General features: G+C 64.9%; 49 protein-coding genes (2 of these 49 cut by a window edge). 14 read left to right on the top strand and 35 right to left on the bottom strand.

Annotated elements, in window-relative coordinates; translation table 11 throughout:
* Both J2X56_RS11105 and J2X56_RS11100 read left to right on the top strand, forming a co-directional pair.
* On the top strand, positions 1–625 hold the final stretch of the coding sequence (locus J2X56_RS11105; protein ID WP_310160248.1) for a DUF3142 domain-containing protein. It extends 650 nt beyond the left edge of the window; 625 of the gene's 1,275 nt are visible here — the last part of the coding sequence; its start codon lies beyond the left edge, outside the window; it ends in the stop codon at positions 623–625.
* 8 nt (positions 626–633) lie between these two features.
* The gene (locus J2X56_RS11100) at positions 634–3,150 is read left to right on the top strand and encodes a hypothetical protein (protein ID WP_310160246.1); all 2,517 of its coding nucleotides are present in this window, start codon (positions 634–636) and stop codon (positions 3,148–3,150) included.
* Positions 3,151–3,153: 3 nt separating this feature from the next.
* On the opposite strand, the gene J2X56_RS11095 is transcribed toward J2X56_RS11100, so the two are convergent.
* The 6 genes from J2X56_RS11095 to J2X56_RS11070 form a co-directional block, all read right to left on the bottom strand.
* Positions 3,154–3,513: a PleD family two-component system response regulator gene (locus J2X56_RS11095; RefSeq protein WP_121043658.1), complete on the bottom strand. Its 360-nt coding sequence runs from the start codon at positions 3,511–3,513 to the stop codon at positions 3,154–3,156.
* A 133-nt stretch (positions 3,514–3,646) separates the two neighbouring features.
* Positions 3,647–4,507, bottom strand: a complete 861-nt coding sequence (locus tag J2X56_RS11090) for an SDR family oxidoreductase (RefSeq protein WP_310160242.1) — start codon at positions 4,505–4,507, stop codon at positions 3,647–3,649.
* A gap of 134 nt (positions 4,508–4,641) precedes the next feature.
* On the bottom strand, positions 4,642–5,808 hold the full coding sequence (locus tag J2X56_RS11085; RefSeq protein WP_310160239.1) for a cytochrome c: 1,167 nt from the start codon (positions 5,806–5,808) through the stop codon (positions 4,642–4,644).
* Between the two features lie 3 nt (positions 5,809–5,811).
* Positions 5,812–6,630, bottom strand: a complete 819-nt coding sequence (locus J2X56_RS11080) for an ABC transporter ATP-binding protein (RefSeq protein ID WP_310160237.1) — start codon at positions 6,628–6,630, stop codon at positions 5,812–5,814.
* On the bottom strand, positions 6,624–7,658 hold the full coding sequence (locus tag J2X56_RS11075; RefSeq protein ID WP_121043646.1) for an ABC transporter permease: 1,035 nt from the start codon (positions 7,656–7,658) through the stop codon (positions 6,624–6,626). Before J2X56_RS11075 ends, J2X56_RS11080 begins: the two co-directional genes overlap by 7 nt.
* A 32-nt stretch (positions 7,659–7,690) precedes the next feature.
* The gene (locus J2X56_RS11070) at positions 7,691–8,749 is read right to left on the bottom strand and encodes an ABC transporter substrate-binding protein (RefSeq protein ID WP_310160231.1); all 1,059 of its coding nucleotides are present in this window, start codon (positions 8,747–8,749) and stop codon (positions 7,691–7,693) included.
* 243 nt (positions 8,750–8,992) lie between these two features.
* On the opposite strand from J2X56_RS11070, the gene J2X56_RS11065 reads away from it, so the two are divergent.
* The 8 genes from J2X56_RS11065 (at position 8,993) to J2X56_RS11030 (ending at position 15,908) form a co-directional block, all read left to right on the top strand.
* Entirely contained in the window at positions 8,993–9,571 is a 579-nt protein-coding gene (locus J2X56_RS11065) for an OsmC family protein (protein WP_121043643.1), read from the top strand.
* 139 nt (positions 9,572–9,710) lie between these two features.
* A complete protein-coding gene (locus J2X56_RS11060) occupies positions 9,711–10,337 on the top strand; it encodes a cysteine dioxygenase (RefSeq protein ID WP_134136631.1) in 627 nt (208 codons plus the stop codon).
* On the top strand, positions 10,334–11,944 hold the full coding sequence (locus J2X56_RS11055; RefSeq protein WP_310160229.1) for a rhodanese homology domain-containing protein: 1,611 nt from the start codon (positions 10,334–10,336) through the stop codon (positions 11,942–11,944). Before J2X56_RS11060 ends, J2X56_RS11055 begins: the two co-directional genes overlap by 4 nt.
* 172 nt (positions 11,945–12,116) lie before the next feature.
* Positions 12,117–12,791 carry a hypothetical protein gene (locus J2X56_RS11050; protein ID WP_209567538.1) on the top strand — a complete coding sequence of 225 codons (675 nt, stop codon included), beginning with the start codon at positions 12,117–12,119 and terminating at the stop codon, positions 12,789–12,791.
* A gap of 133 nt (positions 12,792–12,924) precedes the next feature.
* Positions 12,925–14,208: a PP2C family protein-serine/threonine phosphatase gene (locus J2X56_RS11045; protein WP_121043631.1), complete on the top strand. Its 1,284-nt coding sequence runs from the start codon at positions 12,925–12,927 to the stop codon at positions 14,206–14,208.
* Positions 14,205–14,768 (top strand): SiaB family protein kinase, encoded by a 564-nt coding sequence (locus J2X56_RS11040; RefSeq protein ID WP_034336877.1) that lies wholly within the window; start codon positions 14,205–14,207, stop codon positions 14,766–14,768. Before J2X56_RS11045 ends, J2X56_RS11040 begins: the two co-directional genes overlap by 4 nt.
* A gap of 28 nt (positions 14,769–14,796) precedes the next feature.
* The gene (locus tag J2X56_RS11035; protein ID WP_034336874.1) at positions 14,797–15,186 is read left to right on the top strand and encodes a DUF1987 domain-containing protein; all 390 of its coding nucleotides are present in this window, start codon (positions 14,797–14,799) and stop codon (positions 15,184–15,186) included.
* Positions 15,186–15,908, top strand: coding sequence for a GGDEF domain-containing protein (locus J2X56_RS11030; protein WP_209567536.1), 723 nt, complete (start codon positions 15,186–15,188; stop codon positions 15,906–15,908). The genes J2X56_RS11035 and J2X56_RS11030 overlap by 1 nt, the downstream gene beginning before the upstream one ends.
* A gap of 71 nt (positions 15,909–15,979) precedes the next feature.
* Here the strand turns inward: J2X56_RS11030 and J2X56_RS11025 are convergent, their stop codons facing one another.
* From J2X56_RS11025 to J2X56_RS10990, 8 genes are all read right to left on the bottom strand, one after another.
* Entirely contained in the window at positions 15,980–16,615 is a 636-nt protein-coding gene (locus tag J2X56_RS11025) for a response regulator transcription factor (RefSeq protein ID WP_209567534.1), read from the bottom strand.
* A 376-nt stretch (positions 16,616–16,991) separates the two neighbouring features.
* On the bottom strand, positions 16,992–17,966 hold the full coding sequence (locus J2X56_RS11020; RefSeq protein WP_310160223.1) for a diguanylate cyclase: 975 nt from the start codon (positions 17,964–17,966) through the stop codon (positions 16,992–16,994).
* Complete coding sequence (locus J2X56_RS11015; RefSeq protein ID WP_310160221.1) at positions 17,963–22,480, bottom strand: CHASE domain-containing protein; 4,518 nt, start codon at positions 22,478–22,480, stop codon at positions 17,963–17,965. The genes J2X56_RS11020 and J2X56_RS11015 overlap by 4 nt, the downstream gene beginning before the upstream one ends.
* A gap of 76 nt (positions 22,481–22,556) precedes the next feature.
* Positions 22,557–24,059: a chemotaxis protein CheW gene (locus J2X56_RS11010; protein ID WP_310160220.1), complete on the bottom strand. Its 1,503-nt coding sequence runs from the start codon at positions 24,057–24,059 to the stop codon at positions 22,557–22,559.
* 2 nt (positions 24,060–24,061) lie between these two features.
* Positions 24,062–25,426 carry a methyl-accepting chemotaxis protein gene (locus J2X56_RS11005; protein ID WP_158601273.1) on the bottom strand — a complete coding sequence of 455 codons (1,365 nt, stop codon included), beginning with the start codon at positions 25,424–25,426 and terminating at the stop codon, positions 24,062–24,064.
* Positions 25,427–25,540: 114 nt separating this feature from the next.
* Positions 25,541–26,887: an HD domain-containing phosphohydrolase gene (locus J2X56_RS11000; protein WP_121043620.1), complete on the bottom strand. Its 1,347-nt coding sequence runs from the start codon at positions 26,885–26,887 to the stop codon at positions 25,541–25,543.
* On the bottom strand, positions 26,884–28,248 hold the full coding sequence (locus tag J2X56_RS10995) for an ATP-binding protein (protein WP_199725104.1): 1,365 nt from the start codon (positions 28,246–28,248) through the stop codon (positions 26,884–26,886). The genes J2X56_RS11000 and J2X56_RS10995 overlap by 4 nt, the downstream gene beginning before the upstream one ends.
* Positions 28,249–28,302: 54 nt before the next feature.
* Complete coding sequence (locus J2X56_RS10990) at positions 28,303–29,934, bottom strand: PAS domain-containing methyl-accepting chemotaxis protein (protein ID WP_121043618.1); 1,632 nt, start codon at positions 29,932–29,934, stop codon at positions 28,303–28,305.
* A gap of 360 nt (positions 29,935–30,294) precedes the next feature.
* On the opposite strand from J2X56_RS10990, the gene J2X56_RS10985 reads away from it, so the two are divergent.
* Entirely contained in the window at positions 30,295–31,923 is a 1,629-nt protein-coding gene (locus J2X56_RS10985; protein WP_121043981.1) for an EAL domain-containing protein, read from the top strand.
* A 50-nt stretch (positions 31,924–31,973) separates the two neighbouring features.
* Here the strand turns inward: J2X56_RS10985 and J2X56_RS10980 are convergent, their stop codons facing one another.
* From J2X56_RS10980 to J2X56_RS10930, 11 genes are all read right to left on the bottom strand, one after another.
* Positions 31,974–32,420 carry a bacteriohemerythrin gene (locus J2X56_RS10980; RefSeq protein ID WP_121043615.1) on the bottom strand — a complete coding sequence of 149 codons (447 nt, stop codon included), beginning with the start codon at positions 32,418–32,420 and terminating at the stop codon, positions 31,974–31,976.
* Positions 32,421–32,714: 294 nt separating this feature from the next.
* On the bottom strand, positions 32,715–33,677 hold the full coding sequence (locus tag J2X56_RS10975) for a chemotaxis protein (RefSeq protein ID WP_121043612.1): 963 nt from the start codon (positions 33,675–33,677) through the stop codon (positions 32,715–32,717).
* A 15-nt stretch (positions 33,678–33,692) separates the two neighbouring features.
* The gene (locus tag J2X56_RS10970; protein ID WP_121043610.1) at positions 33,693–35,447 is read right to left on the bottom strand and encodes a methyl-accepting chemotaxis protein; all 1,755 of its coding nucleotides are present in this window, start codon (positions 35,445–35,447) and stop codon (positions 33,693–33,695) included.
* A 154-nt stretch (positions 35,448–35,601) separates the two neighbouring features.
* Positions 35,602–37,902, bottom strand: a complete 2,301-nt coding sequence (locus J2X56_RS10965) for an ATP-binding protein (protein ID WP_310160206.1) — start codon at positions 37,900–37,902, stop codon at positions 35,602–35,604.
* 35 nt (positions 37,903–37,937) lie between these two features.
* On the bottom strand, positions 37,938–38,333 hold the full coding sequence (locus tag J2X56_RS10960; protein WP_134223207.1) for an Hpt domain-containing protein: 396 nt from the start codon (positions 38,331–38,333) through the stop codon (positions 37,938–37,940).
* A gap of 15 nt (positions 38,334–38,348) precedes the next feature.
* On the bottom strand, positions 38,349–40,016 hold the full coding sequence (locus tag J2X56_RS10955; RefSeq protein WP_199725103.1) for an ATP-binding protein: 1,668 nt from the start codon (positions 40,014–40,016) through the stop codon (positions 38,349–38,351).
* A 29-nt stretch (positions 40,017–40,045) separates the two neighbouring features.
* Positions 40,046–40,687, bottom strand: coding sequence for a response regulator (locus tag J2X56_RS10950; protein ID WP_134136643.1), 642 nt, complete (start codon positions 40,685–40,687; stop codon positions 40,046–40,048).
* Between the two features lie 225 nt (positions 40,688–40,912).
* On the bottom strand, positions 40,913–42,487 hold the full coding sequence (locus tag J2X56_RS10945) for a cryptochrome/photolyase family protein (protein ID WP_310160201.1): 1,575 nt from the start codon (positions 42,485–42,487) through the stop codon (positions 40,913–40,915).
* Between the two features lie 21 nt (positions 42,488–42,508).
* Complete coding sequence (locus J2X56_RS10940) at positions 42,509–43,762, bottom strand: MFS transporter (RefSeq protein ID WP_227022741.1); 1,254 nt, start codon at positions 43,760–43,762, stop codon at positions 42,509–42,511.
* A complete protein-coding gene (locus J2X56_RS10935) occupies positions 43,759–44,355 on the bottom strand; it encodes a chalcone isomerase family protein (RefSeq protein WP_134136646.1) in 597 nt (198 codons plus the stop codon). The genes J2X56_RS10940 and J2X56_RS10935 overlap by 4 nt, the downstream gene beginning before the upstream one ends.
* Before the next feature lie 280 nt (positions 44,356–44,635).
* Entirely contained in the window at positions 44,636–45,553 is a 918-nt protein-coding gene (locus J2X56_RS10930; protein WP_310160194.1) for a LysR substrate-binding domain-containing protein, read from the bottom strand.
* Between the two features lie 159 nt (positions 45,554–45,712).
* Here J2X56_RS10930 and J2X56_RS10925 point away from each other — a divergent pair, with 159 nt between their 5' ends.
* From J2X56_RS10925 to J2X56_RS10915, 3 genes are read left to right on the top strand one after another with little or no spacing between them, the layout of a single operon-like run.
* Positions 45,713–46,579, top strand: coding sequence for an intradiol ring-cleavage dioxygenase (locus J2X56_RS10925; RefSeq protein WP_121043593.1), 867 nt, complete (start codon positions 45,713–45,715; stop codon positions 46,577–46,579).
* A 7-nt stretch (positions 46,580–46,586) separates the two neighbouring features.
* Positions 46,587–47,660, top strand: a complete 1,074-nt coding sequence (locus tag J2X56_RS10920) for a maleylacetate reductase (RefSeq protein ID WP_310160192.1) — start codon at positions 46,587–46,589, stop codon at positions 47,658–47,660.
* A gap of 59 nt (positions 47,661–47,719) precedes the next feature.
* Positions 47,720–49,456 (top strand): tannase/feruloyl esterase family alpha/beta hydrolase, encoded by a 1,737-nt coding sequence (locus J2X56_RS10915; RefSeq protein WP_209567511.1) that lies wholly within the window; start codon positions 47,720–47,722, stop codon positions 49,454–49,456.
* Positions 49,457–49,476: 20 nt separating this feature from the next.
* On the opposite strand, the gene J2X56_RS10910 is transcribed toward J2X56_RS10915, so the two are convergent.
* From J2X56_RS10910 to J2X56_RS10865, 10 genes are all read right to left on the bottom strand, one after another.
* Positions 49,477–49,647, bottom strand: a complete 171-nt coding sequence (locus tag J2X56_RS10910; RefSeq protein WP_158601272.1) for a hypothetical protein — start codon at positions 49,645–49,647, stop codon at positions 49,477–49,479.
* A gap of 112 nt (positions 49,648–49,759) precedes the next feature.
* Positions 49,760–50,530 carry a hypothetical protein gene (locus J2X56_RS10905; protein ID WP_121043584.1) on the bottom strand — a complete coding sequence of 257 codons (771 nt, stop codon included), beginning with the start codon at positions 50,528–50,530 and terminating at the stop codon, positions 49,760–49,762.
* A 154-nt stretch (positions 50,531–50,684) separates the two neighbouring features.
* Complete coding sequence (locus tag J2X56_RS10900) at positions 50,685–51,392, bottom strand: 4'-phosphopantetheinyl transferase superfamily protein (RefSeq protein ID WP_121043581.1); 708 nt, start codon at positions 51,390–51,392, stop codon at positions 50,685–50,687.
* 6 nt (positions 51,393–51,398) lie between these two features.
* Complete coding sequence (locus J2X56_RS10895; protein WP_121043578.1) at positions 51,399–51,842, bottom strand: excinuclease ATPase subunit; 444 nt, start codon at positions 51,840–51,842, stop codon at positions 51,399–51,401.
* A gap of 52 nt (positions 51,843–51,894) precedes the next feature.
* Complete coding sequence (locus J2X56_RS10890; RefSeq protein ID WP_121043576.1) at positions 51,895–53,139, bottom strand: beta-ketoacyl-ACP synthase; 1,245 nt, start codon at positions 53,137–53,139, stop codon at positions 51,895–51,897.
* Positions 53,136–53,873 carry a 3-oxoacyl-ACP reductase FabG gene (gene fabG / locus J2X56_RS10885; RefSeq protein ID WP_039787283.1) on the bottom strand — a complete coding sequence of 246 codons (738 nt, stop codon included), beginning with the start codon at positions 53,871–53,873 and terminating at the stop codon, positions 53,136–53,138. Before fabG ends, J2X56_RS10890 begins: the two co-directional genes overlap by 4 nt.
* Entirely contained in the window at positions 53,870–54,343 is a 474-nt protein-coding gene (locus J2X56_RS10880) for a hotdog family protein (RefSeq protein WP_121043573.1), read from the bottom strand. Before J2X56_RS10880 ends, fabG begins: the two co-directional genes overlap by 4 nt.
* Entirely contained in the window at positions 54,340–55,539 is a 1,200-nt protein-coding gene (locus tag J2X56_RS10875) for a beta-ketoacyl-[acyl-carrier-protein] synthase family protein (RefSeq protein ID WP_134136652.1), read from the bottom strand. Before J2X56_RS10875 ends, J2X56_RS10880 begins: the two co-directional genes overlap by 4 nt.
* Positions 55,540–55,552: 13 nt before the next feature.
* Positions 55,553–56,122: a DUF3261 domain-containing protein gene (locus tag J2X56_RS10870; protein WP_121043567.1), complete on the bottom strand. Its 570-nt coding sequence runs from the start codon at positions 56,120–56,122 to the stop codon at positions 55,553–55,555.
* Positions 56,119–57,671, bottom strand: the 3' portion of a protein-coding gene (locus J2X56_RS10865; protein ID WP_310160185.1) for an MMPL family transporter. It continues 871 nt past the right edge of the window; only the last 1,553 of its 2,424 coding nucleotides appear in the window; its start codon lies off the right edge, out of view; it ends in the stop codon at positions 56,119–56,121. The genes J2X56_RS10870 and J2X56_RS10865 overlap by 4 nt, the downstream gene beginning before the upstream one ends.

Raw genomic sequence — 57,671 nt, 5'->3', positions numbered from 1 at the left:
CCAGTACGCCGCGCAGACGCGCCGCCCCTGGCACGTGGCGCTGCCGGCCTATGGCTCGCGCGTGAGCTGGGACAGCCAGGGCCGCATCGCCGCAGTCGAAAGCGAACGTCCGCTCCTGACCGGCGGCTTGGGGCGTGAACTGATGGCTGAACCGCAAGTGATGGCGCGCTTCGTGGCCGAAGTGGAAGCGGCCCCGCCGCCGGGACTGGCCGGGCTGATCTGGTTCCGCCTGCCGACCGGCGATGACCGCCGCGCCTGGAGCCTCTCGACCTGGCTGGCCGTGCTGGAACGCAAGCCGCTCAAGGGAGGCCTGGCGGTGCAACTGGTCGCCGGGCAGGGCAACGACGCGCCCGCCGATATCCGCATCGACAATGCCGGCAATGCCGACGCGCCCTTGCCGCTGCGCGTGCGGGTGAACCTCGCGCCACGGGATGCAGCGTCTTCAGGGAACGTCTGCAGTGGTGACGGCATCAATGGCTACACGCTGGAAAGCGATGCCCGGGGACGCTACCTGCGCCTGGGCCAGGCTGGCCTGCTGCGCGCCGGCAGCAGCCGTACCATCGGCTGGCTGCGCTGTGCCGACGGCACGCCGGCCCCCGAACTCACACTGGAAATGGGATCCTGATGACAAAAATGAAGTGTTCTGCCGCTGCCCCCCGCGCCACGGGCCAGCGCAGCCTGCCCCGCCTGGGCCGCATGACCAAAATCGCCTGCGCCGCCAGCAGCCTGCTGGTGCTGGGTGCGGCCACGGTGGTGGCCTGCGGGCCGGATTTCCCGCTGCAATTGCTGGATGACCGCGCCGGTACCCTCAGCAATACGCCAGCCAATTCCTTCGCCTGGGAAGCTGCGCATCTGGTGACCCCGGCCGACAAGCTGCAAGCCGATGAACGCAGCGGCTACGAACAGGCTGCAGGCCAGCCCGACGATCCGCGCTCGCTGCGCATGATCGAGAAGGGCCAGCTGGAGGGCGCCCAGTGGGCTGCCCTGCAGGCCATGCGCGCCGCTTCCGATGGCGAGTCCGCCTATGCGGCCGGTGCGGCTTTGCCGCCGGCCATTCGTCTCTACACGGCAGGGGCGCAGGACTTTCGCGCCAATGCCCTGGCAGCGGCACGCCAACGTTTCGAAGCGGTACTGGCACTGCCGCCGCAGCAGGCCAGCGAACGCGCCGTGTGGGCGGCCTTCATGCTGGGCCGTCTGCACGCCATCGAGGGGCGGCGTGCCGAGGCGATTGCCAGTTTCACCAGAGCGCGCACGCTGGCCGTGGGCGGCGCGCCCGATCCGCTGGGGCTGGCCGTGGCCAGCTACGGCGAGCAGGCGCGGCTGATGCTGTCGGGGCAGAGCGGTCCCTGCAACTGGTCCGATTTCAATGAAGGGCGGGATTGCGGCGAGACCATCCCGCCGGCCGATTTCAAGCAGGCGATCCGCTTGTATGCAGAGCAGGCGGCACGCGGGTCAACCAACGCGCAGGATTCGCTGACGGCACTGGCCTCATGGAGCCTGGGACACGCCGACATCAGCGCGGCGCTGATCGATGATCCGGTCGCACAGCGCCTGCTGGTGGCCTATGCGCTGGCGCGCGTGGGCGACATGGCCGAAGGCAGCGGCAACGGCGACAGTTACTACGATCCGTCCGCGCCCAACAGCGGTTCGTCCGGCTATCCCGATGCGGCGCGCAGTGCCAAGGTCAAGCCCAACAGCGTCCTGGTGACCCTGGTCGATGCCCTCAAGCGGCGCGGCCTGGAAAAGATCGAAGGGGCCGACCGCGTGGCCGCGCTGGCCTATCGCACCGGCCGCTACGACCTCGCTGCCACGCTGGCGAACCGGCAGGAGACCGCCTTGTCCTGGTGGGTACGCGCCAAGCTGGCGCTGCGCAAGGGGGACACCGCCGCCGCCGTGCAAGCCTACGCGCGCGCTGCGCAGGCCTTCCCGCGCAACGATGCCAGCCTTGACCCATCCAATGCCAGCCTGCTCATGGGCGAACAGGGCGTGCTGACGCTCTCGCGCGGGCAATATGTGGAAGCGCTGGCGCAGTTCCACCAGGCTGCCAGCGACAGCGCCCGCCAGTCACGCGGTGGCTACTACGGCGACTATGCCTACGCCAATGACATGGCCTATGTGGCCGAGCGCGTGCTGACCACCGATGAACTGAAAACCTACGTCGATGCCCATGCCCCTGCCTCGCCCATGCCGGCACCGGAGGCCGTGGCCAAGGCAGTGCAGAAGCAGGGTGGAGGACCGCAGTCGGTGCGCTGGGTGGCCGTGGGCCTGTCGGCCATCACCGTGGAAGACAACCTGCGCCAGCTGCTGGCGCGGCGCCTGGTGCGCGACGGGCGCGTGGAAGAAGCGCTGCCCTACTTCCCGGACGATCGCGACGAGCGCTTCATCCAGAGCACCTACGATGCTGAGGGCCACGAAGTCCCGGCCGGCTGGCGCATGCGCGCCAAGGCGCGCGAGTACGGCCAGGCACTGGACCGCGGGCAGCATGCCTGGCGCGCCAGCAGCCGCGCCCAGGGCTGGTACGAGGCCGCCGTCATTGCGCGCCGCCAGGGCATGGAGATCATGGGCTATGAACAGGGACCGGACTATGCCGTCTACGGCGGGAGCTATCCGGGCGGTGCCGGACGCGGCATGGGCATGTATGGCAACGAGGACAAGCCATTGCCGGACAACCCGCAAGCCAGAGCCCAGGCCGATCTCCCCGGTCCGCTGGTGACCGACGGCGAGCGCCAGCGCTATGCCGCCACTGAAGCCAAGCCCTACAAGCGTTTCCATTACCGGGATATCGCGGCGGACTACGTCATGAAGTCGGCCGATGCCTTGCCCGCGCGCTCGCAAGCCTTCGCGGCGGTGCTGTGCCAGGGGGTGAATTTCGTCTATTACGATCAGCCGCGCGCAGAACAACTCTATCTGCGCTACGTGAAGGAAGGGGCGGCCGTGCCGTTCTCGGCCGACTTCGGCCAGAACTGCGTGGAGCCGGACTTTGCCGCCGCCGCCCGCTTCCCGTACGTGCAGGCATGGCGCAGCACGCGCCGCTGGGTCGCGCAGCATCGCGCGCTCAGCGCGGCGCTGTTGCTGGCGGCCGTGGCGGGCGCAGGATTGGGCGTGGCGCAATGGCGCCGCCGCCAGCGTGCGGCAAAGACGGTCGCCTGAGTTTCAGTTGACCAGCTCGCGCTTCAGTTCGGAGATGAGGGCGGGATGCAGCGCGCCGGCACAGAGAAAAGCCGGCCACTTGCCCTTGACCAGATCCATCTCGCGCTCATCGCGGCACAGCAGGATCACCGGCACGTCGGCCAGCTGCTCCTGCGCCTTGAGGTAATGCGCCAGACGCAGGCCGCTCATGCCTTCCATGGCCAGCTGGGCCAGCACCACGTCAGGGCGGTCCAGGGCAATGTGCTCGATGGCGTCAGTGCCGCTGCTGGCGATCTGGATGTCGATGTCGTTGATGGCCAGCCATTCGGTCAGCGCACGGCTGACTTCGGGCTGGGTGGTAGCGATCAGGGCGGTCTTGTGCATGAGTGGACTCTCGCGAAGTCATGGGGCAAGCTCATCATGCACCGGCGGCAACATGGCTGCCATCGGGGTTTTCCTGAGGCAAGCTGCCGTCCCTGCATGTAGGGACAGCATGAGGCAATGCCTGCAGACAAGCTCAGGTATTGACGATCTCCCCGCCATTGGGATGCAGCACCTGACCGGTCATGTAGGAGGCGCCTTCGGTGGCAAGAAAGACATAGGCCGGTGCCACCTCATCGGGCTGTCCCGGCCGTCCCAACGGCACGTTCTTGCCGAAGCTGGCCACTTCTTCCTCACTGAAACTGGCGGGAATCACGGGCGTCCAGATCGGCCCCGGTGCCACTGCATTGACGTGGATGCCGGCCGGTGCCAGCTGCTGCGACAGCGAACGCGTGAAGGCCACGATGGCGCCCTTGGTGGCGGCATAGTCCACCAGATGCTTGCTGCCGCGATACGCGGTCACCGAGGTGGTGTTGATGATGCGCGCGCCCCGCGTGAGGAAGGGCATGGCTTCCTTGACCAGATAGAACATCGAGAAGATGTTGGTGCGGAACGTGTGCTCCAGCTGCTCGGCCGAGATCTGTTCGATGCTTTGTGCGGGGTATTGCTGGGCCGCATTGTTGACCAGCACGTCCAGCCTTCCATAGGCATCCATCACGGACCGCACGGCGCTGCGGCAGAACTCCGGCGAACCGACGTCGCCGGGGATCAGCAGGCAGGGTGCATCCAGGGCCTGGATGTCTTTCTGGGTCAGTCGCGCATCCTCTTCCTCATCCAGATAGACGATGGCCAGCTTTGCCCCTTCGCGCGCATACGCCAGCGCCACGGCACGGCCAATGCCGCTGTCGCCGCCCGTGATGAGCGCGACCTTGCCTGCCAGCCGCCGTCCGGGTTGGCCGGCCGGTGCGCTGTGCGGGCGCGGGTGCATCTCTTGTTCGCTGCCGGGTTGATGGGCTTGGTGCTGGGGCGGAAGGCCTTCGGGTTTGGTATCGCTCATGCTGTCCTCCATGTATGGATGGCTTATAGTAAAAAGTCCATACGAGCCGGTCTGTAGTCCCGCACCCTGATGTGGGTGAGGTCGCTCACTGACGGCGGTGACGGAGAGGCTGAAGATGAGGTGCGTGCCGGCCGCTAATGCACAAAGCCACCCTTGATGAAGCGTACCGGTTCGGCATCCATGGCAGCGATGAGCTGGTCGATGCCGCCGGCCGCTTCTGCATTGGCGGGTTTGGCCGCCGCGCCTGCCAGGGGAGAGCGGCACAGCATGTCGCTCTGCGACCAGGCCCCGTCGCTGCTGCGCGCACGCAGCCAGCCGTCGCGGTCGGCGATCAGTTCGGTACCGGGCAATTGCGACACCGTCAGACCCGTGAGGATGGCGATGGCGCGCAAGGCGCTGGCGTCATGGCTGGCGCAATCGATGGTACCGACCGCACTGCGCGGTGCACGCCCGTCGCTGCCCAGCAGCACCGATTGCAGCCGAGGGTCTTCCGCCGGTGCACTGGTCCCGGCCACCACCAGCCGGATGCGCTGGCCCTGCCATTGCCGTGCATGCGTCACGCTGGCGCGGCGGCAATCCAGCGCCAGGTCGGGCAGGGCCACCGGACGCGGCCAGGTGCCGGTCTCGCGGGCCGCCACGCCGGCTGCATTGGCTTTCATGAAATCGATCAGGTCCCAGCGCTCGGTCACGCTCAGGCGTTCGGCATAGCCCGGCATGCTGCCCTTGCCATGGCGCAGGCTCCAGTAGAGGTCGCCATCGAAACGCCGCCACAGCAAGCCGCTGGACAGATTGGGCGGGGCGATCGGCAGCGACAGCGCCAGGGGCGTATTGCCGCGTCCATCCGCACCGTGGCAGGCCAGGCAATGGCGTGCATAGACCTGCTCACCGCGCACGATGCTGGTGGCTGAAAAAGGCGCAGGAGAGGTCTGGAAACTGGTCGGCGTGGCCGCCGTGGTGAGCAGCGCGGCATCGGGCCACGGCGCGCACCAGCCCAGCGCCACGGCGACGCCCAGCAGCGGCCAGCGGCCGCGCCGCCAGCGCCAGGCCAGGGCCAGCAACAGCAAGGCTGCGCCCTGCCAGGCCAGCGCGGCGAGCAGGGCGCGCACCACGTTGCGGTCGATCAACATCACTTCGCCGGACAGGCGCAGTGCAAAGGGCCAGGCCGGCTGGCCATCGATGGTCGGCACCAGATGCAGCCAGCCCAGCAACTGCAACAGGCCTAGCTGCAATGCTTGCATGGTCTGCAGGATCAGGTTGATGCAGGCTTCCCAATCGAGCTGCAGGCTATCCGTCCACGACATCGCTTACCAGCTGTCATCCAGGCCCAGGTGGCGCAAGGCTTCGTGGCGCAACTGCGCCAGCTTCGGATCGCCGCGATGGCGCGGGTAGGGCAGGTCGACCTGGATCTCGGCGCGGATGGCGGCCGGCCGCTGGCCGAAGATGATGACCCGCTGCGCCAGGAACAGCGCCTCTTCCACATCGTGCGTCACCAGCAGCGAAGAGAAACCGCGCCGCTGCCACAGCGCCACCAGTTCGCTCTGCATGGACAGGCGCGTGAGCGAGTCCAGCTTGCCCAGCGGCTCATCCAGGATCAGCAGTTGCGGATCATTGACCAGCGCCCGCGCCAAGGCCACGCGCTGGGCCATGCCGCCGGAGAGCTGATGCGGGAAGACATCGGCGAATTCCTCCAGGCCCACCAGCGTGAGCGCATCGTCCACGCGATGGCGCTGCTGCTTGAGCAGGCCGCGTGCCTGCAGGCCCAGGGCGACGTTGTCCCAGACGGTGCGCCAGGGATAGAGCGTCGGGTCCTGGAACACCACGATCCGCGAGGGATCAGGCCGGGTGATGGGCTGGCCGTCTTGCCGGATCTGACCGGCCGTGGCCGGTTCCAGCCCGGCCACCAGGCGCAGCAGGGTGGACTTGCCGCAACCGCTGGGACCGAGCAGGGCGACGAATTCGCCGGGCGCAACCTTGAGCGAAACCTCGTCCAGCACTTGCAGCGGACCTTGCCCGCCCTTGCGCTCGAACCAGTGGCTGACCTGTTCGATATCGATCTGCGCGCCGGTCACGCCGGCCTCCGCAGTGGCCGCAGGGACGGCGGCGGGAGAAGTGATGCTTACCATTTGACGGTGCCTTTCTGCCACGACAGGGCGTGATCGCGGACCTTGAACAAGAGCGTGATGAGTCCCGAGCACAGGATGGCCATCACGAACAGCGCCGCATACATGTTGCTGTAGGCGGCCCAGCCCTGGGCCCATTGCAGGTACCAGCCTAGCCCGGCTTTCACGCCCATCATCTCGGCGGTGACCAGCACCGAGAAGGCCGCGCCCAGTCCCATGAAGAGTCCGACGAAGACCTGCGGCAGTGCCGCCGGAATCGCGACCCGCAGCACCAGGAAGCGTTCCGACGCGCCCAGCGTGCGGGCCACGTCGTAGTAGCTCTTGCTGACGGCGGCCACGCCCGACCACGTGAGCACGGCAATCGGGAAGAAGCTGGCCAGTGCGATCAGGAACACCGCGGCGGCATAGCTGGAGGGTGCGAAGAAGAAGGCCAGCGGCAGCAGCGCCGAGGCCGGCACCGGCCCCAGGAAGCGCAGCACCGGATGGACCCAGTAACCGGCGATGCGCGACCAGCCTATCCATACACCGACCACGAAGCCGACCGTGGCACCGCTGGCAAAGCCGTGCGCCAGCAGCCGCAGCGAATGCGCGGTGGACAGACCCAGGCGCGGCCAGTCCTCGCCATAGACTTCGATGAGCGCTTGCGGCGGGGCGAAGAAGGGCGTGGGCAGCACGCCCAGCTTGGCGGTGAGGATTTCCCACACGCCCAGCAGCAGCGGCAGGGCGATCAGCCATTGTGCCGCCGGGCGCAGCAGGAACACCACGCGCGCCGTCCACGGGCCGCCCACCGACAGCAGGGCCAGCACTGCGGCCACCGTCAGTGCCGCCACGCCGAATTCATCGGTATAGGCCCAGTCGGAAAAGCCGACTTCCTTGTTCGGCCATTGCAGCACCAGCGTGCCCAAAGCCAGCCAGGTAACGGCAGCCAGCAGGCCGCCGCGCCATAGATTCAGGCGCGCAACGCGTTGCAGGGCGGCCGCTTGCGGCGCAGCGCCAGCTTGCCCGGGCAGGTGATCAGTGGTGGTAGTCATGTCATGCTCCGTGGTAGAGGGCGGGCTGGCGATCAGGCCAGTACATCGACCGTCACGTGATTGGCGAAGCGCGCCGGATCGGTGCTCTTCTTGAGCACGCCTGCGGTGTGGAAGTCACGCGCGAAGTATTCGACTTCGGAGCGCAGCACGGTGCCGGTCGGGTGGTTGTGATAGGTGAGGTCGGTGAGCAGGGCGCGCAGGTCTTCCACCGGAATCTTGGGAGAATATTTGGCGTAGAGCTTGGCGGCTTCGTTGGGGTTTTCCGCCACGTAGTCCGAGGCCTGGATGATGGCGCGCACCACGGCTGCGGCCGCCGGCCGGTTGTTGCGCACGAACTCGCCACGCGCACCGGTGATGCAGCAGATCTTGTCCTGGTATTCGCCCTTGGCGTTGTTGCCGATCTCGGCAAAGACGCCGCGATTGCGCTTTTCGATCAGGTAGAGATTGGGGTCGCCGTCGGCGATGGCTTGCACTTCGCCTTTCTTGACGGCCACGTCCAGCAGGTCGGCCGGATAGACGCGCCACTCGACGTCCTTCTCCACATTCACGCCGCGCTTGGCCAGGTGGATGGCAAAGAAATTCTTGGCCGGGCTGTTGATGTCGGACACGCCGATGGTCTTGCCCTTGAGTTGCTTCCAGTCCGAGACACCGGCCTCCTTGACGCCCAGCATGCGCAGGCAGCCGCCGTGGGCCGAGCCGATCACCTTGACGTCGAAGCCCGATTCCAGCGGCTTGAGCCAGCGGTGGATCAGCCCCACGCCGACGTCGGCCTTGCCGGTGGCCAGGGCTTCGAGCAGCTGGTCGGTGGAGCCGCCCCAGTTGAGCAATTCCACCTGCAGGTTGTTCTTTTCGAAGAAGCCCTTTTCTTGCGCCACCACCACCGGTGAGAGGCAGAAGGCGACCTGGCTCCAGGCGAAGGTGACCTTCTGTGGCGGGCCGGCCGACCAGGCCTGGCTGGCCGCCAGCGTGCCGCCCACACCGGTCAGTGCGGCCAGCGCGGCACCGCCACCGCCACGCAGCAGGCTGCGGCGTTTGGGGCTGGCGAGATCGGCGTGGAGGTCTTGGTCGGGCAGCAGGATGTCTTGGGTCATGGTGGCGTGGCTCCGCAAATGGAAGGAAGGGGGCTGGGGCCGGCATGGACAATGCAAGCCCAGCTTTGCTAGATCGCCAATATGCAATACGGTCGCGCCAGGACAAACGAACAAGATCGACAATGGATATGCGACAGGAAATGGCTATCGATATGCGGATTGCTTCCTTGCTCGCGGCCGTGGCGTGGCGGGACACTGGCTGCCTTTTTTCGCCTCATCCACCCTTGCCTGCAGGAGGACGCCATGACATCCCTGAACCATTACCTGAGTGAAAAACGCAGTGCCGTGCTGGCGCGTGAAGCCCTGATCGCGGCCGGCAATGCCGGCCCCAACCAGCTGGCTGCGCGCGTGAGCGCCGAGGGCCGCAGCGGCGTGCGCCGCATCCGCATCCGCGACCACCAGGTCATCAGCGACAGCCCGCCGGACTTCGCCGGCTACAACCTGGGGCCGAGTTCGCCGGAGCTGCAGCTGGGCGTGCTGGGTTCGTGCGTCACCCACATCTTCCTGATCCAGGCCGCACACCGGCAGGTCCCCATCGATTCGCTGGAGGTGGAAGTCAGCGGCCGCATCGACCCGCGCGGCGGCCGTCCCGGCCATGAAGACATTCCGGTCTGGCCGCATGACATCGGCTATGTGGTGCATCTCGACTCGCCCGCGTCAAAGGAGGAAGTGCAAGCCCTGTTCGAGGCCGTGGAGGCGACTTGCCCCATCCTCAATCTGTTGAGGAACCCGCAGCAGATCCGTGCCGAAGTGCGCCATCGCCAGACCGAGGCCGCCGAGGCCAAGGCCGGCGGCCATGGTGCAGAAAACGTCATCGCCTGAAACGCCGCCTGCCTGCGCTGGCGACGCCGTGCAGGCCGGGTCGCAAGCGCATGGCGCAAATGATTTATAGTCTGGGTCTGAACCGGCGCAGACCGGTTGCTGCGGACCGCAGCCATCCGTTGTCTACAGAGAGGGAGACATGTCCACACCCGATTCATCCACCCGGCAGCTCTGGCGCTTGCGCGAGTTCGTGACCGGGTTTGCCGGGCTGCTCGATGCGCGTGCTGACCAGGCCGCCATCCTGCATGGCGGCGCTGCCTTGCTGCGCAACCTGGTGGCCCACGATGACTGGCTGCCGGATGCCTATGCCCAGCCGCATCCCGAGCGTTACCAGCAGTTCCTGCTGCATGCCGATTCGGCGCAGCGTTTCTCGGTGGTGAGCTTTGTATGGGGACCGGGCCAGCGCACACCCATACATGACCACACGGTCTGGGGTTTGATCGGCGTGCTGCGCGGGGCCGAATACGCGCAATCCTTTGCCTGGCAGGAGCAGCAGCTGCAGCCCGTGGGGGAACGCACGCTGTTGCAGGCCGGGCAGGTCGAGGCGGTATCGCCGGATCTGCCACCGCTGCACGATGTGCATCAGGTCAGCAATGCCTTTGCCGACCAGGTCTCGATCAGCATCCACGTCTATGGTGCCAACATCGGTGCCGTGCGGCGTTCCGTCTACCATCCCGATGGACGGCGGGTGCCGTTCATCTCCGGTTATTCCAATTCCACCTTGCCCAATATCTGGGACCAGTCCACCGACGCTGCCACACCATGAGTCAAGAACACGCTACTGCTTCCCTGCCCGTGAGTTCCTATGCTGAAGTCCGCGCCGCCTTGCTGGCGCGCGAGGAAATCGCCCTGCTCGACGTGCGCGAGGAAGCGCCGCATGCGCAATCCCATCCGCTGTTTGCCGCCAATTTTCCGTTCTCGCATCTGGAGTTGAATGCCTTTGCCCGGCTGCCGCGCCGCGATGTCCGCATCGTCACGCTCGATGATGGCGAAGGCCTGGCGGTCCGCGCCGCCCTGCGCCTGCGTGCGCTCGGCTACACGCGCGTGAGCGTGCTGGCCGGTGGCGTGCGGGGCTGGCGCGAGGCCGGGGGCGAGCTGTTCCAGGACGTCAACGTGCCCAGCAAGGCCTTTGGCGAACTGGTCGAATCGAAGCGTCATACACCGTCGCTGGCGGCCGAAGAGGTCAAGGCCCTGCTCGACAGCGGTCAAGACGTGGTGGTGGTCGATGCGCGCCGCTTCGACGAATACCAGAACATGAACATCCCCGGTTCCATCAGCGTGCCCGGTGCCGAGCTGGTGCTGCGCCTGCCCGCCATTGCGCCCGATCCCAGGACGCGCGTGATCGTCAACTGTGCAGGCCGTACGCGCAGCATCATCGGTACGCAGTCGCTGGTCAATGCCGGGCTGCCCAATCCGGTCCATGCATTGCGCAATGGCACCATCGGCTGGACGCTGGCGGGGCAGACGCTGGAACACGGACAGGCACGCCGCTTTCCGGAAACGGTCGAGGCCAGCCAGCGTGAACAGGCGCGTCGGCAGGCGCGCAGCGTGGCTGATCGTGCGGGCGTCAAGCGCATTGCACTGGCACGCCTGGGTGAACTGGCGCAGCCGGACCGCACCGTCTACCGTTTCGATGTACGGACGCCCGAGCAATACCGATCCGGACATCTGCCGGGCTTCCTCTCCGCGCCTGGCGGGCAGCTGGTGCAGGAGACCGAGATGAATGCCCCCGTGCGTGGTGCTCGCATCGTGCTGGTGGATGACGATGGCGTGCGTGCTGACATGACTGCCTCATGGCTGGCACAGATGGCGTGGGAAGTATTTGTGGTCGACGGCGTGACGGCGGCCGATTTCACGGTCAGCGGCGACGCCCCGCGCGCGCTGCCGGTGGCGGCACTGCGGCCCGAGCAGCGCATCAGCGCGCAGCAGCTGCAGCGCTGGCTGCAGGCCAATGACGGCACGGTGGTGCTGGATGTGGCCCTGAGCGCGCGCTATGTGGCCGGACATGTTCCGGGTGCCTGGTTTGTGCTGCGCTCGGAGATTACGGCGGCAGCGCGCCGCTTCCCCTCGGCCACGCGCTTCGTGATCACGTGCGGCAGCGCCTTGCTGGCGCAGTTTGCGGTGCCGGATCTGCAGGCGCTGGTGAGCCAGCCGGTGTTCCTGCTGGAGGGTGGCAATGCGGCGTGGTCACAGGCCGGTCTGCCACTGGAGAAAGGCGAGACCCATCTGCTGTCATCGCGCATCGACCGCTATCGTCGTCCCTATGAAGGGACCGACAATGCGGCCAGCGCCATGCAGGCTTATCTCGATTGGGAATTCGGCTTGGTGGAACAATTGGGGAGGGATGGGACGCATGGGTTCTTCGTGATCTGAAGAACGCGTGTCGTCTGGAAGAAATTTGATCGTTCAAGCTTGAAATGAAAAACGGCCCACCGAAGTGGGCCGTGTTCCATATCATCTGTCCTGTGGGGGAGGCTGACGCCCGCGTGTCCACAAGCTCACCGAAAAATGGTAGCACACGCGCCAACGGATAGGAAGATGGAACATGGGCAATACCTTGACGGCATCGCAAATCGACAACATCATCGGCGCGCTTTCAGCCACCCGACTGGCAACCTTTCAGGGCGCGGCGGGCTTCTCCACCAATACCCATCCTATCGACAAGTACAGCTGGCATGCCTTGATGTCTGCGGCCTTCTTTGCGTCATTGCACGTGTGCGAGGTCACTGTCAGAAATGCCGTGGACAGCGCCCTTTGCAGTATTTATGGGAAGGACTGGCCATGGAATCGTAACTTCGAGCGCAGCCTGCCCAATCCCAAAGGACCGCATTTTCAGCCGCAGTCCGAGTTGATGCGTGCGCGGGGCAAAATGCAGAGCGGTGCCACAGGCAAGGTCATCGCCGAGCTCAGGTTCGCTTTCTGGTGCCATCTGTTCACCGTGCGCTATCAAGGACGTATCTGGGACAGTCAGATCCTGCATTGCTTTCCCAATTTTCCGCATCCGCTTCGGCCCGCACAAGCGCGGCAGGTAATTCACACGGAACTGGAGCGCTTGCGCAGGTTCCGCAACCGTATCGCACATCACGAACCGATTTTGGCCGATCCGCTGATTCATCTGCAGTCGAGCATCCAGTCGCTGGTGCATTGGCGTTGCGCCGATCTCGCTGGTTGGCACGCGCAGTGGGAAACGGTCACTCGCCATTTGCAGTGCAAGCCGTGAACGCGGATTGCGATGCGATGAGACTGTCCGTCTCGTTTGCAAGATAACTTGTCGCTCAACAGCGTCACATTGTTGTCACAGGAATGAAATATGATCCGCGGTCTATCCAAAAATCACGACGCGGGCGAGCACGGTGGAAAGTCATTTCAGTCTGACTCCGGCGACAGGGAGCAAGTTGTTCCAACCGACAGCGGGAGCGCTGGCGGTCCAGGTGCCGGTGGTGCAGTTCGATGAGAACAACGCTACCGTCCTGGAGATCTTCGGCCAGCACAAGGAGCTGGTGAGCCTGCCCGTGGTGGAGCGGCAGCGGCCCATCGGGCTCATCAGCCGCCACATCTTCATGTCCCAGATGTCCAAGCCGTATCACCGCGAGCTCTACGAGCGCAAGAGCTGCATCGCGTTCATGGACAAGGACCCCCTCATCGTCGAAGCCGATACCCCCATCGAAACTCTGGGTGCGCTGGCCGTGGCCTCGGGCGACAAGACCCTGGCCGATGGTTTCATCATCGTCGACCAGGGCCAGCTGGCCGGGCTCGGTGCGGGCCTGGCCCTGATGCGCGAACTGGTGGCGATGCAGGAAGAGAAGAATCGCCAGGTCATGCAAAGCATCGACTACGCCAGCGTGATCCAGCGCGCCATGCTGAGCGCCTCGCGCGCGGCCATGACCGAGGCGCTGGCCGATGCCTGCCTGGTGTGGGAACCGCGCGATGTGGTCGGCGGCGACTTCTATCATTTCGAACCGCATCCCGGCGGCTGGTTTGCTGCGGTCGCGGATTGCACCGGCCATGGCGTGCCGGGCGCCTTCCTGACCCTGATCGCTTCGTCGTCACTGAAGCAGGCGCTGGAGCTGCACGGACCGCATGATCCGGCACGTCTCATGCGTGAAGTGAACCGCAGCATGAAGCGCGTGCTGGGACAGCATGGCCAGTCCGGCAAGCCCTCCGAATCGGACGACGGCATGGATGCCTGCTTCTTCTGGTTCGACAGCGCCACCCGCACCCTCACCAGCAGCAGCGCCAAGATGCCGCTGTTCCTGCTGGTGGCCGATGGCACCGAGGTGCTGACCATCGAAGGCAAGCGCGTCGGCCTGGGCTACGTCGATACGCCCGACGACATGCAGTGGGACAACCACAGCCAGCACCTGGCGCCGGGGTCCATGATCTTCGTCTGCACCGATGGCGTGATCGACCAGATCGGCGGCCCTAAGCACATCGCCTTCGGCAAGCAGCGCCTGCGCCGTACCCTGCTGGAACACGGCAGCCTGGCCATGCCGGCACTGGGCCGCGTGGTGATGGACATCCACGGGCATTACCAGGGTACGCAGCGGCGGCGTGACGACATCTGCTTCTTCGGCGTCCGCCTGGATGCCGCGCAGCCAGGCTCTCAACCAGATTCTCAACACGGAACACACGCATGAACGGTATCCAGCAGGAGTGGGCGGAGTTCCACAGCTATGTCGCACGGCGCGACATCGTCTTCTACTACGTCGGCTATTTTTCCCAGACCATCATCGCCGCCATGGCCGAGGCCGTGAAGCTGCGCGCCGAGCATACCGGCGCGCTGGCGCAGACCCGGCGCAAATTGTTCTCTTCCTTCATCGAGATGGCGCAGAACATCGTGCACTACTCGGCAGATCTGCATGAGAAGGAAGGAAAAGTCACAGAGCCGCCAATGCGCCACGGGGCGGTCTACATCACCCAGACCGATGGCCGCTACTTTCTGCATTGCGCCAATCCGGTCGATGCAGAGATGGCCGACAAGCTGCGCGAGAAGCTGGAACACCTGCGCTCGCTGACCAATGAAGAAATCAAGGCGGCCTACAAGGAAATGCTGCGCGCCGAAACACCGGCCGACAGCAAGGGTGCGGGCCTGGGTTTCCTGACGGTGGCGCGCGATGCCAGTGCACCGCTGGACTTCGAATTCTCCCAGCCCGCCGCCGATGGCGCGCAGACCTTCTATCTCCGGGCCACCATCTGAGGGCCCGCTGCCTCTGACACACGACACCATGGACAATTTATTCATCGCCGCCAGCGCCAGCTCTCCCGAAGTGGACTTCCGCTTCGACCAGCGCACGCTTTCGCTGAAGGGCGAATCCTATCCCGAGAATGCCGCCCAGTTCTGGGGCGAGATCATCACCACCTTGCGCCGCTTCCTGGCCGACGATGAGCAGGGCAGCACCATCACCGTCAACGTGGCGCTGGCCTACTTCAACAGCTCCAGCACCAAGATGCTGTTCTCGCTCTTCGATGCCCTGAACGAGAAGGCCGAGAGCGGCACCGAAGTGGTCCTCAACTGGTACCACGACGAGGAAGACGACACCATCTTCGAATTCGGCCAGGAGCTGCAGGAAGATTTCGCCGCGCTGGTCTTCCACGATCACGCGGTCCAGAGCTGATGCACGGCGGCGACCTTTTCGCGGCCGAAGCCGAAGCCCTGCACCGCGCCAATGCGGTGCTGGCCGATCCTGCCAGCGAGCCGGCCAGCCATCGTGCGGCGCTGGAAGAACTGGTGCAGCACTATGGCCAGCTGATGCGCCAGAGCCGCCGCCTGATCTCGCGCAGCGACCGCACCGAGCGCGAACTGAACCTGCTCAATGCGCGCCTGAAGCAACTGAGCGATGAGCTCGATTACAAGGCGCGCCATGACAATCTCACGGGTGCGCTCAATCGCGGCGCTGTGTTCGAGCAGGCGCACCAGATCCTGCAGCAATCTCCGATGTCCCTGATCGTGCTGGACATCGATTTCTTCAAGCGCATCAACGATGAATTCGGCCATCCGGCCGGTGATGCGGTGATCCGCGAGCTGGTCGCGCGCCTGCGCACCACGCTGGCAGGCAATGGCGTCATCGGGCGCGTCGGCGGCGAGGAGTTCACCATCCTGCTGTCCGGCGTGGCGCTGGAGCAGGCCGTGATCCTGGCCGGACGGATTCGCCAGGCGATTGCCGGTGACCGCTTCCAGTGCCTGCCGGCGCGTCCGGTCACCTCCAGCTTCGGCGTGGCCTGGGCCGCCGCCGGCAGCGATTTCGAGGAAGCCTACGCGCGCGCCGACCAGGCCTTGTATCAGGCCAAGCGCGGTGGACGCAATCGGGTGGAGTCGGAGGAGTCGGTCACCGGCTGAGCTCCGGTGACCGTGATGGAGCAGGGGCAGGGCAAGTGGGCGGCATCGGCCGCCCCGTCAGTTTTCTTCACTCAGTAGCGCGTCATCGCCGCCACCAGCGCGGCCAGCGAGCCCGCGTTCATCTTGCGCATGACCTGCTGGCGATGGGCCTTCACGGTCCGTTCCGAGGTCCCCAGTTCGGCGGCGATCTGCTTGTTCAACCGTCCTTTCACCAGACGTTCCAGCACTTCACGTTCGCGCCGGGTCAGGGTCTTGAGCCGCTGGTGGTGCTCCTGCTGCTGCCGCATCTGCGGGCCCGATTCATCGAAGGGCATCAGCGCCCCGCGGAAGGCTTCCACCAGCTGCTGGCGCACCATCGGCTGGGTGCCGGCATCGCCGGCCGGAACGCTCATGAGGCGCTGGCCGGGGTCGTGCGGGCCGTAGCGCTTGTCCTCCGGGGTGGAGGCCGGCGGTGCGCCGGTGATGACGATCAGCGGCCGGCCCAGTTCACGTTCATCCAGCAGCGAGCGCAGACGTGGCGCGTCGAGGTTCTGCATGTGGACTTCCAGAACCAGTCCGCCACGCGCGGTACCGGTGGTGTGCTGCAGAAACTGGTCGGCCGAGGGGTGATGGGCGACATGGAATCCGGCGGCTTCCAGCAGGCGGACCAGCGGTCCGCCGTGAGAATCTTCACCACCGACGATATGAGCGAGATGTGCAGTTGTCATGTTTTTCTTCCTTGACCGATAGGGACGCATCGAACGGGTTCAATGGGCTTCACCGCTCCCTTGCCGGGGAAACTGTTGCAGTTGACAAGGACATGCGGGAAGAAAAACGCAGTTTTACCGGGATGTCGAAAATAGTCGACGAAGCTTGAAATTCAGGCCGGTAAATTCAAATTTATTCGGATATTTCCTCGTTATTTTTCGATATCGCGTTGCGGCGCAGCGACCGATGGGGAAGGGCAGCCGACACAACGGCCGGATCGCGATCAGGACGGCGGCCATCTCTCTCCTGCCTTGCGGCTGGATGCGCAGCGCCAGCGCCAACGCCGGTGGCCGGCTCAGGGCCGGCTGTGTTGTTCGGACGGTGCTGCAGCGGGGATCAGGACGCTGAGGACTGCAAGGCAGCGTCCTCGACGGGGGTGGCGCAATACACCTGCGCCCGGCCGTGCGCTTTGGCCTGGTACAGGTTCTGGTCGGCCAGGGCAATCAGCGCGGCCGGCGTGCTGCTGTGACCGGGTACATCGACCGAGGCCACGCCGATGCTGAGCGTGACGAATTCGCTGGCGTCCGAGCGGGCATGCGGCAGGTGCAGGCGGGCCACGGCGTCGCAGACGTCGCGTGCCAGTTTCAAGGCCTGCTCGCGGCCTGCCATGGGCAGGATGCAGGCAAATTCCTCGCCGCCGTAGCGCGCCACGCAATCATAGCTGCGGTGGAAGTTGCTGCGGATGGCGTGCGCCACTTCGGCCAGGCAGTGGTCGCCGGCCTGGTGGCCGTAGTGGTCGTTGTACTTCTTGAAGTAGTCGATATCGATCATCAGCAGCGACATGGCCTGGCCGGAGCGCTTGCACAGCTCCCATTTCTCGGCCAGCTCGCTGTCGAACTTGCGGCGGTTGAACAGGCCGGTGAGCGAATCGGTGACGGCGATGTTGCGGTAGAAATCGGATTGCAGTTTCAGCGTCAGGTGCGTCAGCACGCGCGCCTTGAGCACCGTGCCGTTGATCGGTTTGCTGATGAAATCCACGCCGCCCGCATCGAAGCCCTTGACCTCGTCTTCCTCGCTCTGCAAGCCGGTCAGGAAGATCACCGGAATGCCCAGCGTGGCGGTGTTCTGCTTGAGCCGTTCGCAGGTCTCGTAGCCGTTCAGGCCGGGCATGTTCACATCCATCAGGATCAGGTCCGGCACCACCTTTTCGCACAGATCGATGGCCTGCAGGCCGCTGGTGGCCATGAAGATCTCGTAGTCACCCTTGAGCAGGGCATTGGCGAGACGGATGTTGATGGGCTGGTCATCGCACAGCAGTACGCGCGGACGGCTGCCGCGCAGAGATGAGAGTTCTTCCAGGATGCGTTTCAACGAGGTTCTCCGAAATGGTCATCGAGATGGCCCAATGCCGCCGGGAAATCGAGCTTCTCGATCAGTTCCCACAACTGCTGGTAGCGCGTCTGCTGCATCAGCCCATGGCGCTTGCCGATGGCTTCGGCCAGGTCCAGCGCTTCGAGGTTGCTCGACAATAGCAAGGCCCGCAGCGCCTGCCTATCAGGAAAATCGGAAGCCTCTGCTGTCGCCGTCGCCGGCTCCGCGCCGGCCTGCGGCGCAGCCGGCCCCGGTGAGCCGGAAACACCCTGCAGCGCCTGCATCGCCAGTTGCTGCAAGACCACACCCGCATCGCGCCGCACCGCGACCAGTTCTTCGCGCCAGGCCGGGAAAAGACGATCGGACGGCACACCTTCGCCAGCGCGGCACACGCGCTCTATCCCGGCGAAATACGCCGCCAGGCCGCTGGCACCGATGGTGGCGCACAAGCCCTTGAGCGCATGAGCGGTCTGCTCGATGCCGCCCGGCGAAGCCTGCGCCAGCGCCGCGTCGTAGTCCGCGAAGAGGCGTTCCAGTTCCGGCCCGGCGGCATCCAGCGTGGTGCGATAGACGTCGCTGGCCTGACGGTAGCGGCGCATCAGGTCTGCGTAGAGGTCGACCTGCTGGCGGTCGGCGGGCGGTACGTCCACGCGCGTGGTCTCGGCGGGCAGCGGCTCTTGCGCAGCGATGCTGCGGTCATGCTGGAGATGCGACAGCAGTGTCGGCACCAGCGTACTCACGTCGATGGGCTTGGCGATGTGTCCCGCCATGCCGGCATCGATGCAGCGGCGGCGGTCTTCCGGCGAGGCATTGGCGGTCATGGCCAGGATCGGGATGTGGCGCAGATCCTGCTGGCGGCGGATGCGCCGGGTGGCTTCGATACCGTCGATGTCCGGCATCTGCAGGTCCATCAGGATCAGGTCGAAGTGGCGCTCGGGATCGCAGGCCATGGCCACGCCCGTGCTGCCGTTCTCGGCGCAGCTGATGTGCGCGCCATACAGGGACAGCAGGCCGGTGGCGACCTGGCGATTGACGGCATTGTCTTCCACCAGCAGGATCTGCACCCCTTCCAGTTCACGCGCGGTCTCGCCGGCGGGCGCATGCCCGGCCTGCATCTGCTCGTCCGCTGCGCATGCCTGCGACAGCGGCGTGGCGTCCTCAATCTCCATGGGCAGGTCGAACCAGAAGCGGCTGCCGCGTCCCGGTTCGCTGCTCACCTGCAACTGGCCGCCCATGAGCTGCACCAGATGGCGGCTGATGGCCAGCCCCAGCCCGGTGCCGCCATAGCGGCGGGTGGTGGAGGCTTCGGCCTGGGTGAAGGCATCGAAGATGTCCTGCAGCCGTTCCGGGGCAATGCCGATGCCGGTGTCGCTGACTTCCACCTGCAGCATCACTTGCCGGGTGCTGTCCGCCGCCAGCCGCCGCAGCTCCACGTCAATGCGGCCCAGATGCGTGAACTTGAGCGCATTGCTGATCAGGTTCACCAGCACTTGCTGCAGTCGATAGACATCGCCCACCACGCGCTGCGGCAGGTCGCCATCCAGCGTGATCTGCAGGCTGACGCCCTCCTGCGGCGGGTTGCCGGCCAGGATCGCGGTCAGGTCGTGGCGGAAATGCTCCAGCGAGAACGCCTGCATATCCAGTTGCACCTGTCGGGCATCCATCTTGGAGAAATCCAGCAGGTCGTTGAGCAGGTTGAGCAGGGACTTGGCCGAGATCTCGGCCTTGTTGAGGTAGTCGCGCTGGGCTGGCTGCGGTTGCGTTCTCTGCAGCAGCTGGATCATGCCCAGTACGCCATTCATGGGGGTGCGGATCTCGTGGCTGACGCTGGCCAGGAACAGGCTCTTGGCGGAGTTGGCCTGTTCGGCCTTCAGACGCGCCTCGACCAGGTTGTTTTCGAATTCGATGCGCTGGGTGATGTCCAGGTTGATGCCGATCACGCGCACCGGCGCGCCCATGCCGTTGCGGTCGACGTGGGCACGTGCCTGCACGAAGCGGATGCTGCCGTCGGCGCGCACCACGCGAAACACCGGCTCGAATTCTCCGGTACCGGCCAGCGCCGCCTGCAGGGCCGATTCGACATAGCCGACATCGTCGGGATGCACGCGCCTGCGCCAGCCCTCATAGGTGGTCACCTGCCCGCTGCGGCCATCGCCGATGCCGTAGATCTCGGCGATCTGGCGGTTGAACTCAAAGGTGTCCCCGGTACGGTCCCAGACCCACACGCCCAGCTTGGCCACTTCGGCGGCCAGCATCAGCTGGTCGCGGGCGGCTGCCAGTTCGGCTTCCTGCTGGCGCTGCAGGCTCATGTCCATGGCGATGTAGAGGTCGCCGATGTGGCGCTGGCGGTGATCCAGCATGGAGGTCTGCTGACGCGTGACCGGCAGCGTCACGCCATCCTTGCGGCGGTAGCGCAGGTCGCTCACGGCCTTCTCGTCCAGTGTCGCCTGGGCGCGGATGGCGGGATTGTTGAGGCGGCCCGAGAAGGCTTCCTCCTTCATCTGCCCGATCACGTCCTCGGCGTGATAGCCCAGCATGCGTTCGGCCCCGCGATTGAAGAGCGTGATCACGCCGTCCGGTGCCGTGGCGATGATGGCTACGCCGGTGGCTGAACTGAGCACGTTGTTGAGCAGGGCGTTGGACTGCTGCACCTGGTCCAGCAGCGACTGGTTCTGGGCCAGCGCCTCGCTGAGCTGGTTGCGGTTGTGGGTGATCTCGGTGACGTCGTGCGCCACGACATAGAAGCCGTTGACTTCACCTTGTTCGTTGACGTCGGGGATGTAGGTGGTGAGGACGTGCTTGTAGCCGTTGACGGCATCGGTGAAGGTGCGCTCGAAGGTTTGCTTCTCTCCGGCCAGCACCGCGTCAATATGGGGCAGGGCGCTTTCATACAGTTCCGTCCCGACCAGATCCAGCATGTACATGCCGGTGATTTCCCCATGCTCACGCCCGAAGACACGCTCGTAGGACGCATTGGCGAAGCGGTTGATGAGATGCTTGTCCCAGTAGCCGACCAGCGAGGGCATGACGTTGAGCACGGTCTGCAGCATGGTCTTGGCCTGGTGCAGCGCATGGGTGCGCTGCTGCACGGTCAGTTCCAGTTCCTCGTTGATGCGGTGCAACTGGCGCTCGATGCGCTTCTCGCGGGTGACGTCGCGCAGCATGAAGGCCTTGCCGATCTGCCGCCCGGCACCATCGCGCAGCGGGAACATCAGGGCCGAGGCGTAGCGTAGCGACTCGCCCTGCAAGCTGATCACGTGGGGCTCCTCCTGCTGGCTGGTGCCGGGACTGAAGCCTGGGGAAGTGGAGCGTGTACTGCCCTGCTGGTCCAGCTCGCGCAGCGCTGCGTGCGTGGAGAGGGCCGTGCCCAGTGCACGTCCTTCGGGCAGGCCCAGGGTGTCGCTGGCCCCCCGGTTCCATGAAGTGATCAGTCCCCGGGCATCGGTGGTGACGATGGCGTCGGGCGAGCTGTCCACCACGGCAGCCAGCAGGGCACGGGCTTCCTGCAGCTTGCGTTCACGGGTGGAGAAAACCTGATAGGCCAGCGCGCTGGCCAGGATCAGCATGGCCAGCGTGATGCAGGAAAGCAGCGTGGCACGATCACTGATGAACTGGTGGGCCTGCGCGTATTCGGGGGCGGCGCGGAGGCTCAGTTTCCAGGCCCGGCCATAGAGAGGTACGGCCGTTTCCAGACTGACGGCACCCTCGATCTGGTCAAAGCCGCTGCTGCGGAACAGCTCGACGGCTGCGGTATTGCTGGCGACGTCCTCCACCAGGATTTCCAGCGCATGCATGTTCCAGCGCCGGCTCAGTTCGGAGAGGATGTCATGCACCGACAGCGGCGCGTAAGCCCAGCCGAGGATTCTTTCCTGACGCTGCTCCATGGTCGGCGGCGTGACCGAGCCGGCATAGATGGGCAGCAGGAACAGATAGGCATTGGCTGTTCGCCCTTCCTTCTGCACCAGCCTGATCGGTGTGGTCAGTTCCGCGCGGCCGGTCAGCATGGCGTGATCGGCGGCCGAGCGGCGTTCCGGCGACGAGGCGATGTCCAGGCCCAGGGCCGGCCGGTTGGGGGCGATGGGCTCGATGTATTCGATCACGTAGCGGTCGCCGGGGTTGTCGGCGAGCTGGGTGATGCCGGAAAACAGCAGGCGGTCTTCGCGCATCTTCTTCTCGTAGGCGGGCAGCGCGGCGAGCGGCACGTGGCGGATGAAGCCGAAACCGCCGGCCCAGGGAAATTCCTGCGCCAGATCGCGGCTGTCCATGTAGCGCAACAGTTTTTCGCGGCTCAGGTCGTCCGCACCGATGGCCAGGATGGCCCCCCGAGTACCACGCAGGCCGTGTTCGTAACGGCGCAGCAGGGATTCGATGTCGTCGCGGATCCAGCGGCTGTCCAGCGCCAGGCTGTCGCGCACCTCCTTCTGGTTCAGGTGCGACAGGCCGGCCACGCCGGCCAGCAAGAGACTGAAGGCGATCAGCAGGAACAGGCAGGTATTTCGGGTGATTCTGGTCATGGTTGTCGAATTATTGTTATTGCGGTCTGGCAGCTTGGTTTCCCCCTGAACGCTGCCCCCATCGGGATGCATCCGCCTATTGTGCGCGTCTTGCTTCAGAAAGCGGTCCGGGACGCGCCCCGGCACAGGCCAGCAACGGGACCAACTGCTCCCGGTGGTCCCACAGCGCGTAGGTGTGCTCGGCCTCGCTGTCGGCCTGGCGGGTGAGCACCAGGTGCATGCGCTTTCCCCCCCGGCCCTGGAGCGAGACACGCCGGCATGCCGTCGCCGCCACGATCTTCTGGGGCGTATCGAAGACTACCCCGGCTTCGCTATCGCCGACACGGACAATGACGACGCTGTGCCCGCCGCCGCTACCGGGCGCAGCGCATTGTCGGTCCCGCCTGTCCAGCACGCGAGCGTCGATGTTCCAGACGGCAAGGCTGCGGCCGTCGTGGACCATGTGCGCCACGCTCCACGGCTGGCCATCGCCGCTCACGCCATGCTGCCAGGCGAGATCATCGGGCAGGGTGGTCACGCGCACCACATCCTCCATCGGCAAGGCCCAGTCATGGCGGCCCTTGACGATCATGTGTGCCGACGTGCTCACGGGACGCGGCTGGCCGGAGGCGGCGTCCTGCATGCCAGGGGCGGTATCGCTTCCCAGCGGGCAGTAACTGGTCAGCGCTGCAGCATCCAGCAGCGCCATGTGACCACCGTTCTGGGTGGCCAGCAGTCCACGCACCAGTGCCGAGGCGGAAAGCCCGGCCTCATCAGCGGGGCGCAGGCGCGTCATGTCCTCTGCATGAACGCCCTCGGTGGCGCTGACCGGTATCCCGGCCCAGGCACCGGCATGCTGCACCACTGCCAGATAGGGCGTGCAGGCTTCGCCATCGGCACCCAGCAGCGCCGGCGGCAGCACCGGCAGTTTGCGGCCGCGCCAGCTGGTGTAGCCACGCACTGCCGATTGCAGCGCGATACTGGAGATGGCAGGCATCACGTCGACGGCGACCACATCGTCCGACGGGATGCAGAACTGCTGCGGTCCGATACGTAACCGCGCCAGGAGCACCTTGCCCTGGCTGCTCTGAGCAGGTGCAGGCGATTTGTTGGCACCGGGCTTTGCACCGTCGTCGGCCTGCTGCCAGACTTCACACAAGGCAAACAGCCGTTGCTCGTCCAGTACGGGGAGTGCGCCCATGGCGGGAACGCTGACTGCAGACTGGAACAATTCTTCACCCGACGTCGAACGCTGGGCCAGCGTCGTCAGTGCAAGGGGCTCGCGCAGCACGGCTTTGGTGGCATCGATCTTGATGGCCACCTGGCGTCCTTGCGATTGCAGGACAAGCGCGACCTGCGGAACGCCCGGGCTGGTGCGCTCGGCACTGGGCCACTGCAGCCAGCGCCGCAGGTCCAGCAAGGGGATGCAGCATCCTTCCAGGGTTACCAGGCCGACGCAGGCACCGGCACGGCGCGGCAAGGGCGGTGGCAGGTCCGACAGCGGCAGCGCGGTGCGGACGGCGGGCAGCGCCATGGCGAAATCCACGCCATCCATGGTGCACACCACGCCGCCCGGCAGGTAGAGAGCGTCATCGGTCATCGTCAGGCCTGGCGGGCAATGTCATCCAGCCGCGTCAGCACGTCCAGCACGCTACGGGTCTCACGCGATTGCTGTGCGCTGGAGGCGCGGATGGCATCCACCGAGGCGGAGGTCCCGTCCACGGTTTGCGAGATGTCGGCAAAGGCGTCCGTGACCTGGGTCGACTGGCGCACGCCCTGGTCGATCAGCAGCAAAGTCTGGCTGATCATGCCCGAGATCTCGCGCGCGGCGTGGGTGGATCGTTCGGCCAGCTTGCGGACCTCGTCGGCGACCACCGAGAAACCGATGCCGTGTTCGCCTGCACGCGCCGCTTCGATGGCGGCATTGAAGGCCAGGATGTTGCTCTGGCCGGCAATGCCGGCGATGAGGTCGACGATTTCATTGATGCGCTTGGCCGAGGTCTGGATCTCGCTGATCGAATGGATGGTGCGCTCCAGCGTGGTCTTGCCCTGGCTGGCGGCGCTCATGGCCATGCGCGCGCGAGAGAGGGTGGTCTCGGTTTCGCCGGAGATGGTCTCGATGGAAGAGCTGAGCGCAGTCATTGAACCTTTGATTTCGGTGATGCTGTCGCTGATTTCAATCTCCTTGCTGACCTGGGCCGTGATGTCGTAGGCGAACTTGACGATCTTGATGATCTTGCCGGACTCGTCGAGGATGGGGTTGTAGCTGGCCTGGATCCAGACCGGTACGCCATGCTTGGCCAGGCGTTCGAATCGCCCGGCCTGGAAGCGGCCTTCGCCGAGATCGGCCCAGAAGTTGCGATAGGCGGGCGACTGGATCTGTGCCGGCTGGCAGAACATGCTGTGATGCTGGCCCTTGATCTCGTCGAGCGTGTAGCCCATGGTGCGCAGGAAATTCGGATTGGCCCCCAGAATCTGCCCACGCAGGTCGAATTCGATGATGGCCGTGGAGCGTGCCATGGCTTCCATCATTCCGGCCTGCTCCATGCTGCGCTGGCGATACGCGGTAATGTCGGTGGCAAACTTGATGATGCCGGTCACCTTGCCGTTTTGGTCCAGCACCGGATTGTAGGAAGCCTGCAGCCAGATCGGATGTCCGTCCCTGGTCTGCCGCAGGAACTGGCCGTGCTCGGCTTGTCCGTCGGCCAGGCGGCGCCAGAAGCTGCGATACTCCTGCGACTTCGCATACTCGGGCTCGCAGAAGATGCGATGGTGCTGACCTTGCAGTTCCTCCAGCTCATAGCCGACGGCTTCGAGGAACAGCCGGTTGGCCCTGACGATCTCGCCAGTGGGCGTGAATTCAATGATGGCCTGGGTACGGTCCAGTGCGCGGCGGATAGCCTGGTGGTAGTGCTCTTGGTCCTGCGCCGGGATGTCAGTCAGGAGGGGGGCGCTTACGGTATTCATCGGTTTCCTTGTCGGGTCTTTTTTGTGATGCATCGGGTGGATGCAGCTGGCCTGTTGCCGGCATGGCTGCGTTCAGTGGGCCGGCGGCAGGTGCCGCCGGGTTCGGGTTATCGCTCAATGCAACAGGATCCTGGCCTTCAGCGGCATCTCATCGATCTGCTCGAAGCGCCGCAAGCGTGCCAGGATGGCTTCGTCCAGCACGTGTTCCTTGTTCAGCAGCAGCACGCCGGACTTGGTGCGCAGGTCCTCGGCCAGCTTCATGCCGACCCTCAGCTCGGCCGGGGACAGCAGGCGGGTCTGCTGTTCCAGCGCCATGCGCTGCTCTTCCATCATTGCGATGAAGGTGTTGACCACCACCGGGTCATAGCGATGGCCGGCATGCGTGCGCAGCATGGACAGCGCTTTCTCGGGACTCACGTTGTGGCTGGTGATGCCGCCATTGCACAGACCTTCGAAGTCGCGCACCACGGCCAGGATGCGCGAGCCCAGCGGGATGGCGTCGCCTGACAGGCTTTCCGGCACGCCCCGGCCGTCATAGCGCTCATGCTGGTGGCGGATGATCTCGCCGGTCTCGGCCAGGGTCGGGATGGGTGTCAGCAGCATCTGGCCCTTGACCGGATGCCACAGGAACCGCTGCAATTCATCGCTGCTCATCTTTTCGATGGGCCTCTTCACCAGTTCATCGGACAAGTCCAGCTTGCCGATGCCGTGCAGCATGCCGGCCATCATCATCTCCTTGGCGTGATGGCTGTTCATGCCCATGCGCAGCCCCAGCTGTTCGCACCAGCGTGCGATGCGGGCGGACTGGCCGTTGGCCAGGCCGGCGCGCAGTTCGCTGATGTCGGAGAACACGTGCAGCATGGAGAGGAAGGCTTTCTGTTCCTCTTCCTGGGCGTTCTCCAGGAACAGGACGGTCTGGCGCAATTCTTCCGTACGCGCCTGCACCTGGCGTTCCAGCTGGCGGTTGAAATCGGCCAGTTGCAGGTTCTGTTCGCGCACCTTGCGTTCCAGCGCCATCTTCTGCTTGCGCAACTGCTGTTCCTCCAGCGCGTGGGTCACGACCATGAGCAGCTCGCGGTCTTCCCAAGGTTTGGACAGGTAATGGTGGATGCCGCCATCGTTGATGGCCGAGATGGTGCTGCCGATCTCGGAATATCCGGTCAGCAGGATGCGCATGGTGGCCGGCCATTGCTGCTTGACCTGGGCCAGGAACTGGGCCCCGTTCATGCCGGGCATGCGCATGTCGGAAATGACCAGGTCGACATCGGCGCTGGCCAGGATGTCGAGCCCGGCTTCGGCGCTGGTGGCCGTCAGCAGGCGATAGCCCTGGGGCCGGAAGGTACGTTTCAGGGCCGACAGGATGCTCTGTTCATCATCGACCAGCAGCACGCAGGGCGGCGGCAGGGCGAACGGGTCGGCTTGTTGCAGGGTCTGGAGTTCCTGGCTGTGGATGGCGGTCATGATGCGTCTCCTGGTTCGCCCGAGGCCTTGCTCGGCGGCTGGGCGCTGGCGGGATCGATGGGCAATTCGATCCGGAAGGTGGTGCCTTTGCCCGGTGCACTGCTGACATGAATATCGCCGCCATGCTTCTTGATGATGCCGTAGGACAGCGACAGTCCAAGCCCGGTCCCGCTACCGACCGGCTTGGTGGTGAAGAAAGGTTCGAAGATGCGGTTGATGTGTTCCGGCGCGATGCCGTGCCCGGTATCGCTGATGCAGACGGCCACGCGCTGGCCGCAGCGTTCGGTGCGGATGGTCACGCTGCCGCGCTCCTGGATGGCCTGGGCGGCATTGACCAGCAGGTTCATGAAGACCTGGTTCAGTTCCGAGGCCAGGCACTTGATCATGGGCAGCTCGCCGTATTGCTTGATGATGGTGACCTTGTATTTCAGCTCGTTGTTGGCGATGTTGAGCGTGCTGTCCAGGCCGCGATGCAGGTCGGCCATCTGCCAGTTGCTCTCGCCGGTGCGCGAGAAATCCTTCAGCGACTGCACGATGTTCTTGACGCGTTGCAGGCCCTCGTTGGATTCGGCCAGCAGCTCGGTCACGTCTTCGCTGAGGAATTGCAGGTCGGCGCGCTCCTCGAAGGCCTGCACCTCCGACTGCGCCACGCTGGAGGGCAGGCTGCCGCTGGTGACGCACTGGTACAGCTTGATGCCTTCGAGCAGCGTGGCCACGTAGTTGCCCAGGGTGTTGAGGTTGGCGTTGACGAAGCCGATCGGATTGTTGATCTCGTGCGCCACCCCGGCGGCCAGCTGGCCGATGGAGGCCAGCTTCTCGGACTGCATCAGCTGGGCCTGGGCCATCTTGAGCTGTTCGATCAGGGCGCGCTGTTCCTCGGCCTGGCGCTGCAGGGTGTCTTCCATCTGCTTGCGGCCGGTGATGTCGGTCATCAGGCCGATGACTTCCAGCGGCGTGCCCTCGGCATCGCGGATCAAGCGCAGGGTGTCGTGCATCCACAGGTAGCTGCCGTCGTGGGTGCGGAAACGGTATTCGTAGATCTTCTGGTCTTCCACGAACAGCATGGCCAGGCTGGAGAAGATTGCGGCGGTGTCGTCTGGATGGATGTGGTTGAACCAGAAGTTGGGATCGTCCAGCATCTCCCAGGGCTCGTAGCCCAGCACGCGGGAGGCGTTTTCGCTCACGAACGTGAGCTGGAAATCGCCCGAGGGCACGCTGCTGTAGATGATGGCGGGGGTGTTGCCGATGATGTGGCGATACCGTGCATTGGCCTTGACCAGCGCCCGGGTGTCGGGCGCGTCATCGGCATGGGTGCGTTGGCTGGCGCACTCGTTGGCCATCAATGCTTCGCTGTGTCCCATGTTCGCCTCCTCAGCGATGGCTCCGGATCAGGGGCTGGAGCCGCGCCCTCCAGGTCAGGCAGCGCGGGGCAGGGCCACACGCTTGTTTTCGTGCGTGGGCGAGGCCACGGCCGTGGCTGCCATGCCGTCCAGGTTGAACACGCTGATGGCCTGGATCATCTGCTGCGTCGACTCCTCCAGGCTGCCGGCGGCGGCCGCTGCTTCTTCCACCAGCGCCGCGTTGCGCTGGGTCACTTCATCCATCAGGACCACGGCTTCGTTGACCTGCTGGATACCGGTCTGCTGTTCGCCCGAGGCGGCGGTGATCTCGGCCACGGCGGTGGCGGCCTGCGTGACTGCGCGCATGATGCCGCCCATGGTGTCGCGCATGTCGCCGGCCAGCTTCACACCGGTACCGACCCGCTGTGAGGATTCGTCGATGAGCTGTTTGATTTCCTTGGTGGCCTGGGCCGAGCGTTGTGCCAGGTTGCGCACTTCACCGGCGACCACTGCAAAGCCGCGTCCCTGTTCGCCGGCGCGCGCTGCTTCCACGGCGGCATTCAAGGCCAGGATATTGGTCTGGAAGGCGATACCGTCGATCAGTCCGGTGATCTGCTTGATCTGCTCGGCACTCTTGTGGATGGCATCCATGGTGTCGTTGATGTGACGGATGGACGCTTCGCCATCGCGCGTGGTGGTCAGCGCTTCTTCCACCAGGCGGTTGGCCTGACGGGCGTTCTCGCTGTTCTGGGTCACGGTGGAGGCCAGCTCTTCCATGCTGGCAGCGGTTTCTTCGAGGCTGCTCGCTTGTGATTCGGTACGCGAGGACAGGTCCATGTTGCCGCGTGCGATCTCGCCGGTGGCCTGGGCAATGTGCATGCCGCTGCGGCGCACGTCGCCTACCGATGCCACCAGATTGACCCGCATCTGCTCCATGGCCTGCAGCAGGGAACCCATTTCATCGCGGCGCGCCTGCAGGTCGGCGGCCGACAGATCGCCGCCCGCGACCCGGCGCGCCTGCGCCACGGCACGCCGCAAGGGGTTGAAGATGCGCGTAGCCAGGGTCATGCGCAGGAGCGCCAGGCTGCCCAGGGCGACGCCGGTAGCGGCCAGGGTCGGCAGGCTGCTGGCGTGTTCGGCACACTGCCCGTTGAGGAAGGCCAGCGCACAGATGCCGGCGGCCGCAGTGCCCAGGCCCAGATCCAGCCGTGTCTTCAGCGATACCTGCGAGACCTGGCGCAACTTGCCGCGCAGGCCGGTCGGCACCACTTCTCCGCGATGCACGGCGATGCGGGCGCTTTCCTTCTTGAGTTCCTTGTAGGCCTGCTCGGCGGCGGTGATCTCGGCGCGCGTGGGCTTGGTGCGTACCGACATGTAGCCGGTGCATTTGCCGCGTTCCCAGATCGGCGTGACGTTGGCCTTGACCCAGTAGAAGTCGCCATTCTTGCAGCGGTTCTTGACCAGTCCGGTCCAGGGCAGGCCGGCCTTGAGCGTGCTCCACAGGTCGGCGAAGGCCAGCTCCGGCATGTCGGGATGGCGCACGATGTTCTGCGGGGCACCAATCAGCTCTTCTTCCGTGAAGCCGCTGATGTGGATGAAGGTCGGGTTGACGTAGGTGATGCGGCCTTTGATATCGGTCTTGGAGACGATCGAGGCATGGGCATCGATCTCGCGTTCTTGTTGAGTGACGGGCAGGTTGAGACGCATGATCGATTCCCGAAAAATTGATTGATGGAATCATTAAAACACAAATTCATTGAAATTGCTAAAAAAATGATTCTTTAAGGGAATAACCGGTAAATTCGTTGTTGCGGCCCCACTGTGTTATCAAGGCGAAAACGCTTTTTCAATGCGCTTGAAATATCTCATTAGTCATTGATTTATAAGGATAATATTAGTTTATTCAGGCGTGGTTTACGGACTTTTCCCAAGCCATGCAAAGACGATTCACTCATTTGTAAAATGATTAAATTGATTTAATCGCTTAATCGCGATCTAATGATGAGCATCAGACAGAAATTCCGGGGCAAACGGGCCGCGAAGCAAGCGGCAGCACAAGGGGGCGATGTGAACAACAAGAACAAGGTGGTGGTCCTGACCGTCATTGCCACCATCGTGGCGGCCACGGTGCCGGTGATCGGCATGCTGTGGCTGTCGCGCCAGGCGGTGGTCCAGTCCGAGCACGAGCGCCTGACGCGCTATGCCGAGTCGGTCGTGGATCGCGCCGAGGCCACTTTCCAGAATACCCAGCGGGCGCTGAAGTCGATGTCGCCGCTGCTGCTGTTTCCCTGCTCGGATGAGCACATCGCGCAGATGCGCCTGATCGCCGTCAGTTCCGGTGCCATCGAGGAAATGGGCTACTACGAATACGGCCAGCTCAAGTGCACCTCCTGGGATCGCCGCGCGCAGGCGCTGCGCCGTCCGCAGCCGGAGGCGGTGTTCACCACGGCGGACGGCGTCGGCGTGGCGCTGGAACAGGCTTCCTACATCAGCGATGGGCCCAGCATGATGTCCATCCAGTACGGTGCCCATGCGGCGCTGGTGCATCGCGAACGCTTTGTCGACGTGGTGCTGGAAGATGGCGTGCATGTGGTGCTGGCGCGCAACGGTTTCGGGCTGGTCGCGCAGTACGGCATGCCCATCGCCAGCGGCATGGCCGGTCGCGCCTTGCGCGGCGTGGGCAACCAGGATTTCGATGGGTTCTTTGTCTCCACCGTCAGCCGCGACGGCTGGACCGCCGCCGCCATCATTGACGGCCAGCATGTGGTGGAGACCATGACCGGCGAGCAGCGCTGGTTCCTGCCGGTGGGCGTGCTGCTCGCGCTGGGACTGGTGATGCTGGTGCTGCGGATATCGCAGGCGCGCCTGTCGCCGCTGGCGGATTTGCAGCTGGCGGTGCGCAAGAAGGAGTTCATTGTCTACTACCAGCCCATCATCGAGCTGGCCAGCGGCCGCTGCATCGGTGCCGAGGCGCTGATCCGTTGGCGACGGCCGGATGGCAGCATCGTGCGGCCCGACCTGTTCGTGCCGCTGGCCGAGGAGAGCGGACTGATCCTGCCCATGACCGATCAGGTCATCGCGGCCGTGGTGCAAGAACTGGGCGATACCCTGCGCGCCGACCGGGCCCTGCACGTGGCGGTCAACGTCGCTGCCCACGATATCAAGACCGGCCGCATCATCGACGTGGTCAGCCAGACGCTTGCCGGAACCGACATCCGCACCGAGCAGTTGTGGATGGAAGCCACCGAACGCGGCTGCATGGACATTGCCTCGGCCCGCGTGACGCTGGCACGCGCGCGCGAACTGGGGCATTCGATGGCGCTCGATGACTTCGGGACCGGCTATTCCAACCTGCAATACCTGCAGGGCCTGCCCATGGACGCGCTTAAGATCGACAAGTCCTTCGTCAGCACCATCGGCACGGGCGCAGCCACCAGCGCCGTGATCGATCACATCATCGCCATGGCCAAGAGCCTGAATCTGTTCATCGTCGCCGAAGGCGTGGAAACCCTGGAGCAGGCCGCCTATCTGGGCCAGCACGGGGTCGACTTCGCCCAGGGCTGGCTGTTCGCCAAGCCCTTGCCGGCAAACGAGTTCATTGATTTCTACCGGGCCACGCTGGCCGATTACGGTACCGGGCCGGAGAGCATTCGCAGCGACCGCACGGACCTTGCGTCCACCCCCTTGAATGCCTGAGCGCCACAGGCTGAATTTTCCGGCCTGATCCGTGCCGGGCCGTGCTCAGTTCAGCATGGCCCTGCTGCAGTGGCACGCACGCGCAAGGCCAGCGCCAGTGCCTGATCCATTCCCGCCATATGGCGTACCAGCATGGCCGGGATCATGCCCATGACGATATCGGCCAGCGGCGCGTTGCCATCGTCCAGATAAGGCCGCAGCCGGTGCAGCAGCGCCAGCAGTTCCGCATGGTCGCGGCGATGGGCACGCAGATCGCTGTAGCCCATCTCATCCATCATCTTTTCTTCTTCCCGGAATCCTGCCTCGATCTGCGCCACCAGGGCTGCATAAGCGCTGGCAAAACCGGCTGGCGGCACGATCGCCAGCGCGGCCACGCTCTCCAGTACCTCACGGTGCTCGGCATCCATCTCCGCCAGCAGGGCCGGAATGCGCTGGGCCAGTCCGTTGCTGTCGGCAGACGGGGCGAGGGAAACGACACGATCGGCAGTGGGAATCATGGCCAGCCTCCTGATACAGGGCGCGACCGTACGCGGGTCGGGGCGGAGACATCCGCATCGCCGGCAGGGCGCGGGCGTGCCGGAGGGATGTTCACTGCCGATTCTAGGAGCCTGGCCTCGAAATAATTTGAGATAGCTCAAGCCAGCCCGGATTGGCGGGGTGCTGCACCGCGGCCATATGAAGAAAAGCCCCACGGCACCGTGGGGGTGGCGTGGGGCCGGTCTTGCCGGCCGACGGGGTGTCGGCCGTGCGCTTGTAAAAAGCGCCGTTCCTGGCTCTGCAAGTAGGTGCCGTCAGGGGGGCAGCACCTTGCGCAGCATTGCTGCCAGTTCAGGCGGGGAAAACTTGGCGACATAACCATTGGCGCCCACCGAACGCACATGGTCTTCGTTGGCGGCACCGGTCAGTGAAGAATGGATCACCACCGGCAATTGTTTGTAGAGGTCCGAGGCCTTGATCTTGCGGGTCAGGGTGAAGCCATCCATCTCCGGCATTTCGAGGTCGGTCAGCACCATGGCGACCTTGTCGGTGAGCGGCTTGTGTTCCTGTTCCGCTTCGCGGGCCAGCTCCTGCAGTTTCTTCCAGGCTTGCAGGCCGTCGGTGGTCATCACGTAGGGCAGCTTGAGATCGGTCAGGCACTGCTCGATGAGGGCGCGTGCCATGCGTGAATCGTCGGCGGCCAGTACGACCGATCCGGGCTTGATCTTCAACTCGTTGCTGCCCGGCGTCGGCGGCTGCATCTGTTCCTTGACCGGCGAGACCATGTTGAGGATCTGTTCCACGTCCAGCACCTGCACCAGGCGGCCACCATCCTGGGCCGAGTCGAGGCGGGCGATGCTGGTGACCACGTTGCCGGAGGCATTGGAGTCGGCCGGCAGGACCTGGCTCCAGTCCAGGCGCACGATCTCTTCCACCGATTCCACCGCGAAAGCCTGGGTGTGCCGGGCGAACTCGGTGATGAGCAGGATGTTCAGTCCATGGCCCGGCTTGCAGCCGGCCACTGCCGGCAGGTCCACCACCGACATCACCTGGCCGCGGATGTTGACCATGCCCAGCATCGGGGAGCGCATGCCGGCGGCGGCGGTGATGTCCATCATCGGGACGATCTCGCGGATCTTGAAGACGTTGATGCCATACAGCTCGCCCGGCTTGTCGGTGGTCCCTTCCGGGTTGCCGAGGCGGAACAGCAGCAGTTCGAACTTGTTGCTGGAGGTCAGGTTGGTGCGTTCGTCGATTTCTTTTTGAAAGGCGTCCATGTCGTCCTCGGGTCTTCAGAATTGTTCCCAGTCGCCGTTGTCGGCGCTGTCGTGTTGGCTTTTGGCCGGTGTGACCGGGCGTGTCGCCGGTGCAGTCTGGCCCAGGCTTCTGGCACGCGGTGCGGCCACTGCCGGACGGGCCGGAGTGATGTTGCGCGCCGCGGCGGCGGCCATCGCCGGCTTGGCAGGCTTGGCATGCACCGTGGCCGGAACGTCGCTGGCATCAAGGCGGAACACACCCACCGTCTGGCTCAGGCGCGCTGCCTGTTCCTGCAGCGCCTTGGCGGCGGCGGCAGCCTGTTCCACCAGGGCGGCGTTCTGCTGGGTGTTTTCATCCATCTGCACCACCGCATTGTTGATCTGCTCGATGCCCTGGCTCTGCTCGGCCCCGGCGGCGGTGATCTCGGCCACGATGTCGGAGACGCGCTTGACGCTGGCCACCACCTCGTTCATGGTCTGGCCGGCTTCGCCGACCAGCTTGGTGCCGGTATCGACCTTCGCCACCGAATCGTCGATCAGGGCCTTGATTTCATGGGCGGCCGAAGCGCTGCGCTGGGCCAGCGACCGCACTTCCGAGGCGACCACCGCGAAGCCGCGTCCCTGCTCCCCGGCACGGGCCGCTTCCACGGCGGCGTTCAGGGCCAGGATGTTGGTCTGGAAGGCGATCCCGTCGATGACGCCGATGATGTCGGCGATTCTGCGCGACGATTCATTGATGGCATCCATGGTGTGAACAACCTTGCCCACTACTTGGCCTCCGGCTTCGGCCACCTCCGAGGCAGAGACCGCCAATTGGTTGGCCTGGCGGGCATTGTCGGAGTTCTGGCGCACGGTGGAAGTCAGTTCTTCCATTGCCGACGCGGTTTCTTCGAGGGCACCGGCCTGTTGTTCGGTTCGGGAGGACAAGTCCATGTTGCCGGTGGCGATTTCGGCCGAGGCGGTGCTGATGGTGTCGGTGCCGGTGCGGACTTCCTGCACGATGTTGAGCAGGTTGTCGTTCATCTGTTTCAGGGCGGCCATCAACTGGGCGGTTTCGTCGCGGCCGCCGTCGGCGGGGATGCGGGCGGTGAGGTCGCCTTCGGCCACCTGGCGGGCAATCGAAACGGCCTGGGTCAGCGGACGCGAGACCAGACGGGCAATCCACCAGGACAAGGTCAGGGCCAGCACCACGCAGGCGGCGATCAGTACGAAGATGGCCATGCGCGCTTGCTCGTACACCTTGCCCGCTGCCAGTTCGGAGGCCGCAGCGCCTTTGGCGTTGACCTCGGTCAGTTCATTGATCATGTCCTGCAGCTTGCGATAGACGGGCGTGGAGTCGGCAGTGAGAACGGTATAGGCTGCCTGCTTCTGGCCATCAATGAACAGCTTTTCCATGCGCTCGTGGGCGGCCTTGTAGGCGGCGATGTTGCGCCCGATTTCGGGTTGCAGCTCCTTTTCGCGCGGGTCCGAGACCAGAGTGGCATAGCGCGCCATTTCCTTTTCGAGGAGCGCCATCTGCTTGTTGCCGCGTTCGCGCGCCGCCTGTTCTTCCTTCTTGTCGTCGGTCAGCACCTGCTGCATGTCGAAGCTGCGCGAACGAGCCAGCGCCAGGCTGATCTTGGACAGGCTGTCGATGCTGGGCAACCAGTCACGCGCCAGTTCGGCAGAACTCTTGTTGACTTGCTCAAGCTGGATCAGCGAGAAGCCCCCCAGGCCCACAATGAACACCAACACCACCAGGAAACCGGCGTTGAGCTTGTGGGCGATCTTCAGATCGTAGAACCATTTCATGATGACACTCCTGATCAATGCGCTGTATTTGGAATAGTGATGTGCGCTCAGGAACCATCATAGGACGGCCAAACAAATAAATCAAATAAAACAATTTAAGCAGTTGTTTTATTTCCTTAAGGATTTTCCTGAATCCTGAGGAAATTTGGCGTTTTCATGCTTTCTGCAGCCACTTTTCGACGGCATTCATCAGCCCGACCTGGGTGAAGGGTTTGCTGAGGTAGTCGTCCATGCCGGCGTCGAGGCAACGCTGGCGGTCGCCTTCGATGGCGCTGGCGGTCAGGGCGATGATGGGCGTGCGCGGGCGGCCGTTGGCCTGTTCAAAGGCGCGGATTTCGGCGGTGGCCTGGTAGCCGTCCATGATGGGCATCATGCAATCCATCAGCACCAGGTCATAGCTGGCACTGCGGAGGGCATCCAGGGCCATCTGGCCGTTTTCCACCTCTTTCAGGATGCAGCCGCGGCGCGCCAGCAGGATGCGCAGTAACTGGCGGTTGATTTCGGTATCTTCGGCCACGAGGATGCGCGCCCCGGTAAGGGGCGAAGCTGCACCTGCAGGCGCAGGCGCAGGCGGCGGCGTCAGCGCCGACAGCGGGGGCAGCTGCGCGGGAGGCGCTGGCGGGAAGGAGGCGGCGCTGGCGGGGGCTTCCGGGGCAAGTGAAGCCTTATTCTTCATTACCGTCTCCGGGGCCGCGTCCGGGCGGGCTGCAGCCACCCCTTCCGGGCAGAGGATGTCGAAACTGAATTTGGTGGACTGGCCCGGCACGCTCTGGCAGGCGATCTTGCCGCCCATCAGTTCCACCAGATTCTTGCTGATGGCCAGGCCCAGCCCGGTGCCGCCGAAGCGGCGCGAAATCGAGGTGTCGGCCTGGGTGAAGGGCTGGAACAGCTGGGCCAGCGCTTCCGGGGCAATGCCGATGCCGCTGTCGGCGATGGCGAAGAAGAGCCGCCAGCGCTCCGGACTTTCCTCTTCACGTTGCGCCGACATGCTCAGCCGCACATAGCCGGCCTGAGTGAATTTGATGGCATTGCTCAGCAGGTTGCCCAGCACCTGCTTCAGGCGCGAGGGGTCGCCGACCAGGCAGAGCGCATCGTCGCAATCGATGCGCACATCCAGCTGCACGTCCTTGTTGTGGATCGAGGGCCGGTACAGTTCGGCCACCTCACGCACCAGCCGCGCCGGGTGGAAGGCCACGCCCTCCAGATCGAGCTTGCCGGATTCGATCTTGGAAAAATCGAGGATATCGTTGATGATGCGCACCAGTCCGCCGGTGGCGTTGTGGATGCTGTCGGCATAGTGCTGCTGTTTGCTCGACAGGCCCGACTCCATCAGCAGTTCGGACAAGCCCAGGATGCCGTTCATCGGGGTGCGGATTTCATGGCTGACCATGGCCAGGAAACGCGATTTGGCCTCGTTGGCATGGTCCGCTTCTTCCTTCAGTTCCAGGGCCAGCTGCGCATCCTGTTCGCGCCGCCGGACTTGGCGCAGGGCCACGCCGAAGCCGCCGATGAGGCCGACCAGGCTGATGGCAGCCACCAGCATCAAGGGATACATCGATTCCAGCCATTCGCTGAAATAGACCTTGTCGGTCACACCGATTTCCAGATACATCGGCGCATTGCGCACCGGCCGGTGGATGCCCAGCCAATGGGCTTGCATGAAGTAATAGGGTTGCTTGGCGTCGGTGCCCGGAGGGCGCGGCAGGTGCAGGTCGGCCAGCGGCTTGATGTCGCGCCGCACGGTGGTGTCGTGCACCAGGGCGGTGGCGATCAGGGGTTTCTCGTCCCCGCGCGCCAGCAAGATGGAGAAAGGCTTGTCCTTGGTCACGGCATTGAAGAAATCTTCAAAGAACGAGCAGGGCAGCGCCACCACCACGATGGCCAGCATGCGGCCCTGGCGATCATTGATGCGGCGGGTGAGATAGAAGGTCGGCACCCCGGCCGCGCGCGAATTGACCGTTTCGCTCAGGAAATCCTCGGTCGAGGCATTCTGGCTGTGATGAAAGAAGTAGTCGCGGTCGGTGAGGTCCAGCGGTGGCGGCGGAAATACGCGGGACAGGCTGATGATGCGGCCCTGCGCATTGCTGATGCCGATGCCCGAGATGAAGGGCAGGCCGCGGATCTTTTCGCGCATGGTCCGGGAGTACTCGGGCGTGCTGACATGTTCGCGCAGCTGGGCGTCATCGCTGACGTTGGCGGCTTCGATATCGGACTGGATGCTATCCAGTACCAGCCGGGCCGAGGAGATGGTCTGGGCGGTGCTTTCGGCCAGCACCGTGGACAGCGTGGCCAGGTCGTTGCGCCAGTCGTTGAGGCTGGCGCGGTACAGCAGGCTGCCGGAAATGAAGACGGTCGCCGCCAGCAGCCCCAACAGCAGGGCACCGAGCGTGACGGCGGATTTGCGGATGCGCGGCGGTGCGGGCGGCGAGCCGGGAGCGGGCGTGGATGGCGTCATGGGCAGGGCGGGCAGGGAAGATGCGCCCGTGCAGGTCAGGACTGGGGGAGGGAACGCGCGCAGCGCCCGATTTCATCCAGCACCAGCGCGAAGCTGGCCTGCAATTGCGCCAGTTCTTCCGGACGCGGCGTCTGGCCGTTGCGGGCGGCCTGTTCGGTCTGCTGCAGCAGCATCGTCAGTACCTGAGCCTGAAACATGGCACTCATGCCTTTGAGGCTATGGCTTTCGTGCCGGCTGCGCTCGGCATTGCCATCCCGGGCGGCCTGTTCCAGCCGGGCAAAGATGGCCGGCGCGCTGTCGGCGAAGGTGCGCGCCAGTGAGGCGACGGTGCCGGTGTCCCCGCCCACCGCTTCCAGCAGTTGGCTCGGGTCGATGTGGTGATAATCGGTCAGTGACTGGCCCAGTTGCACGGTAATCCCCTCTGTTCTCATGGCTTGGCGGCCGATTTACTTCGGCTCTTGCAGCGGCAATGTGAAGCTGAACGTCGATCCTTGATGTTGTTTGGACTGTAACATGAGTTGGCCCCCCATGAGCGTCACCAGCCGTTGCGCGATGGTCAGCCCGAGGCCCGCGCCGTCCTTGGCGCGGCGCTCACTGTCATCGGCCTGGGTGAACTTCTCGAAGATGGTATCGAGTTGCCCGGCGGGAATGCCGATGCCGGTGTCCTTGATGCGGATCGCCAGCTGGTCGCTGCTGCGGTCAACTTCGACCAGCACGCGCCCGGTGTCGGTATAGCGCACGGCATTGCCGATCAGGTTTTCCAGCACGCGCAGAACCTTGCGCTGGTCGCATACGATGATCTGCGGGACGTCGTCGCTGATACGGCATTCCAGCTGCAGGCCCTTGGTCTGGGCCGCCTGATAATGGCGGGCGATGGCCTGGCTGACCAGTTCGCGGATGTTCTCCGGTTCCCGATGCACGGCCACGCGGCGGTCTTCCAGGGCGGTCACTTCGAGGATGGACTCGACCAGTTCCAGCAGGCGGTTGCCGCTGTCATGGATGGCGGTGGCGTATTGCGCCAGCGGCGACTCGCCCAGTTCCTCACGCAGCGCATCCGAATAGCCCAGCACGCCGTTGAGCGGGGTACGGAATTCATGCGACATGTTGGACAGGAAGCGCGACTTGGCGTGGCTGGCCTGCATGGCTTCCTGGCGGCTCCGGACCAGCGAGCCGGCCATCCAGATCAGTGCGGTATTGAAGATCAGCACGGCCAGCGTGATCAGCGACGCCTGCGTCAGGGTCCGGTTGCGCTCACGGTAATAAGGGGCCAGACGCTCCTCGATATCCATGCCGACAGAGGCATAGAGCGGATAGTCGCGCAGCTTGTGGAAGGCATAGATGCGCTCGCGGCCATCGATGCGGCTGGCCGCTTCGATCACGCCGCTGCCCTGCGCCAGCATGGCGTTGTAGACCTTGCCGCCGCTGACCTGCTCGCCCATGGCATCGAGGTCGCCGGTGCGGCGCACGCGCGCCACGCCGTCGGTGCCGACGAGAGTGATGACACCATGGCGGCCCACATCAATCTGGTGGTAGAGGCTGGTGAAATACTGGGGATCAATGGAGACCACGATCACGCCGCCAAAGCCGCCGTCAGGACGGTTGATGCGGCGGGTCAGCTGCAGCGACCATTTCTTGGAGACGCGCCCGAGCACCGGCTTGCTGATGAACAGCTTGTCTTCGCCACCCTGCATGTGCACCTGTACGTGCTCGCGGTCGGCCAGGTTGAGCGGAGTGAAGGGCTTGCTGGAGAGCACCACGTCACCCTTGGCATCGACGATGGTGAAGAGGTTGTAGACATTGCGGGCCACCAGGCCGTTGGAGATCTCGGTAGCCAGGTCCAGCGACTGGCCGCGCTCTGCATAGCGATAGCGCAGATAGAGCGCGGCCTGGTCGGCGGCCTCGATGGTGCGGTAGGCATGTTCGAGGAACAGCCGCGACAGCGACTGGGCATCGCGGCGGGCATCCTGCAGATGGTTCTCGCGGCTGGCGTTGAGTTCCTTGAACGCCCCCAGCCAGAGACCGCAGATCAGCAACAGCGAAAACAGGCCCAGGGCCAGGCGCAGGTCGATGCGCGCGAACCGGAGGGGGAGAGGGGGGTGTTTCCGGTCATCCATGGCACTGCTGGCCTTTCCTGGTTGATCCCTTAGCGGGTCTCGCGCTCCCTGCGGGCACAGCAGGCCCGCATGTAACCGCGCAATTCATCAAAATTGACCGGTTTGGGGAAGAACACCACCCCGGCCGGAATACCGCCGCGCATGGCCATCTCTTCCGCATCCAGGCTGCTGACGATGGCAATGCTCACATCCTGCAGCTCCGGATCGTGGAGGATGGTCTTGACCACTTCGTAGCCATCCATGCCTTCCATCACGATATCGGCCAGCACCACGTCGGGTTTGCTGCGCGCGATCTCCAGCAGCGCCTTGTAACCGTTGTCGCAATACACCAGATCCAGCGGCAAGCCCCAAGAGCCGAGGGCACCGGCATACAGCTCGCGCTGCAGGCGGTTGTCCTCGATCACCAGCACGGCGGTGCGGCCGTTGCCGGGACGCGCTGCCGGACTGCTGCGTCCGTGCTCGGCCGTCTCGCCGGACGACGAGGAGCCCGGCGTGGACTTGTAGGCATGCACCGCCGCCAGCGGAATGCGGCGGTGCCCGCCCTTGGTCTTCCAGGCCTCAATGATGCCGGCCTCCACCAACTGCTGGACGGAGGACACCGAGATGCCCAGGATGTGCGCCGCTTCCTGCGTGGTGCACACCTCGGAGCTGGTTGTCTTTGCGGTTTTCATAAATTCATTATCGGTATTTTACACAAATAAATCAAATTCATTAGATAGAATTTGAATTCGGTATAATCGTTTTTCGACGAAAAGCAACAGTGCTGCCCATGGGCAAGCCTTTGACGGCCCATTATGCAGAGAATTTCGTGAGTTCGTCAGATTTTGTGTATTTTGCCTGCGTTTACCGCAGCCGGCAGCAATTATCGCGCGCTGGGAGCGCCTGCCGCTGCGGTTTCAGAGGGTATCGAGCTGGCTGCGCAGGTCGGCCGCGCGTTGTTGCAGGGCCTGGACCTCGTCGGGCTGCATTTTTTTGATCTGCTGATAGGCCATGCCCATGCGCGGGTTGTTGCCGAAGGTGGATTGATGGCGCAGGAAGAAATCCCAGTACAGGGCATTGAAGGGGCAGGCGTCGGCGCCGGTTTTCTGCTTGGGATCGTAGGCGCAGCCCTGGCAATAATCGCTCATGCGGCCGATGTAGGCGGCGCTGCTGACATACGGTTTGGTGGCGATGATGCCGCCATCGGCCCACTGGCTCATGCCGAGGGTGTTGGGCAGTTCCACCCACTCGAAGGCATCGATGTAGATGCCCAGGTACCAATGGTGCAGTTCCTTGGGATCGAGCCCGGCCAGCAGGGCGAAATTGCCGATCACCATCAGGCGCTGGATGTGATGCGCATGGGCCGTCTCCAGCGACTGGCCGATGGCGTGGCGCAGGCAGTTCATGCGGGTTTGTCCGGTCCAGAACCAGGCTGGTAGCGGCAGGCGGTGCGCCAGTGCGTTGCGCTCGTCATAGCCGGGCATCTGCGACCAGTAGATGCCACGCACATATTCACGCCAGCCGATGATCTGGCGAATGAAACCTTCCACCGCCGCCAGCGGCGCTTTGCCCTCCCGCCAGGCCTCCTCGGCGCGGCGCACCACTTCCAGCGGATGCAGCATCTTCACATTGAGCGCGAAGGACAGCAGCGAGTGAAACAGGCGCCGGGCCTTGCTGCTCATAGCGTCTTCATAGTCGCCGAAGTGCGGCAGCACGGTGGTGATGAAGTGATCCAGGTGCTGCAGGGCTTCGGTACGGTCCAGCGGCCAGGGCAGCTGCGTGGCCTGGGGCTCGCCGAAGCTGCGCACACCTTGTGCCTGCAGCATCTCCCACAGGGCGCCATGGTCGTGCGGCTGGCGCCAATCCCGGGGCTCGGGCGGATTGCCGGGCCAGCGCTTGCGATTGTCGTGGTCGAAATTCCATTGGCCGCCTTCGGGCTTGCCGTCGGCATCGAGCAGCAGTTCGAAGCGGCGGCGCATCTGACGATAGAAATGCTCCATCAGCCATTGCTTGCGGCCTTCAAAGAGGCGCGGCAATTCATTGCGCGCAGTGAGGAAGTGTTCACTGTCGACCACGGCGGTCTGGCCCTGATGGGCCTGCGCCCAGGTGTCGCCCCATTGCTGCAGGGCCTGGTCGACGCGCCATTCATCCGGTGCCTGCCATTCAACGCGGCTGGCCTGGTAGTGCGCGGCCAGGGCATCGAGATTGTCCACCAGCGACTGGCGGTTGCTGGGATCATCCAGACGGACATAGCGCACCCGGTGTCCGGCCGCGCGCAACTGCTCGCCGAAGGCCCGCATGGCCGCGAAGATGGCCAGGATCTTTTGCGCGTGATGCAGCACGTAGTCGGTTTCGGAACGCACTTCCATGAGCAGATAGACCACCTCAGGATCGGCGTGGTCGAACCAGGAATGCTGCGCATTCAACTGGTCGCCCAGGATCAGGCGCAGGGTGGAGGCGGGAGTGGCGTGCGTGTCGGTCTTTTTCTTCATGATCTGCGAACGGAAAATCGCTCAGGCAGCGTGCTGACGGCCATAGCGCCCCAGCGCCACGAACGCCGCCAGTTTCAGCACGCAAGGCAGGGCCGCGTAGACCAGCGGCAGGCTGCTGCTGGGCCCTTGGCCGGGTTGGTAATCGAGCGCTGACAGCAGTGGCAGGGCGATGCCTGCCAGCGCCAGGGCCAGCTTGCCCAGCATGGTCAGGATGCCGAAGGCGGCACCCACCGAAGCGCGCTGCGTGACCACCCGCGCCAGCAGGACGGGGGGCAGCAGCAGGTCGGCACCCAGTGCTGCACCGGTGGCCAGGCACACCAGCAGAAACGCCCAGCGGTCGCCCGGCCCCAGCAGGACCGCACCGACAAAGCCGGCAATGGAGAGCAGCATGGCCTGACGCCAGCAGGCGATGGTGCCGAAGCGGCGTGCCAGCGCGCTCCACAGCGGCAGTCCCAATGCGGCGGCACCGAAGTAGGCTGCAAGAAAGCCGCCAGCCAGCGCACGTTCCTGCAATTGATCCTCGATGAAGAACAGCGCCAGCGTAGCCGGGATCGCGGCCGACAGGGCATTGAGCAGATAGGGCGGCAGCAGCGAACGAAACGCCCGGTTGGCCCACAGCCCGCGCAGCGATACGACCCAGCGCTCGCCCTGCGCCATCATCGGCGGAGCCGGCTGGCGCAGCAGCAACAGCAGCGCCACGCCCAGGACCGCGCCGAAGAACAGGCAGTACCAGGTGATGCGCTGATCGACGAGCGCCGGATCGGCGGCCAGGATGCCGACCGGCACCACACTGGCCAGGATCACGCCGGCCAGCCCCGCACCTTCACGCCAGGGGACGGCGCGCATGCCTTGTTCCGGCAGGCGCGAGCCCCACGACAGATAGGCGATGCTCAGCATGCTGTGCGCGCCATAGGCCAGCACCAGCATCGCCACCAGCCACACCATGGCCGCCTGCGGCGTGGAGGGTGGCTTCCAGAGACAGATGAAGGCAACTGCAAGCACCACCCCGGCAGCCGCCATCCAGCGCTTCTGGCGTTGCGCTGAGCGATCCAGCAAGTGACCAAACAGGGGATCCTGCAGCATGTCCAGCAGGCGCGCGGCGAACAGCACCCAACCCAGCGGTGCCAGGGCCACGCCGACATGGCTGGCGTAGTAAGCCGGGATCTGCACGAACAGCGGCAGCGCGGCCATTGCCAGCGGCGCGCCCAGCAGGCCGTAGGCGGCATTGCTCAGGCGCGCGGAGGGGGGCGTTGCGGGCTGCGGGGCTGTGCTCAAGGCGTTTCCCCGAGCAGGCGGCGGCGCAGGCTTTCATCGCGGCTGGGCTGGCCCAGCCAGATGTTGAAGAAAGAGCGGGCCAGTTCGGGATCGGCGATCTCGGCCAGCATCTTGTCGCGGTCATACAGGCGCATGCCGCGCTGGGGCAGGTAGACACCGACCAGCTCGTCGCCGTCGGCGACGTCGACGAAGGCGCGGTTCAGTTCGCTTTTCCAGCGCGCCAGCGTCGGCCCGGCGATGGGGGCCGGGCTCATGCGCTGGATCTCTTCAATGGAGGTGGAGGCCAGCTTGTCGCGGCTGATCTTGACCTTGTAGTCGAGTTGCAGGGCAAAGGGCTGGCTTTCATCCAGCGGCTTCTGCGCTGCCCACAGCGTGGCCTGATAGATGCGGAAACCCAGCCAGGTCATGGTGCCGCTGCCCACGGTCTGGATCTGCGCGGGCAAGGCTTCGCGCCAGGGTTGTGCAGCGTGTGCGGCGCGGCCGGGCCAGAGGGTCAACAGCGCCATCAGGAACAGCGCGCAGCAGGTCAGACGCAGGTGCTGCTGGCGCAGACCCTGTTGCAGATCAAGGGAGCGAACGGTGGCATCGGGCATCGGGGGTCTCCTCATGGGCAAGAAGCGGCATCACAGTCTTGTCAGCGAGCAATACAGTGCGCTGCATGCCGCCAATACAGTCGGCGGTGTTCTTCAGTACACGCTGAGAGCCTTGGCAATACAGTCTGCAAGGCGATCAGCAATACAGTGACGAGGTGTCAGCAACACCTCGGGCAACAAGATTACTACCAGTATAAGATAAAAGATACTGATCGGTATTTAATATTTACCAATCGGTATTGGCGGTGGGGTGTACGGAAAAAATCGTGCGCAGCGCTGCTCATCGTGTCCACTTGCGCTCATAGTCCATTTCCTCGAAATGCTGCAGCAGGAAGTCGACGAAGACGCGCACCCGGGCCGGCAGATGCTTGCGGCCCTGGTAGGCGATGTTGATGGTCAGGCGCGGCAGGTCCCATTCGTCCAGCACTGGCACCAGGCGGCCGGCGACGACGTCGTCATAGATGATGTAGTTGGGCTGGATCAGGATGCCCAGGCCTTCCAGTGCTGCCGCGCGGATGATCTGGCCATCGTTGGACTGCATCAGGGCAGTGATGTCGAGCTGCCGTTCGCGGCCATCGCGATGGGTGAAGTGCAGCAGGTTGGGATGGTTGGAGTGGCTGTACACTAGCAGGTCGTGCGCGGCCAGGTCATCGAGCGTGCGCGGCACGCCGCGAGCGGCGAGATAGCCGGGCGAAGCCGCCAGGATGCGGCGCGTGGCGCCCAGCCGGCGCACGGCGATATTGGAATCCGGCTCGAACTCGCGGGTGCGGATGGCGACATCGATGCCGCTGTCGAGCAGGTCGACGTAGCGGTTGGCCGCGACCACCTCCAGCGTGATGTCCGGATAGAGACGATGAAAGCGCGGCAGCAGCGGGCTGATGTGCTTCATGCAGAAGGACAGCGAGGAAGTCACCCGCAGCAGGCCGCCGGGGGCGACGCTGTTGGCATTGACCAGGGCTTCGGCTTCCTTCATCTGCGTGAGCGCCGCCTTGCAGTGGCGATAGAAGGCCTCGCCCGCCTGGCTCAGCCCCAGCCGGCGCGTGCTGCGTTCCACCAGGCGCGCGCCCAGGCGTTCTTCCAGCGCGGCCAGGCTGCGGCTTGCGGCGGCATTGGACATCCCCAGCGCCTCGGCGGCGCGCGAGAGGCTGCCCAGCTCGGCCACCTGCACGAAGAGTTCGAATTGATTCCAGCGGTCCATGGGACGGGCTTTCCGGGGAGGGGGAGCAGGCCGAAGTGGAAAACAGTTTTCCACTTTCGTCATATATCTGCGAAAAGATAAGACCTATATTACCGCTCAGCGGAAAAATCAGTCCAATCACAACACACACGCACAACACACAACAGCGACGAGGAGACCATGCTCAATCTCAATGAAGACACCATCACCCAGGCCGTGCTGGCGCGCCATGCCGGCATGCCCGATGAACGGCTGCGCCAGATCATGACCAGCCTGGTACAGCACCTGCACGCCTTTGCGCGCGAGGTACAGCTGACCGAGGAGGAATGGTTCGAGGGCATCCGCTTCCTCACCGAGACCGGGCAGCTGTGTTCCGACAAGCGCCAGGAATTCATCCTTCTGTCCGATACCCTGGGACTGTCGACGCTGGTGATGGCGCAGCAGAATCACAAGCCCGCCGGCTGCACCGAGGCGACCGTATTCGGTCCCTTCCACGTGGAGAATTCGCCGGTCTATCCGCTGGGTGCGGATATCTCCAACGGAGCCAAGGGCCAGCCCTGCTTCGTCAGCGGCAGCGTGCGCGGGCGCGATGGCCAGCCCGTCGCGCATGCCAGGATGGAAGTGTGGCAAGCCGATGAGGATGGTTTCTATGATGTCCAGTATCCCGACCTCGACCAGTTGCAGGCGCGCGGCACGCTGCATACCGATGCGCAGGGACGCTACCACTTCCGCAGCATCCTCGCCAATTCGTATCCGATCCCGCATGACGGACCGGTCGGCAAGATGCTGGAGACGCTGGGCCGTCATCCGTGGCGGCCGGCGCACCTGCATTTCCGCATCCAGGCCGAGGGATATGAGACGCTGATCACCCATGTCTTCCGCCGCGGGGACGCGTATCTGGAGTCCGATGCCGTCTTCGGCGTGCGCTCCACGCTCATCGCCGACTGGCCGCGCCATGAGGCCGGACGCGCGCCCGATGGCAGCACCTGTGAGCAACCGTTCTACACGCTGGACTATGATTTCATCCTCAATCCTCAGCGCACCTGATCCTGCCATGTCCCTGCCTGCCCACAACAGTTTTACCTATACCAGTTCCGCCGCCCGTGTGATCTTCGGTGCCGGCAGCCTGCAGCACCTGGTGCGCGAAACCGACCTGCTGGGCGCGCGTCGCGCCCTCGTGCTGTGCACGCCCGGCCAGCGCGCCGAGGCCGAGCGCGTCGCCGCCCTGATCGGTGAGCGCTGTGCCGGGATATTCGACCAGGCCGTCATGCACGTGCCCATCGAGACCGCGCGCCATGCCCGTGAAGTCGCACGCGGACTCGGTGCGGACTGCGCCATCGCCATCGGCGGCGGTTCCACCATGGGATTGGGCAAGGCGATCGCACTGGAATCCGAACTGCCCATCCTGGCCATCCCGACCACCTATGCCGGCAGCGAGATGACGCCCATCTATGGCGTCACCGAAGCCGGCCTCAAGAAGACCGGGCGCGATGCGCGCGTGCTGCCGCGCACGGTCATCTACGATCCCGAACTGAGCGCGGGTTTGCCGCTGAAGCTGTCGGTGACCAGCGGCATCAATGCCATGGCGCATGCAGCCGAAGGCCTCTATGCGCCGGATGCCAACCCCATCATGTCGCTGCTGGCCGAAGAGGGGTTGCGCGCACTGGCGGAGGGCTTGCCGCAGCTGGTGGCGCGCAGCGCTGATCTGGCCGCGCGCAGCCAGTGTCTGTATGGGGCCTGGCTGTGTGGCACGGTGCTGGGCAATGTCGGCATGTCACTGCATCACAAGCTGTGCCACACGCTGGGCGGCAGCTACAACCTGCCGCATGCCGAGACGCATACCGTGATCCTGCCGCACGCGCTGGCCTACAACGCACCGGCGGCACCGGAAGCCATGCAGCGCATCGCGCGCGCCCTGGGGACCGACGATGCCGCGCAAGGTGTGCATGCATTGGCTGCCCGGCTGCAGGCACCGTTGTCCCTGCGCGAGCTGGGCATGCCGCATGAGGAGCTGGATCGCTGCACCGACATCGCCCTGCAGAATGCCTATGCCAATCCGCGCCCGCTGGCGCGGACGGCATTGCGGACCTTGCTGGAGAATGCCTGGCAGGGGCGTGCGCCTGAGTGACGTATAGTGTGGCGGTGCAAGCGTTACGTAGACAACGTTGAGACCATCAGGAGACCGCCATGCCACGAACCACCCGCAGGCCCATGCTGTATCCGGCCTTGTTGAGTCCTTGCCTCATCGCGCTGCTGGCCGCATGCAGCAGCGCGCCCGAGAAGCCTGTCACCGACACGCCGGTGAGCACGCCGCAAAGCTGCACCGCCTTGCGTACCTTCACCCTTCCGGCCGCAGCCATCGGCCTGCCCACGCGCGGCGCACGCGTGACGGCCATCGAGAGCGTGGTTGCCAGCGGCGACGGCGCCAAGGCTGTTGGTGCTTACTGCAAGGTGAGTGGCGAGATCAGCCCGGTCGATCCCGCTGCACCGGCGATCCGCTTCCAGGTGGACCTGCCGGCGCAGTGGAATGGAAAGGCCCTGATGTTCGGTGGCGGCGGCTATGACGGCACCATTCCGGACGTGGCCGCCAACGTCCCTGCCGGCGCGGCCACGCAGCCCGGTCCCTTGGGGCGCGGCTATGCCACCTTCGCCAGCGATTCCGGCCACCAGGCCAATGCCACCACCTCGCGCGATGGTTCGTTTGGCAGCAACGACGAAGCCTTGCGCAATTTCGCGGGCGATGCCTTGAAGAAGACGCGCGACGCGGCGCTGGCCATCGTCACCGCCCATTATGGACAGCGGCCTGCACGGGTGTATTTCGCCGGCGGCTCCACGGGCGGACGTGAAGCCCTGGCCATGGCCAGTCGCTGGCCCTCTGATGTGGATGGGGTGATCGCCTTGTATCCGGCCTGGAATGCCGTCGCACTGAACCTGCAGTTTGGCCGCATGACGCAGGCCATGGCGCAGCCGGGGGCTTACCCCGATGCGGCCAAGCGCAAGCTCCTGTTCGATGCCGCCATGGCGGCGTGTGACCGTCTTGATGGCGTGGCCGATGGCGTCATCAGCAACGTTGATGCCTGCAATGCGCGTTTCGATCCGGCCACGGCCTCGCTCAACGGCAAGCCCTTGCGTTGCGAAGGCGGAGGCGAGGGCGGCGACGGTTGCCTGTCGGACGCGCAGATTGCTGCCTTCAAGGTCTTCAGCACGCCGCTGGAGTTGCCTTATCCACTGGCCAGCGGCGAGACGCGCTATCCGGGATTCAACACCTGGGGCACGGATTGGGGCATGGGCACGGGCAGTCCTTTCCAGGCCATCATCCAGACACTGGGACTGGGCACCGAGCAGCCCGCCAATCCGATGCCGGGCGTGAGCAGCAAAGGCAGTCCGCCGTATCACAGCACCTTCTGGGATCAGTGGGTGCGCTACTTCGTTACGCGCGATGTTAACTTCAATCCGCTGGCGTTGGATCCGCTGCGGCCGGGAGGGTATCAGGCGCGGGTGGTGGCGTTGAACGGCTTGCAGGATGTGAATCAGACCGATCTTTCGGCCTTCCGCAACAAGGGCGGCAAGATCCTGATCGCGCATGGCACGGCCGATGCGCTGGTCAGCACGCAGGCCACGCGGCAGTATCTGGGGCGCTTGCAGAAGGCGATAGGGGAACAGCAGCTTGAGGGCTTCGTGCGTTATTACGAGATCCCCGGCTATGGGCACGTGTTTGGTACGGCTTTCAATGCGTCCTGGGATTCACTGACTGCGCTGGAGCAATGGGTGGAGCAGGGGAAGGCACCGGTGGATCAGATCGTGGTGGATACCACCGTGGTACCGGGCCGCAGCCGGCCGCTGTGCCGGTATCCGGCTTGGCCGCAGTATCGGGGGAGCGGGTCCGTGAATGAGGCGGGGAGTTTTGTTTGTGTGGGGCGGTGAGGCATTGATGCATTTACGCATCAATGTTTGGCATAGAGTCTGGCGACGACCATTCCAACGCCGCTGACTTTACCCGTGATGACCTCTTGGTCGCCCTGCGCCAGGATCTGCAACAAGGCCCGGACTTCCGGGTGTCTTCCGTGCTGGCCGATGAGAAAGCCGACGGGGTTGGCGTATAAGCGGTAGCGCATGACCATGCTCCAAATAGATGAGGGCATACGCTAGCTTTTTTGCGGTCCGGCCACAAGATGTACATGAAGAGGAGGCCGGCTTGAACCGGCCCGTTCATCTCCATGCCAGACGTCAATCCACCTCAGGCCGCAACTCATCCTGGAACTGCGCCACTTGTGCACCGCGCACCGAGCAGCCGATGCGGCTGCCGGGGAAGGCGGGGTCGCGCGAGGGTTCGATGACCAGGGTCCGTTCCCCCAGCACGTTGGACTGGCCGCGGTAATAGTCGAAGCGCGTCGTGCGGTGCCAGCCGCCGCGATCGAAGATTTCCATGCGCACGTAGTTGCCGTCCAGTTCGCGGCTGGTGCGCTTGAAGTTGGGGATGGCCGCGCCCAGCACCTTGGCCAGCTGTTCCGGCGCGGCCGGGCTGTAGAAGCCCCAGCTCATCTTCTGCAACTGGCCGTTGCTTTCCGTGCGCTCGTCGTAATAGCCGCTCAGGGTCTGGCCGTAGGCCTGAGCGCTGCCAGCGGCCGCAATGCGGTTGCTGCCGGGTGTGCGACGATCCGGCACATCGATGCTGGCTACCGGGCCCTTGAGCGTGACTACGAAGGCCGGCGGCAGGCTGCCGGAGAACTGGCGCAAGGTGGCCGCAAAGCTGGCGTCGCAGCTGGCCAGGGCCTTGATCACGTTCTCGTACGGTCCGCGCTGGTCGGTCACTGCGCTTGCCTGAACCTTGTTGCGCAATTCATTGCGGGCCTCGTTGCGCTGTGCTGCTTGCTGCGCCTTGATCTCCAACCGCTGCTGCTTGATCTGCAGCTTTGCCATCCGCTCTTCCGGCGTGGAGCAGGCGGTGGTCAACAGAAGTGTGCCGGCTGCGAGCAGCCAGGTGCGTGATGCGGACATGATTTCCCCTTGAAGTGTCTGCTGGTTGTAGGTCTTGTGTGTTGCTCCGGAGTGCCACTGTATTGCTCGCGCCATGCGAAGGTGTATTGCTCCGGTTTGCTGCTGTATTGCTTTGGTCTTGCTTGTGTATTGCCACTGTATTGCTGGCTTCTGGCTACGCTCCCAGCGCCGTACTGCTAGCCGCCATCTCCAGCAGCGCCTGCAGCGCAAGGTCTTGGGTACGATGCTGCCGCGCCGGCCTTGCAGTACATACGCACAGGTGATAGTGCGTCCCTTGCTCGTGATGCAGAAACGGCGTGGCATCGGCGGCCACGGGACCTTCGTGCCGGGCGGCATTGTGACGAAATTTGTAATCGGCCTCCTTGCCACACCACAGGCGATAGAAGGCGGCTTCCCGTTCATCCCCGCTGAGCTCTGCCAGGCCAGACAATTCTTGCGGCGTGAAGGCGAGATCGGCCAGTGAAGACAGGTCGCGTGCGGGAGCCGGTGCTTCGATGTCCACGCCGATCTGCGTGCCTACGCTCACGCCGCAGGCGATCCAGCCACGGCTGTGCGAGAGGCTGGCCGCTGGCTGTGTGATGCCATCAGCGGGCGCGCCGGCGATGCGCACCAGCGGGGCGGCACCGTGCCGTTCGCTCACTTCGATATCGTCCAGGCGGCAACCGCTGGCCTGCATCAGCGCATGCCGCATCAGCAGCCGCGCCAGCAGGAATTCGCAGGCGCGCTGCGGGCGCAGGAAGCCTTGCAGGCGCGTGCGCTCATCCGGAGACAGGACCGCAGCCAGCCGGCCCAGCGTGGCCGGGCACGCGTCCGCGCCGACGAAGGCGCGGCCATCCACGACCCAGGCCACGGTGGATGGCATGGCGGCTTACTGGCCCAGCTTGACGATGTCACCCTTGAGGGCGACACCGGCCATGGTGGCACCGGCGTGGCATTCGAACTGGGTGGCGCTGGCCATTTCATTCTTCTTGTAATAGCTCACGATGTTGACCACGCCATTGCCGCCCAGCTCGCGGGCCTTCTTGTGCAGCTGTACCAGCGCCGAGAGGAAGACCCACTTGCAGGCCTCTTCATCACTCTTGCCAACGGCATTGGTCTTCTGGTTGGTGACGTCGGTGGCGATCTTCTCCAGCACTGCCGGGTGCGCCTGGCCGGCAAAGTAGAACTTGACCGTGCCATCCAGGATTCCTTCCTTGTCCTTCATGTCGGCGGTACTGTCCAGCGGCAGCAGGTGCTTGGTATCGCGCGCCTGGGCCGGCAGGGCGGCGGCCAGCGCCAGGGTGAGTGCGAGGGTGAGGGAAATTGTCTTCATATCGCTTGTTTTCCTTGTCATGAGTGGATGCAGAGGGAGGGGCAGGAGGAGGTCAGGGCCAGCGCCTGAAGATCAGCGAGGTGTTGATGCCGCCGAAGGCAAAGTTGTTCGACATCACGTACTCGCACTGCAGCGCCCGGCCATCGCCGGTGAGGTAGTCCAGGTCGCCGCACTCCGGGTCGGGCTGCTGCAGGTTGATGGTGGGGGCGAACCAGCCGTGGCGCATCATCTCGATGGACAGCCAGGCTTCCAGCGCTCCGCAGGCACCGAGGGTGTGGCCCATGTAGCTCTTGAGCGAGCTGATCGGCGTACCGTTTCCGAACACGCGCGCGGTGGCCTGGGTTTCGGCCATGTCGCCCTGGCGGGTACCGGTGCCGTGCGCATTGATGTAGCCGATGGCCGAGGGCGGCAAGCCGGCGTCGTCCAGCGCCATCTGGATGGCTGCCTGCATGGTGGCCGCATTGGGATTGGTGACGTGGGCACCGTCGCTGTTGGTGCCGAAGCCGACGATCTCGGCATAAATGCGGGCACCGCGTGCCTGGGCGTGTTCCAGGTCTTCCAGGATCAGGCTGCCTGCCCCTTCGCCCAGCACCAGGCCGTCGCGGTCGCGGTCGAAGGGGCTGGGGGTGAGCTGCGGCGTGTCGTTGCGCACGCTGGTGGCGTAGAGGGTGTCGAAGACGGCAGCCTCGGTGGCGCACAACTCTTCCGAACCGCCGGCCACCATCGCCACCTGGCGCGCGCTGCGGATGGTTTCATAGGCATAGCCGATGCCCTGGCTGCCCGAGGTGCAGGCGCTGGAGGTGGTGATGATGCGGCCGGTGATGCCGAAGAACACGCCCATGTTCACCGGTGCCGTATGCGCCATCATTTTGAGGTAGGTGTTGGCATTGATGTCGCGGGTGTTCTTCTCGGCGAACATCATGGCGAAGTCGGCAATGGCATTGGGCGTACCGGCCGAAGATCCGTAGGCGATACCCAGCTGGCCGCTCTTGAGCAGCGGATCTTCCAGCAGCCCCGCATCGGCCAGAGCCCATTCGCTGGCGCGTGTAGCCATCAGGGCGACCCGGCCCATGCTGCGGGTGGTCTTGCGGTTGTAGCGTTCGGACAGCGAAAACTCCACGGCTGGTGCTCCCAGGCGGGTGTGCAGGCCGATGTATTCATCCCATCCGGGCATGCGCTGCACGGCATTGCGCAGGGTCTGCAGATGCGCCAGCGCGCTGTTCCAGTCGGTGCCGATGGGACTGATGCCGGCCATGCCGGTGACCGCCACCCGGCGCTCGTTGCGAGGGCGCGTCATGCCAGGCCTCCGTTGACCGAGATCACCTGGCGCGTGATGTAGGCCGCATCGGGCGACATCAGGAAGGCCACGGCGGCCGCCACTTCCTCGGGTTTGCCGGCGCGGCGGGCGGGAATCAGCTTGAGGATCTCGTCGACGGGGGCGTCTTCGGTCATGTCGGTATCGATCAGGCCGGGCGCGACGCAATTGACGGTGATGTCGCGCTTGGCCAGCTCCAGCGCCAGTGCCTTGGTGGCACCGATGACACCGGCCTTGGCGGCGCTGTAGTTGACCTGGCCGCGATTGCCGATCAGGCCCGACACCGAGGCCAGGGTCACGATGCGGCCGGCCGCACGCCGCCGCACCATGGGCATGACCAGCGGATTGAGCACGTTGTAGAAGCCATCGAGGTTGGTGCGCAGCACGCTGTCCCAGTCCTCGCCCGGCATGGCGGGGAAGGCGTTGTCGCGGGTGATGCCGGCATTGCAGACCACGCCGTAGTAGCAGCCGTGCTGTTCCACATCGGCCAGCAGGGCCTGCGCGGCCTGTTCGCGATGGGCCACGTCGAATTGCAGCACGCGGGTCTGGCGGCCCAGCGCGGCGATCTCGGCGGCGACCTGGTCGGCAGCATCGCGCCGGGCGTGGCAATGCAGGACGATGTCATATCCCTCGCGTGCCAGGCGCAGCGCGATGGCGCGGCCGATGCCCCGGCTTGAGCCGGTAACGAAAATGCTGTGTGCTCCCGATGTGGTCATGCCATGCCTTCTTGAAGATAGTGTGTTGCATCGTGCGGCTGGAATACCGACACGGTGGCTTGCGCCAGTTCTTGTTGGGTCGCCAGGTCGGTGATGCGGCACTCGAAGGAACCCAGTCCGTTCTCCGCCTGCAGCAGCAACTGCACCGATACACCCAGCCGCATGCCGGTGGCGAACTCCGGCACGCTGCAGCCATAGCGGCGTGCCCCCAGCAGGAAACCGATCTTGGCGTGGCCGCCCTTGATCCGTTCCTGGTAACCGGCCCAGGCTGCGATGCTCTGGGCCATGTATTCGATGCCGACCCAGGCGCCCACGCCAGTGCCGTTGTGGAACAGGCTCTCGGGACGGATCTCCAGCTCGGCCTGCAGCCGGTCTTCACTCACTGCGACCACGCGGTCGATGAGAATCATGGGCGCGGCGTGCGGCAACAACTGCTCTACCGGCGGGATGCTGTGCGGGAGCGAGCTCATGCGTTTTCCTCGCGCGAAAAGACCAGCGCGACATTGCTGCCGCCAAAGGCGAATGAATTGGAGAGTACGTGCTGCAGTGGCCTGCCGAGGCACTGGCCGACCTTGACCGGAGCCAATGGCGGCAGCGCCGGATCGGCAACGCCATCCCACAGATGGGGCGGCAGCAGGCCGTGCGGGTTGTCATCCTGCATCAGCAGCCAGCACAGGCCGGCTTCGATGGCGCTGGCCGCACCCAGGGTATGGCCGGTGAAGGGCTTGGTCGAACTCACCGGTACCTCCAGCCCGAACAGTGCCTGCACCACGCGTGACTCCATCGCATCGTTCTGCGCCGTGGCCGTCCCGTGCAGGTTGATGTAATCGATCTGGGCGGCATTGAGTCCGGCGCGGCGCAGGGCCTGGCCGATGGCCAGTTGTGCGCCCCGGCCTTCGGGATCGGGGGCCGAGACGTGATAGGCATCGGAAGACTCGCCCCAGCCACTGAGCCGGACCGGTGCGCGTTCGCGCGTGAGCAGGAACAGCGCTGCACCCTCGCCGATGTTGATGCCGCAGCGATGCAGCGAGAGCGGATTGCAGCGTTCGCTGCTTACCGATTCCAGCGCCGTGAAGCCGGAGATGGTGAATTCGCACAAGGTATCGACCCCGCCGCAGAGGACGGCATCGCACAGGCCCATGTTGAGCAGGCGCGCGGCGCTGGCGATGGCCTTGCCGCTGGAAGCGCAGGCGCTCGATTGCACGTAGGCCGGACCGCTGGTGCCCAGCGTCAGTTGCAGCGCGGCGGCCGGCGACCCCAGCTCCTGCTGGCCGTAGTGGTAGCCGGACGGGAAGCGGCCGCTGGCGGCACGCGCCGCAAAGGCGGCTTCGCCCTCGGCGATGCCGGAGGTGCTGGTGCCCAGCACGATGCCGATGCGTTCTGCACCGTAACGGGCGATGGCGGCATCGACCTGAGGACGGATACGTTCCAGCGCCGCCAGCGCCAGGCGGTTGTTGCGGCTGCGCTCGCGCAGCGGCAGGTGGTCGTCTGCGGGAAGGAGCGTGTCATCGGTCACCGCGCCCAGGGCCAGCGGCGCGCCTTGGGCGTCGCGGTAGCGCGCATCGGCGCGCAGGCCGCTGTGGCCGGCCAACAGGCGCGCGCGGATGGCCTCATGCGTGCTGCCGAGCGGACAGACCATGCCGAGGGCGTTCAGATAAAGGCTCATGCGTGTGGCGATGTCATTCAGAGGTCACCACCGACTGTATGGTCAGCTTGTAGTGGTAACGCAGATTGTTCAGGATCACTTTGCCTCCCCAGCGGCGCTGGTCGGGGTAGTCGATCACGGCAATCGTTTCGCCGTGGAGCAGGAGGGTACGTTGAGCCTGGGCTTCGCGCAACTCCCAGCCCTCGGGAAGAGCCTGGCGGATGGCGTCGGCGGGCCACAGTGTCAGCTGGACGTCCTGCAGTACATCTTCACCTTGCACCTGGCTGGGCAGCATGGGGTGGCGCCAGACCTGCAATTGCTTGCCGTCATAGTGAAGCGACATGACACGCTGGCCAAACGCCAGGCCGACCAGGTCGACATGGTCGGCATCGATTTCCAGCGCCGTGTCGAGCTGGTCGACACGGTTGCCGCGCTCCACCGTCAGGTGTTGCTGCAGGCTGATGTCCTGGCCCAGCGCGGCCGGCGGCAGGCGCAGGGACAGGCGCGCCGACGGGCGCGTATCCGGGGGTAGCGGGCTGGCACAGCCGCCCAGCAGCAGGAGGATGGCGGCGCTCATGGCGGCCAGCAGGCGGGAGGGCTTCATGCGGATTCCTTGTCCGGCTGTGCGCGCTGAACCTGGAGCGGTTCGCGGCCGGGATGGGTGAACAGAGGGGCCAGCAGCCATACCAGCAGCATGCCGCACAGCATGGTCAGGCCGAAAGCGTGCAGCGGCGGGCTGTGGCTCAGGGCCAGCAAGCCGAAGGACAGCAATGCGCTGGCTGCCGACAGGCCCACGGTCAGCCAGGCGTGGGGACGCTGGTGGCCGGAGGCTTCCAGCAGGAAGATGCCGTAGTCCACGCCCAGCCCCAGCACCAGCAGTCCGGCCAGGACGTGGAACAGCTGCAGCGGCAGGCCCAGCCAGCCGAACAGGCCCAGCGTCAGCAGCGAGGCCAGCAGCGGCGGGGCCAGCGCGCGCCAGGCGCGGCGGCGATAGCGCAGCGCCAGCAGGGCGAAGATGGCAGCGTAGGCACACAGCAGCGCCCAGCCCATGGTGATGCGGTATTGGCGCAGCACGGCCGAAATGTCGCCCACCTTGTCCACCCATTGCACGCCCGGCAGTCCATCGGCCACGGCGGCCAGGCGGTCCAGCTGGCGATAGTCGCTCAGGCCGCGCAGGGCCACGATGCTGGCGTACTGGCCCTCCACTTGGCCCAGCCAGAGGTGGCGCGAGGCGGCACCGGCCGGGGTGGCCAGGAATTCTGCGGGGGTGAGCGGCTGGGCGTTGTCCAGCATGCGCTGGCGCAACGCTTGCGCCCATTGCGGGCTCTCATCGATGGCTTGCGCGGTGAGGATGACGGCGTCGGGCGCTGTACCTTGGGGCTCCAGCAGTGCGCGCCGCAGCAGGGTCAGGTTGTCCTGCTGGCGCTGTTGCGAGGGGACCCAGTTGGACACGGCCTGTACGCCGCTGATGAGCTTGCCTTTTACCAGGGGTTGCAGCTTCTCGCGCAGGGCTTCTTCCTGCCGCAATACGGCCTCGGGGGAGGCGCCGCGCACCAGGTAGAACTGGACCGGGGCGGCCATGTCCAGCAACTGGCTGATGCGGATCTGGTCCTGCAGCAAGGCCGGCGGACTGTTCTGCAAGGCGCGGATGTCGTCGCTGCTGTGCAGGCGGGTGATGCCGGCGAGGGCCAGCCCGATCAATGCCACCGCCGCCGGCAGAACCAGGTGCCAGGCTGCGCCGCCCAGCAGGTCAGGCCAGCGGGCGATGCTGCGGCCGAAGCGTTGCGCTTGCGGGCTGGCACGCAGGCTGTGCGGACCGATCAGGCGGGGGAACCAGCAAGCCACCGTGAGCCAGGCAAACACCAGTCCCAGGGCCGAGAACACGGCCATTTGCTGCAGGCCGGGGAAGGGCGTCAGGGCCATGCCGAGATAGCCGATCAGTGCCGCCAGCAGCATCAGCGCCAGCCCCGGCAACAGGCGGCGCAGCAGGGTTGTCGAGTCCTGCGTGGCCGGCGCGGCCAGGCGCGCGCAGAGAAAGTAGATCCCGTAGTCCTGGGCGATGCCGATCAGGCTGGCACCGAATACCAGCGTCAGCAGATGGATCTTCCCGAACAGCAGCATGCTCACCGACAGCGCACCGAGGCAGCCGACGG

Source organism: Herbaspirillum sp. 1173 (assembly GCF_031455335.1).
Classification (GTDB): Bacteria; Pseudomonadota; Gammaproteobacteria; order Burkholderiales; family Burkholderiaceae_D; genus Herbaspirillum; species Herbaspirillum huttiense.
The sequence above is the reverse complement of the archived record's forward strand: the minus strand, read 5'-3'. Positions and strand labels throughout refer to the sequence as shown.

Bases quoted from the DNA above. Each gene is read 5' to 3' on its own strand.
- J2X56_RS10930 (WP_310160194.1), bottom strand. From the start codon at position 45,553: ATGGACCGCTGGAATCAATTCGAACTCTTCGTGCAGGTGGCCGAGCTG.
- J2X56_RS11015 (WP_310160221.1), bottom strand. From the start codon at position 22,480: ATGACCAGAATCACCCGAAATACCTGCCTGTTCCTGCTGATCGCCTTC.
- J2X56_RS10970 (WP_121043610.1), bottom strand. From the start codon at position 35,447: ATGAAATGGTTCTACGATCTGAAGATCGCCCACAAGCTCAACGCCGGT.
- J2X56_RS10975 (WP_121043612.1), bottom strand. From the start codon at position 33,677: ATGGACGCCTTTCAAAAAGAAATCGACGAACGCACCAACCTGACCTCC.
- J2X56_RS10950 (WP_134136643.1), bottom strand. From the start codon at position 40,687: ATGAAAACCGCAAAGACAACCAGCTCCGAGGTGTGCACCACGCAGGAA.
- J2X56_RS10925 (WP_121043593.1), top strand. From the start codon at position 45,713: ATGCTCAATCTCAATGAAGACACCATCACCCAGGCCGTGCTGGCGCGC.
- J2X56_RS10890 (WP_121043576.1), bottom strand. From the start codon at position 53,139: ATGACGCGCCCTCGCAACGAGCGCCGGGTGGCGGTCACCGGCATGGCC.
- J2X56_RS11040 (WP_034336877.1), top strand. From the start codon at position 14,205: ATGAACGGTATCCAGCAGGAGTGGGCGGAGTTCCACAGCTATGTCGCA.
- J2X56_RS10920 (WP_310160192.1), top strand. From the start codon at position 46,587: ATGTCCCTGCCTGCCCACAACAGTTTTACCTATACCAGTTCCGCCGCC.
- J2X56_RS10990 (WP_121043618.1), bottom strand. From the start codon at position 29,934: ATGCGTCTCAACCTGCCCGTCACTCAACAAGAACGCGAGATCGATGCC.
- J2X56_RS10875 (WP_134136652.1), bottom strand. From the start codon at position 55,539: ATGAGCCTTTATCTGAACGCCCTCGGCATGGTCTGTCCGCTCGGCAGC.
- J2X56_RS10945 (WP_310160201.1), bottom strand. From the start codon at position 42,487: ATGAAGAAAAAGACCGACACGCACGCCACTCCCGCCTCCACCCTGCGC.
- J2X56_RS11010 (WP_310160220.1), bottom strand. From the start codon at position 24,059: ATGACCGATGACGCTCTCTACCTGCCGGGCGGCGTGGTGTGCACCATG.
- J2X56_RS11090 (WP_310160242.1), bottom strand. From the start codon at position 4,507: ATGAGCGATACCAAACCCGAAGGCCTTCCGCCCCAGCACCAAGCCCAT.
- J2X56_RS11050 (WP_209567538.1), top strand. From the start codon at position 12,117: ATGGGCAATACCTTGACGGCATCGCAAATCGACAACATCATCGGCGCG.
- J2X56_RS11035 (WP_034336874.1), top strand. From the start codon at position 14,797: ATGGACAATTTATTCATCGCCGCCAGCGCCAGCTCTCCCGAAGTGGAC.
- J2X56_RS10995 (WP_199725104.1), bottom strand. From the start codon at position 28,248: ATGGGACACAGCGAAGCATTGATGGCCAACGAGTGCGCCAGCCAACGC.
- J2X56_RS10955 (WP_199725103.1), bottom strand. From the start codon at position 40,016: ATGGATGACCGGAAACACCCCCCTCTCCCCCTCCGGTTCGCGCGCATC.
- J2X56_RS11070 (WP_310160231.1), bottom strand. From the start codon at position 8,749: ATGACCCAAGACATCCTGCTGCCCGACCAAGACCTCCACGCCGATCTC.
- J2X56_RS11085 (WP_310160239.1), bottom strand. From the start codon at position 5,808: ATGTCGTGGACGGATAGCCTGCAGCTCGATTGGGAAGCCTGCATCAAC.
- J2X56_RS11030 (WP_209567536.1), top strand. From the start codon at position 15,186: ATGCACGGCGGCGACCTTTTCGCGGCCGAAGCCGAAGCCCTGCACCGC.
- J2X56_RS11095 (WP_121043658.1), bottom strand. From the start codon at position 3,513: ATGCACAAGACCGCCCTGATCGCTACCACCCAGCCCGAAGTCAGCCGT.
- J2X56_RS10880 (WP_121043573.1), bottom strand. From the start codon at position 54,343: ATGAGCTCGCTCCCGCACAGCATCCCGCCGGTAGAGCAGTTGTTGCCG.
- J2X56_RS11005 (WP_158601273.1), bottom strand. From the start codon at position 25,426: ATGAATACCGTAAGCGCCCCCCTCCTGACTGACATCCCGGCGCAGGAC.
- J2X56_RS10980 (WP_121043615.1), bottom strand. From the start codon at position 32,420: ATGATTCCCACTGCCGATCGTGTCGTTTCCCTCGCCCCGTCTGCCGAC.
- J2X56_RS11060 (WP_134136631.1), top strand. From the start codon at position 9,711: ATGTCCACACCCGATTCATCCACCCGGCAGCTCTGGCGCTTGCGCGAG.
- J2X56_RS11055 (WP_310160229.1), top strand. From the start codon at position 10,334: ATGAGTCAAGAACACGCTACTGCTTCCCTGCCCGTGAGTTCCTATGCT.
- J2X56_RS10915 (WP_209567511.1), top strand. From the start codon at position 47,720: ATGCCACGAACCACCCGCAGGCCCATGCTGTATCCGGCCTTGTTGAGT.
- J2X56_RS10935 (WP_134136646.1), bottom strand. From the start codon at position 44,355: ATGCCCGATGCCACCGTTCGCTCCCTTGATCTGCAACAGGGTCTGCGC.
- J2X56_RS11080 (WP_310160237.1), bottom strand. From the start codon at position 6,630: ATGGTAAGCATCACTTCTCCCGCCGCCGTCCCTGCGGCCACTGCGGAG.
- J2X56_RS11025 (WP_209567534.1), bottom strand. From the start codon at position 16,615: ATGACAACTGCACATCTCGCTCATATCGTCGGTGGTGAAGATTCTCAC.
- J2X56_RS10900 (WP_121043581.1), bottom strand. From the start codon at position 51,392: ATGCCATCCACCGTGGCCTGGGTCGTGGATGGCCGCGCCTTCGTCGGC.
- J2X56_RS11065 (WP_121043643.1), top strand. From the start codon at position 8,993: ATGACATCCCTGAACCATTACCTGAGTGAAAAACGCAGTGCCGTGCTG.
- J2X56_RS10910 (WP_158601272.1), bottom strand. From the start codon at position 49,647: ATGCGCTACCGCTTATACGCCAACCCCGTCGGCTTTCTCATCGGCCAG.
- fabG (WP_039787283.1), bottom strand. From the start codon at position 53,873: ATGACCACATCGGGAGCACACAGCATTTTCGTTACCGGCTCAAGCCGG.
- J2X56_RS10965 (WP_310160206.1), bottom strand. From the start codon at position 37,902: ATGACGCCATCCACGCCCGCTCCCGGCTCGCCGCCCGCACCGCCGCGC.
- J2X56_RS11100 (WP_310160246.1), top strand. From the start codon at position 634: ATGAAGTGTTCTGCCGCTGCCCCCCGCGCCACGGGCCAGCGCAGCCTG.
- J2X56_RS10905 (WP_121043584.1), bottom strand. From the start codon at position 50,530: ATGTCCGCATCACGCACCTGGCTGCTCGCAGCCGGCACACTTCTGTTG.
- J2X56_RS10870 (WP_121043567.1), bottom strand. From the start codon at position 56,122: ATGAAGCCCTCCCGCCTGCTGGCCGCCATGAGCGCCGCCATCCTCCTG.
- J2X56_RS10960 (WP_134223207.1), bottom strand. From the start codon at position 38,333: ATGAGAACAGAGGGGATTACCGTGCAACTGGGCCAGTCACTGACCGAT.
- J2X56_RS11075 (WP_121043646.1), bottom strand. From the start codon at position 7,658: ATGACTACCACCACTGATCACCTGCCCGGGCAAGCTGGCGCTGCGCCG.
- J2X56_RS11000 (WP_121043620.1), bottom strand. From the start codon at position 26,887: ATGACCGCCATCCACAGCCAGGAACTCCAGACCCTGCAACAAGCCGAC.
- J2X56_RS10895 (WP_121043578.1), bottom strand. From the start codon at position 51,842: ATGAAGACAATTTCCCTCACCCTCGCACTCACCCTGGCGCTGGCCGCC.